The sequence below is a fragment of the Actinoplanes sp. NPDC051343 genome (assembly GCF_044455125.1).
Lineage (GTDB): Bacteria > Actinomycetota > Actinomycetes > Mycobacteriales > Micromonosporaceae > Actinoplanes.
Map to the genome: position 1 here is coordinate 532353 of NZ_JBITEL010000003.1, position 54773 is coordinate 587125.

The 54773-nt window shown below is 71.7% G+C and carries 54 protein-coding genes, 1 pseudogene and 1 riboswitch (1 of these 56 only partly in view); of the genes and pseudogenes, 25 read left to right on the forward strand and 30 right to left on the reverse strand.

Annotated elements, in window-relative coordinates; genetic code table 11:
- Positions 1-275 precede the first annotated feature (275 nt).
- The 7 genes and pseudogenes from ACIA5C_RS12985 to ACIA5C_RS13015 form a co-directional block, all read right to left on the reverse strand.
- On the reverse strand, positions 276-503 hold the full coding sequence (locus ACIA5C_RS12985; protein ID WP_396053914.1) for a hypothetical protein: 228 nt from the start codon (positions 501-503) through the stop codon (positions 276-278).
- Between the two features lie 161 nt (positions 504-664).
- Positions 665-1369: a cobalamin-dependent protein gene (locus ACIA5C_RS12990; RefSeq protein ID WP_396054330.1), complete on the reverse strand. Its 705-nt coding sequence runs from the start codon at positions 1367-1369 to the stop codon at positions 665-667.
- A 99-nt stretch (positions 1370-1468) separates the two neighbouring features.
- Positions 1469-1828: pseudogene (locus ACIA5C_RS12995) on the reverse strand (B12-binding domain-containing protein); the annotation flags it as partial.
- Positions 1825-3516: a SpoIIE family protein phosphatase gene (locus ACIA5C_RS13000; protein WP_396053916.1), complete on the reverse strand. Its 1692-nt coding sequence runs from the start codon at positions 3514-3516 to the stop codon at positions 1825-1827. The pseudogene ACIA5C_RS12995 and the gene ACIA5C_RS13000, both read right to left, overlap by 4 nt.
- 87 nt (positions 3517-3603) lie before the next feature.
- A complete protein-coding gene (locus ACIA5C_RS13005) occupies positions 3604-4377 on the reverse strand; it encodes an exodeoxyribonuclease III (RefSeq protein ID WP_396053918.1) in 774 nt (257 codons plus the stop codon).
- Positions 4378-4552: 175 nt separating this feature from the next.
- On the reverse strand, positions 4553-6808 hold the full coding sequence (locus ACIA5C_RS13010; RefSeq protein WP_396053920.1) for a putative bifunctional diguanylate cyclase/phosphodiesterase: 2256 nt from the start codon (positions 6806-6808) through the stop codon (positions 4553-4555).
- Between the two features lie 66 nt (positions 6809-6874).
- Positions 6875-7687, reverse strand: coding sequence for a universal stress protein (locus ACIA5C_RS13015; RefSeq protein ID WP_396053922.1), 813 nt, complete (start codon positions 7685-7687; stop codon positions 6875-6877).
- A 164-nt stretch (positions 7688-7851) separates the two neighbouring features.
- Between ACIA5C_RS13015 and ACIA5C_RS13020 the strand changes: the two genes are divergently transcribed.
- Positions 7852-9135: a citrate synthase gene (locus tag ACIA5C_RS13020; protein ID WP_396053924.1), complete on the forward strand. Its 1284-nt coding sequence runs from the start codon at positions 7852-7854 to the stop codon at positions 9133-9135.
- A gap of 67 nt (positions 9136-9202) precedes the next feature.
- Here ACIA5C_RS13020 and ACIA5C_RS13025 read toward each other — a convergent pair whose 3' ends face one another.
- A complete protein-coding gene (locus tag ACIA5C_RS13025) occupies positions 9203-9661 on the reverse strand; it encodes an Lrp/AsnC family transcriptional regulator (protein WP_396053926.1) in 459 nt (152 codons plus the stop codon).
- Between the two features lie 77 nt (positions 9662-9738).
- Here ACIA5C_RS13025 and ACIA5C_RS13030 point away from each other — a divergent pair, with 77 nt between their 5' ends.
- Together ACIA5C_RS13030 and ACIA5C_RS13035 are read left to right on the forward strand one after the other, a co-directional pair.
- The gene (locus ACIA5C_RS13030; RefSeq protein ID WP_396053928.1) at positions 9739-10764 is read left to right on the forward strand and encodes a Glu/Leu/Phe/Val dehydrogenase dimerization domain-containing protein; all 1026 of its coding nucleotides are present in this window, start codon (positions 9739-9741) and stop codon (positions 10762-10764) included.
- The gene (locus ACIA5C_RS13035) at positions 10730-11536 is read left to right on the forward strand and encodes a sulfotransferase domain-containing protein (protein WP_396053930.1); all 807 of its coding nucleotides are present in this window, start codon (positions 10730-10732) and stop codon (positions 11534-11536) included. Before ACIA5C_RS13030 ends, ACIA5C_RS13035 begins: the two co-directional genes overlap by 35 nt.
- 43 nt (positions 11537-11579) lie before the next feature.
- Here the strand turns inward: ACIA5C_RS13035 and ACIA5C_RS13040 are convergent, their stop codons facing one another.
- A complete protein-coding gene (locus ACIA5C_RS13040) occupies positions 11580-12839 on the reverse strand; it encodes a glycosyltransferase (protein WP_396053932.1) in 1260 nt (419 codons plus the stop codon).
- 39 nt (positions 12840-12878) lie between these two features.
- On the opposite strand from ACIA5C_RS13040, the gene ACIA5C_RS13045 reads away from it, so the two are divergent.
- The 3 genes from ACIA5C_RS13045 to ACIA5C_RS13055 are packed head-to-tail and all read left to right on the forward strand — an operon-like array spanning position 12879 to position 14051.
- Positions 12879-13193: an ArsR/SmtB family transcription factor gene (locus ACIA5C_RS13045; protein WP_396053934.1), complete on the forward strand. Its 315-nt coding sequence runs from the start codon at positions 12879-12881 to the stop codon at positions 13191-13193.
- On the forward strand, positions 13183-13674 hold the full coding sequence (locus tag ACIA5C_RS13050; RefSeq protein ID WP_396053936.1) for an SRPBCC family protein: 492 nt from the start codon (positions 13183-13185) through the stop codon (positions 13672-13674). The genes ACIA5C_RS13045 and ACIA5C_RS13050 overlap by 11 nt, the downstream gene beginning before the upstream one ends.
- 20 nt (positions 13675-13694) lie before the next feature.
- On the forward strand, positions 13695-14051 hold the full coding sequence (locus ACIA5C_RS13055) for a VOC family protein (protein ID WP_396053938.1): 357 nt from the start codon (positions 13695-13697) through the stop codon (positions 14049-14051).
- Here ACIA5C_RS13055 and ACIA5C_RS13060 read toward each other — a convergent pair.
- The gene (locus ACIA5C_RS13060; protein WP_396053940.1) at positions 14041-14964 is read right to left on the reverse strand and encodes a zinc-binding alcohol dehydrogenase family protein; all 924 of its coding nucleotides are present in this window, start codon (positions 14962-14964) and stop codon (positions 14041-14043) included. The genes ACIA5C_RS13055 and ACIA5C_RS13060 overlap by 11 nt on opposite strands.
- Positions 14965-15038: 74 nt before the next feature.
- Here ACIA5C_RS13060 and ACIA5C_RS13065 point away from each other — a divergent pair, with 74 nt between their 5' ends.
- From ACIA5C_RS13065 to ACIA5C_RS13090, 6 genes are all read left to right on the forward strand, one after another.
- On the forward strand, positions 15039-15482 hold the full coding sequence (locus tag ACIA5C_RS13065) for a MarR family winged helix-turn-helix transcriptional regulator (RefSeq protein ID WP_396053942.1): 444 nt from the start codon (positions 15039-15041) through the stop codon (positions 15480-15482).
- 393 nt (positions 15483-15875) lie between these two features.
- Positions 15876-17438, forward strand: a complete 1563-nt coding sequence (locus tag ACIA5C_RS13070) for a gluconokinase (RefSeq protein ID WP_396053944.1) — start codon at positions 15876-15878, stop codon at positions 17436-17438.
- Positions 17439-17458: 20 nt separating this feature from the next.
- Positions 17459-17947 (forward strand): hypothetical protein, encoded by a 489-nt coding sequence (locus ACIA5C_RS13075; protein WP_396053946.1) that lies wholly within the window; start codon positions 17459-17461, stop codon positions 17945-17947.
- 179 nt (positions 17948-18126) lie between these two features.
- Positions 18127-18255: riboswitch (cobalamin riboswitch) on the forward strand.
- A 57-nt stretch (positions 18256-18312) separates the two neighbouring features.
- The gene (locus tag ACIA5C_RS13080; protein ID WP_396053948.1) at positions 18313-20340 is read left to right on the forward strand and encodes a magnesium chelatase subunit D family protein; all 2028 of its coding nucleotides are present in this window, start codon (positions 18313-18315) and stop codon (positions 20338-20340) included.
- Positions 20340-20924 carry a cob(I)yrinic acid a,c-diamide adenosyltransferase gene (cobO, locus tag ACIA5C_RS13085; RefSeq protein WP_396053950.1) on the forward strand — a complete coding sequence of 195 codons (585 nt, stop codon included), beginning with the start codon at positions 20340-20342 and terminating at the stop codon, positions 20922-20924. The genes ACIA5C_RS13080 and cobO overlap by 1 nt, the downstream gene beginning before the upstream one ends.
- Positions 20918-22273 (forward strand): cobyrinate a,c-diamide synthase, encoded by a 1356-nt coding sequence (locus ACIA5C_RS13090; protein WP_396053952.1) that lies wholly within the window; start codon positions 20918-20920, stop codon positions 22271-22273. Before cobO ends, ACIA5C_RS13090 begins: the two co-directional genes overlap by 7 nt.
- A gap of 6 nt (positions 22274-22279) precedes the next feature.
- On the opposite strand, the gene ACIA5C_RS13095 is transcribed toward ACIA5C_RS13090, so the two are convergent.
- From ACIA5C_RS13095 to ACIA5C_RS13105, 3 genes are read right to left on the reverse strand one after another with little or no spacing between them, the layout of a single operon-like run.
- Positions 22280-22873 carry a type II secretion system protein gene (locus ACIA5C_RS13095; protein WP_396053954.1) on the reverse strand — a complete coding sequence of 198 codons (594 nt, stop codon included), beginning with the start codon at positions 22871-22873 and terminating at the stop codon, positions 22280-22282.
- Positions 22870-24372, reverse strand: coding sequence for a hypothetical protein (locus ACIA5C_RS13100; protein ID WP_396053956.1), 1503 nt, complete (start codon positions 24370-24372; stop codon positions 22870-22872). The genes ACIA5C_RS13095 and ACIA5C_RS13100 overlap by 4 nt, the downstream gene beginning before the upstream one ends.
- Positions 24369-24959, reverse strand: a complete 591-nt coding sequence (locus ACIA5C_RS13105; protein WP_396053958.1) for a type II secretion system protein J — start codon at positions 24957-24959, stop codon at positions 24369-24371. Before ACIA5C_RS13105 ends, ACIA5C_RS13100 begins: the two co-directional genes overlap by 4 nt.
- A gap of 101 nt (positions 24960-25060) precedes the next feature.
- Here ACIA5C_RS13105 and ACIA5C_RS13110 point away from each other — a divergent pair, with 101 nt between their 5' ends.
- Together ACIA5C_RS13110 and ACIA5C_RS13115 are read left to right on the forward strand one after the other, a co-directional pair.
- The gene (locus ACIA5C_RS13110; RefSeq protein WP_396053960.1) at positions 25061-25423 is read left to right on the forward strand and encodes a cobalamin biosynthesis protein; all 363 of its coding nucleotides are present in this window, start codon (positions 25061-25063) and stop codon (positions 25421-25423) included.
- A 45-nt stretch (positions 25424-25468) separates the two neighbouring features.
- A complete protein-coding gene (locus ACIA5C_RS13115; protein ID WP_396053962.1) occupies positions 25469-26884 on the forward strand; it encodes a hydrolase in 1416 nt (471 codons plus the stop codon).
- On the opposite strand, the gene ACIA5C_RS13120 is transcribed toward ACIA5C_RS13115, so the two are convergent.
- Together ACIA5C_RS13120 and ACIA5C_RS13125 are read right to left on the reverse strand one after the other, a co-directional pair.
- A complete protein-coding gene (locus tag ACIA5C_RS13120) occupies positions 26874-27278 on the reverse strand; it encodes a VOC family protein (protein WP_396053964.1) in 405 nt (134 codons plus the stop codon). The two genes, ACIA5C_RS13115 and ACIA5C_RS13120, sit on opposite strands and share 11 nt — an antisense overlap.
- Positions 27279-27323: 45 nt before the next feature.
- The gene (locus ACIA5C_RS13125) at positions 27324-28802 is read right to left on the reverse strand and encodes a glutamate--cysteine ligase (protein WP_396053966.1); all 1479 of its coding nucleotides are present in this window, start codon (positions 28800-28802) and stop codon (positions 27324-27326) included.
- A 133-nt stretch (positions 28803-28935) separates the two neighbouring features.
- On the opposite strand from ACIA5C_RS13125, the gene ACIA5C_RS13130 reads away from it, so the two are divergent.
- The gene (locus ACIA5C_RS13130; protein WP_396053968.1) at positions 28936-30159 is read left to right on the forward strand and encodes an SGNH/GDSL hydrolase family protein; all 1224 of its coding nucleotides are present in this window, start codon (positions 28936-28938) and stop codon (positions 30157-30159) included.
- Here ACIA5C_RS13130 and ACIA5C_RS13135 read toward each other — a convergent pair.
- Entirely contained in the window at positions 30156-30677 is a 522-nt protein-coding gene (locus ACIA5C_RS13135) for a hypothetical protein (RefSeq protein WP_396053970.1), read from the reverse strand. The two genes, ACIA5C_RS13130 and ACIA5C_RS13135, sit on opposite strands and share 4 nt — an antisense overlap.
- Before the next feature lie 2397 nt (positions 30678-33074).
- Positions 33075-33200, reverse strand: coding sequence for a hypothetical protein (locus tag ACIA5C_RS13140; RefSeq protein ID WP_396053972.1), 126 nt, complete (start codon positions 33198-33200; stop codon positions 33075-33077).
- Positions 33201-33941: 741 nt separating this feature from the next.
- Between ACIA5C_RS13140 and ACIA5C_RS13145 the strand changes: the two genes are divergently transcribed.
- Entirely contained in the window at positions 33942-34178 is a 237-nt protein-coding gene (locus ACIA5C_RS13145) for a hypothetical protein (RefSeq protein WP_396053974.1), read from the forward strand.
- 16 nt (positions 34179-34194) lie between these two features.
- On the opposite strand, the gene ACIA5C_RS13150 is transcribed toward ACIA5C_RS13145, so the two are convergent.
- Positions 34195-34938: an ATP-binding protein gene (locus ACIA5C_RS13150; protein ID WP_396053976.1), complete on the reverse strand. Its 744-nt coding sequence runs from the start codon at positions 34936-34938 to the stop codon at positions 34195-34197.
- A 124-nt stretch (positions 34939-35062) separates the two neighbouring features.
- Between ACIA5C_RS13150 and secA2 the strand changes: the two genes are divergently transcribed.
- The 5 genes from secA2 to ACIA5C_RS13175 all read left to right on the forward strand — a co-directional run bounded on the left by secA2 (position 35063) and on the right by ACIA5C_RS13175 (position 40458).
- Positions 35063-37357 (forward strand): accessory Sec system translocase SecA2, encoded by a 2295-nt coding sequence (gene secA2 / locus ACIA5C_RS13155; RefSeq protein WP_396053978.1) that lies wholly within the window; start codon positions 35063-35065, stop codon positions 37355-37357.
- Between the two features lie 361 nt (positions 37358-37718).
- On the forward strand, positions 37719-38270 hold the full coding sequence (locus ACIA5C_RS13160) for a winged helix-turn-helix domain-containing protein (protein ID WP_396053980.1): 552 nt from the start codon (positions 37719-37721) through the stop codon (positions 38268-38270).
- A gap of 21 nt (positions 38271-38291) precedes the next feature.
- The gene (locus tag ACIA5C_RS13165; RefSeq protein WP_396053982.1) at positions 38292-38924 is read left to right on the forward strand and encodes a uridine kinase; all 633 of its coding nucleotides are present in this window, start codon (positions 38292-38294) and stop codon (positions 38922-38924) included.
- 160 nt (positions 38925-39084) lie between these two features.
- Positions 39085-39504 carry a TraR/DksA family transcriptional regulator gene (locus ACIA5C_RS13170; RefSeq protein WP_396053984.1) on the forward strand — a complete coding sequence of 140 codons (420 nt, stop codon included), beginning with the start codon at positions 39085-39087 and terminating at the stop codon, positions 39502-39504.
- A gap of 72 nt (positions 39505-39576) precedes the next feature.
- Entirely contained in the window at positions 39577-40458 is an 882-nt protein-coding gene (locus ACIA5C_RS13175) for a DUF72 domain-containing protein (RefSeq protein WP_396053986.1), read from the forward strand.
- Here ACIA5C_RS13175 and ACIA5C_RS13180 read toward each other — a convergent pair.
- The 6 genes from ACIA5C_RS13180 to ACIA5C_RS13205 all read right to left on the reverse strand — a co-directional run bounded on the left by ACIA5C_RS13180 (position 40435) and on the right by ACIA5C_RS13205 (position 44861).
- Positions 40435-41229 carry an aminotransferase class IV gene (locus ACIA5C_RS13180; RefSeq protein WP_396053988.1) on the reverse strand — a complete coding sequence of 265 codons (795 nt, stop codon included), beginning with the start codon at positions 41227-41229 and terminating at the stop codon, positions 40435-40437. The two genes, ACIA5C_RS13175 and ACIA5C_RS13180, sit on opposite strands and share 24 nt — an antisense overlap.
- A 5-nt stretch (positions 41230-41234) precedes the next feature.
- Positions 41235-41663 (reverse strand): MarR family winged helix-turn-helix transcriptional regulator, encoded by a 429-nt coding sequence (locus ACIA5C_RS13185; protein ID WP_396053990.1) that lies wholly within the window; start codon positions 41661-41663, stop codon positions 41235-41237.
- Positions 41660-42055 (reverse strand): SRPBCC family protein, encoded by a 396-nt coding sequence (locus tag ACIA5C_RS13190; RefSeq protein ID WP_396053992.1) that lies wholly within the window; start codon positions 42053-42055, stop codon positions 41660-41662. Before ACIA5C_RS13190 ends, ACIA5C_RS13185 begins: the two co-directional genes overlap by 4 nt.
- A gap of 47 nt (positions 42056-42102) precedes the next feature.
- Positions 42103-42813, reverse strand: coding sequence for a DUF72 domain-containing protein (locus ACIA5C_RS13195; protein WP_396053994.1), 711 nt, complete (start codon positions 42811-42813; stop codon positions 42103-42105).
- A gap of 77 nt (positions 42814-42890) precedes the next feature.
- Positions 42891-43736 (reverse strand): SDR family oxidoreductase, encoded by an 846-nt coding sequence (locus ACIA5C_RS13200; RefSeq protein ID WP_396053996.1) that lies wholly within the window; start codon positions 43734-43736, stop codon positions 42891-42893.
- A gap of 204 nt (positions 43737-43940) precedes the next feature.
- Complete coding sequence (locus ACIA5C_RS13205; protein WP_396053998.1) at positions 43941-44861, reverse strand: NADP-dependent oxidoreductase; 921 nt, start codon at positions 44859-44861, stop codon at positions 43941-43943.
- Between the two features lie 102 nt (positions 44862-44963).
- Between ACIA5C_RS13205 and ACIA5C_RS13210 the strand changes: the two genes are divergently transcribed.
- The 4 genes from ACIA5C_RS13210 to ACIA5C_RS13225 are packed head-to-tail and all read left to right on the forward strand — an operon-like array spanning position 44964 to position 48270.
- A complete protein-coding gene (locus ACIA5C_RS13210; RefSeq protein ID WP_396054000.1) occupies positions 44964-45659 on the forward strand; it encodes a TetR/AcrR family transcriptional regulator in 696 nt (231 codons plus the stop codon).
- Between the two features lie 48 nt (positions 45660-45707).
- Complete coding sequence (locus tag ACIA5C_RS13215) at positions 45708-46721, forward strand: LD-carboxypeptidase (RefSeq protein WP_396054002.1); 1014 nt, start codon at positions 45708-45710, stop codon at positions 46719-46721.
- Positions 46722-46778: 57 nt separating this feature from the next.
- Positions 46779-47030, forward strand: coding sequence for a hypothetical protein (locus ACIA5C_RS13220; protein WP_396054004.1), 252 nt, complete (start codon positions 46779-46781; stop codon positions 47028-47030).
- 10 nt (positions 47031-47040) lie between these two features.
- Positions 47041-48270, forward strand: coding sequence for a cupin domain-containing protein (locus ACIA5C_RS13225; RefSeq protein WP_396054006.1), 1230 nt, complete (start codon positions 47041-47043; stop codon positions 48268-48270).
- A 209-nt stretch (positions 48271-48479) separates the two neighbouring features.
- Here the strand turns inward: ACIA5C_RS13225 and ACIA5C_RS13230 are convergent, their stop codons facing one another.
- The 6 genes from ACIA5C_RS13230 to ACIA5C_RS13255 form a co-directional block, all read right to left on the reverse strand.
- A complete protein-coding gene (locus tag ACIA5C_RS13230; RefSeq protein ID WP_396054008.1) occupies positions 48480-49175 on the reverse strand; it encodes a hypothetical protein in 696 nt (231 codons plus the stop codon).
- A complete protein-coding gene (locus ACIA5C_RS13235; RefSeq protein ID WP_396054009.1) occupies positions 49172-51796 on the reverse strand; it encodes an FtsK/SpoIIIE domain-containing protein in 2625 nt (874 codons plus the stop codon). Before ACIA5C_RS13235 ends, ACIA5C_RS13230 begins: the two co-directional genes overlap by 4 nt.
- A gap of 27 nt (positions 51797-51823) precedes the next feature.
- Entirely contained in the window at positions 51824-52702 is an 879-nt protein-coding gene (locus ACIA5C_RS13240; RefSeq protein WP_396054011.1) for a hypothetical protein, read from the reverse strand.
- Positions 52703-52706: 4 nt separating this feature from the next.
- Entirely contained in the window at positions 52707-52967 is a 261-nt protein-coding gene (locus tag ACIA5C_RS13245; RefSeq protein WP_364108410.1) for a hypothetical protein, read from the reverse strand.
- Between the two features lie 247 nt (positions 52968-53214).
- On the reverse strand, positions 53215-54141 hold the full coding sequence (locus ACIA5C_RS13250) for an ABC transporter permease subunit (protein ID WP_396054013.1): 927 nt from the start codon (positions 54139-54141) through the stop codon (positions 53215-53217).
- Positions 54138-54773 carry the 3' portion of an ABC transporter ATP-binding protein gene (locus tag ACIA5C_RS13255; protein ID WP_396054015.1) on the reverse strand. The gene runs 126 nt beyond the window's last position, so the window shows 636 of its 762 coding nt (coding positions 127-762); its start codon lies off the right edge, out of view; the stop codon is at positions 54138-54140. The genes ACIA5C_RS13250 and ACIA5C_RS13255 overlap by 4 nt, the downstream gene beginning before the upstream one ends.

Genomic DNA, 54773 nt, shown 5'->3' on the forward strand with positions numbered 1-54773 from the left:
TGTCGGGGGGGGCGGCGGGGGGCCCCCCGGCGGGGGGGGGCGCGGGGCGGGCGGGGGGGCGCCCCGCCCCCCCCCCCCCCCCGCGGCGGCGCGGGGGGGGGGCCCCCCCCCCCCCCCCCCCGCGACCGGTCCATCGAAAGGCGGAGGATCAACGACGGTGGAAGGTCCGGGTCATCGGCGCCCGCCGAGCGCCGCGCCCGAGGCCGTACGCCCACAGCCGCGCCACCCGGGCACTCCACGGCCTACGCGCCCGGCTGTCAAAGAGGCGCATGGGCTCAGCTGCGCCGGAACGCGTACGACCGGCCGCCCGACGCGCCGGCTGCGCGTCCCGCGTGATCGCGTTCCGAGCGCTGGCGGGCGGCCTGACGACCGTCGGCGGCGCCGTGGTGAGCGGGCGCCTTGCCGGCCTCCTCACCCGGCAGAGTCACGTCCGCGGACGACAGTCCCGCGGCGAGCTCCTGACGGGCCAGATCGTCCGGATCTATGTGCACGGAAAAACTCATGAGTCGACCTCCTGATCATGAGAAAGAAACGCTCGACGGGCGCGGCAGAGGGGCCCGGAGCGGAAGAGACGCCGAGATCTGATCAGGCGTAAAGGAGGATCATGCCGAGGAACCTACCCCCGGGCGGCGGCCGGACGCGACCTATTTATTGGGCTACCGGTTTATTGGGCTACCGGCTCTTCGGCTATCGAGGACAGGCCGGCGTCGATCACGGCCGTTGCCGCCGGATAGTCGCCCAGCTGCTCGCGTACGAGCAAGAGCCCGGCCCGCAACGCGGCCCGCGGCACGCCCCGGGCCGCAAGCACCGCCCCGGTCCAGGCGGCGAAGTCGGTGAAGATCTTCGTCTCGCTGACGTAGAGGGCGGCGGCCAGGAAGTCGACGATGTGGCCCATGTCGTCGGCGGTGGCGTCCAACTGGCGTTGGTCGTAGTCGCGCACCGCCGGATAGTCGCCGGCCAGGCGGCCCATCGCGGTGCCGATCAGGGCCGGCCGCTGACGCACCACGAAGGTGTATTCGTCGTCGCCCAGGAAGGCCGAGAACCGAGGGTCGCGCATCGGCGGCGGCCAGTCGGCCGCCAGGCGCTTGACCGCCTCCTCGGCGTCGGCCGCCCACGCGTCGGCGCCCAGGTGCTGGGCGTAGCGGCCACCCGGCCCGAAGCCCGGGCCGCCCGCGATGACCGGCACCCCGGCCGTCCGGCAGGCGCTGATCGCCGCGTGCGCCCGCGGGAGACGCGTGGCGAGCATGCAGCTCAGCGCCACCGCGTCGGGCCCGGTCTGGTGCAGGTGGGTGATCAGGTGCGGGCCCGGCACGTTGGCGCCGAGGAAGTCGGTGCGCCAGCCGTCGAGCCGCAACACTTCGGCCAGGATGCGAACCGGCAACGCGTGCCACTCGCCGTCGACGCAGGCGATCGCCACCCGGCCGCGGGTCGGGCGGACCGTGGAGTGCGCCGCGACCGCCGAGACGGCCCGCTCGCTCACCGCGGTGGCGGCGTGCTCGCGGGCGATCGACCACTCGTCGGCCGCCCAGAGCGCACCGACCCGCGCCTGGGCACCGCCGATCAGGTCGACCAGGAGGCGCTCGGCCGGCACGCCGTCGTCGAGCAGGCCGAGCACGAGTTCGACGGCGCCGAACTCGTCGCCGTCGCCGATCAGCTCGAGGTAGTCGTCTTCCACCGACGGCGGGGTGGTGCCGACCGACCCCACCGTCATGCCCGCTGTCTCGCCTGGCGGTTGTTGCGGCGCCGTCATGCCCGCTGTCTCGCCTGGCGGTTGTTGCGGCGCCGTCATGCCCGCTGTCTCGCCCGGCGGTCGTTGCGGCGCCGTCATGCCCGCTGTCTCGCCCGGCGGTCGTTGCGGCGGGCGTCGATCGCCCACGGGGACGCGTTGCGGGCACCGCCGCCGCGCAGGCTCAGCGCGGCCCGCGCCGGAGCGCGTACGGCCAGCATCGCGATGTCGTCGCGGGTGCCGCCGTGCACCCAGTCCGAGACCAGCTGCCGGAGCCGCTCCACGGTGGCCGCGGCAGGCATGCCGGCGCAGGCGGACAGCGCGTCGTGCAGGCGCTGCTCACCCCACAGCTCGGTGCCGCTCGGGCCGCCCCGGGCCTCGGTGAGACCGTCGCTGTAGAGCAGGCACAGCTCGCCCGGCGCCAGCTCGACGTCGGCCGGCCGCACCGTCGTGCGGTCGACCGCACCGATCAGCGTGCCGCTGACCGGCACCTCGTCGACCCGGCCGTCGAGCCGCAGAACCAGGGGCGCGGGGTGGCCGCCGGTGGCCAGGGTGAGGCGCAGCCGGGCGTGCTCGATCCGCTGCACCGAGCCGATGACCATGGTCACGAACCGGCGCCGGCGACCGCTCTGCAGTAGCGCCTTGTTGAGCACGCGGAGGATGTTTTCCGGCTTGGTCTCGACCAGCCGCAGCGCGCGCAGGGTCTGGCGGACCTTGCCGGTGAGCACCGCCGCCTCGGGCCCGGTGCCGCACACATCGCCGAGCGCGATCATCGTGTCGGGGCACGTCTCGGTCGGGGCGAACACGTCGTAGAAGTCGCCGCCGACCCGCAGCGCCTCGCGGGCCGCCTGGTAGGAGCCGGCCAGCTCGAGACCGTCGGGCTGGGGAAGCTCGGGCGGGAGCAGGTCGGCCTGCAGCACCGCGGTGGTGTCGACCTGTTCGCGGTAGAGCGCGGCGGCCGACAGCGCGGCGCCGGCCCGGGCGGCGAAGATGCGCGCGAGCCTCTCGTCCTCCGGGCCGAAGCTGCCCCGGCGGGCCAGGACCAGGGCGCCGGCCGGCTCGGCGTTGCCGGGCAGGGGCGTGACCAGCAGCCCGCCGATCGGGCCGAAATCCTCCGGAAGCAGCCAGTCGGGGGCCTGCGCGGCATCGAGCCAGCGGCTCTGGACCGGCGGGAAGCCGCCGAGCGCCTCGAGCAGGCCGGGCACCTCGGCGAGCAGCCGCTCGGCCCGTGCCTCCTCCTCGATCCGGCCGCCGGCGGCCAGGCGGACCCAGAGGTTTTGCCGCTTGTCGGAGGGCAGGACCAGCACGGCGGCGTCGGCCAGATTTTCGACCGCGAGTTCGGCGGTCGTCCGCAGGCAGCGGCCCAGGTGCAGGGAGGCGGACAGGCGGCGGCCGGTCTCGGCCAGGAACGCCGTGCGGGCGCGCTCGGACTCCAGCGCCTCGGCCCGGCGAACCTCCTCGGTGCGGTCGCGCAGGAACCAACCGTAGTGGCCGGAGCCCAGGTCGCGACGCTCGCCGACCAGGTGGCGGCCTTGGTGCTCGCGGGTGAACCGGTCGCCGTCGATCAGGTCGCCGATCAGGTCGCCGAGCGGGCCGGCGCGGCTCGGCCCGCCCACGGTCAGGCCCGGCATCAGGCGCGCCGCCGCCAGGTTGACAAGCGTGATGCGGTGATCGGCGGCAGCGCAGAGCACCACCGCCTCGGTGGTGGCGTCGAGTGCGGCCCGCAGCAGGGCGGGCACGGGTTCGTCGTGGCGCGGCCTGCCCGTTTGCAGCGGCAGTTTCGCGACCATGGTCCCTCCCGTCTCTCCCCGCCTGAACGATCACTATCCCGGCCAGCCTAGTAGGTCCGGCGCCGAGGCGGTCGGTTCAGTTCGCCGTCACCGGTCGATGTCGACCACGATCGGCGCGTGGTCGGAGGGGCCCTTACCCTTGCGCGCCTCGCGGTCCACCACCGCATCTGTCACCTTCGCCGCGACGTCGGGAGTGGCATAGACCAGGTCGATTCGCATTCCCTTGTTCATGTGGAACATGCCGGCCCGGTAATCCCAATAGGTGAACGGTTGGTCGCCCTTCAGGGGACGCCCGACCACGTCCTGGAGCCCGACCGCCCGGATCGCGGCCAGCGCCTCCCGCTCGGGCGGGGTCACGTGGGTGGAGCCGACGAACACCCTCGGGTCCCACACGTCGTCATCGGTCGGTGCCACGTTGTAGTCGCCGGCCACGACCAGCGGCCCCTTCGCGACCTCCGGGACCAGGGCGTCGCGCAGCGCCGCCAGCCAGTTCAGCTTGTACGCGTAGTGCGGGTCGTCGGGCGTGCGGCCGTTCGGCACGTAGACCGACCGGAACCGGATGCCGCCGCAGGTCGCCGCCACCGCTCGCGCCTCGGGGTCGGGGTAACCGGGCTCGCCCGGAAAGCCCTTCGCCACGTCGTCGAGACCGATGCGGGACAGCAGGGCGACGCCGTTCCAGCGACCGGTGCCGTACGCCGCCGTCTCGTAGCCGAGCGCGGCCACCTCGCCGGTGGGAAAGCCGTCGGCCGCCACCTTGGTCTCCTGCAGGCACAGCACGTCGGGTCGAGTGCTGTCGAGCCATTCGAGCAGCCGGGGGAGGCGGGCCTTGACCGAGTTGACGTTCCAGGTCGCGAAGCGCATCCGCCCAGCTTGCCAGCTTTCGGCCGCGCCGCATCACCGCGCTTGTGGTGGCGCGTCAGCCTCGCCTGATCGCGGCGAACAGTGCCGAGCCCAGGCCCACCATCAGGACCACGAGCAACTCGGCCATCCGGAACCCCCTGAAGTGATCTTCATTACCCTCGAATAGGGGGAGATGTTATGTCGGTTCGGACCGGCCCGCCAGAGCCGCTGTACCGCCCGCATGCCAGTGCACCGCGAACTCGGTCGCCGGCACCGCCGGTCCCCACAGCCAGCCCTGCCCGTTGGTCACGCCGACCGCGGCCAGCGCGTCCCGCTGCAGCCGGGTCTCCACGCCCTCGGCGATCACGCTGAGCCCCATCGCCGTGCTCATCGCCACCACCGCCCGCACGATCTCCTCGTCGTCCGCGTCGGCGCCCAGCCCGGTCACGAACGAGCGATCGATCTTGACGCCGGTGACCGGGAACCGGCGCAGGTAGCCCAGCGCCGAAAAGCCGGTGCCGAAGTCGTCGATCAGCAGCTTCACGCCGAGTTCGCGCAGCTCGTAGAGGACCCGCCCGGTGACCGACGAGCCGTCGACCATCACCGACTCGGTCATCTCCAGGGCCACCACCCCGGCCGGCACGCCGAACTCGACCAGCTCCGAGGCCACGATCAGCGGCATCTCGGGCTCGCTGAACTGCTGGGCCGAGACGTTGATCGACAGGTAGAACTCGTCGGCCACGGTCCCGTCCGTACGCCACGCCCCGAGCTGACGCAGCGCCTCGCGCCGCACCCAGGTGCCGAGCGTGCCGATCAGGCCGGCCGACTCGGCGACCGGGATGAACACGCTCGGCGGGACCAGGCCGCGCTGCGGGTGCAACCAGCGGACCAGGGCCTCGGCGCCCAGCGGCTCCCCGGTCGAGAGCCGCACGATCGGCTGGTACGCGACGTACAGCTGACCGTCCGCCAGCGCCTGGCGCAACGCGACCTCGAGCTCGATCCGGGCCCGGACCTCGTCGTGCATGGAAGTGTCGAAGATCGTCGAGCGTCCCGGTCCCTCGGCCTTGGCCCGATACATTGCCGTGTCGGCGTCCCGCATCAGCGCCTCGGCGGTCATCGCCGCGCTGCCGCCGTCGTCGACCGCGTGCGAGATGCCGATCGACGCGGTGATCGGGATCTCGGTGTCACGCACCGGGAAGGGCCGCACGAAGCAGCGGCGGATGTCGTCGGCCAGGCTCAGCGCGTCGGTCTTGCCGCCGGCGTAGGTCAGGAGGAACTCGTCGCCGCCGACCCGGGCGACCGGCACCGAGTCGGGCATCGCCGCGCGCAGCCGCCGGCCCGCCTCGATCACGATCCGGTCGCCCGTCTCGTGCCCCCACGAGTCGTTGACCCATTTGAAGCCGTCCAGATCGAGCAGGAACACCCAGACCTCGTGCCGGGCCAGGCGCCGCTCGATCTCGGCCGAGATCGCCCGCCGGTTGAGCAGGCCGGTGAGCGGATCGTGCCGGGCCTGGTGCTCGGCCGCCCGCTGGGCGCTCGCCTGCGCGCGTACGGCCGAGATCGCCCGCACCAGCAGCGCGGTCACGATCAGCACCCCGCCGACCGCGATGATCCAGCGGTGGGTCATCGTCGCCCCGGTGACCAGCAGCAGCGCGAACGGTACGGCCAGCGCCGGCACCAGCAGCGCCACCCGGCGCACCGACCACGCCTGCACCGGCGGCCGGTCGGCCCGGCTGAGCTCGACCGCCGACGGGTGCAGGGCAGTCACGCCCATCAGCGTGTAGCCGATCAGGAACGGCACGTTCAGCAGCGGCGAGCCGTAGATCTGGCCCTGCAGGCCGACGATCGCGTACGCGGTGTCGCCCACCGCCACGAACGTCAGCGCGCCGAGGAAGGCGCGCAGGCTGACCGGCCAGGTCCGCGCCGTGAACGTCAGGTTGATCATCAGCAGCAGGACCGTGATGTCGCAGAGCGGATAGAGCCCGGCCATGAACGACTCGGCGGCGGGCCGGTTGTGGATCGCGGCGGCCGGCTCGGCCAGGATCAGGAAGCTGAAGAGGGCGCCGCCCATCCAGACGATCAGGGTGTCGAGCACGGCGTGCCGGTCGAGGCTGCGGCGGCACCGCAGCAGCACTGCGATAAACACGCAGAGCAGGGCGTACGCCGGGATGGTGATCGCGTCGGCGATCAGCGGCAGCGGCATCTCCAGATCGGTCACGACCGGACGGACCATGACCCCGACCAGGAACAACAGGGCGACCACGCCGATCAGCCGCCACGCGCCGGACGGCCGGGCACCGTGCCGGGACGGCCCCCAGAAGCACGCCCACACCGTGCCGATCCCGGTCACGAGCAGGCACGCGTCGGACAGGATCACGCTCAGATCGAGCGTGTAGAGCACAGAGGCGAGCAGGCCGATCCCGGCAAACGCCCGCCAGGCCCAGCGCCCCAACCCGGCCTCCCGATTTCCGTCGACACCAGATAGATCGGTACGAGAGGTCGACGGCTGAGCGGAAACCTATCCGGCGAGCGCGTTGGACGATTTGCTGGACGTCCTCCCGGCGGGCCGGGCCCGGCCGTGCACGAAAACGGTCGGGCAGGCGCCCTGGCGCAGCAGGTACCGGGCGACCGAGCCGAGCGCGGCCGCCCCGCTCGTCCCCCGCGGACCCAGCACCAGAATGCGGGCCCGGCTGGAGACGCGGGCCAGCGCCGGACCGGGGTTTCCGCTCAGCAGGCGGGCCCGGGCGCGGCGCAACTCGGGCACGGCCGCCATCGCCGCGGCCAGCATCGCGCGGCCCTCGTCCTCCGCCCGGTAGCCGGCCCGGCTGACCACGTGCACCGCCTCGAGGCCGATGCCGCGACGCCGGGCCTCGAGCGCGGCGAGCCGCAACCCCTGCACCGACCAGGCGGAGCCGTCGACCGCGGCGATCACCGGGCCGGACGGCGGGCGCGGCCCGCGGGCCACCACGACCGGGCAGAACGCCCGGGCCACGACCTGCACCAGCACCGATGAATCGGGCACCGTGTTTCCCACCACCACCAGCTCGGCCGTGCGACTGAGCTGGATCAGGACGCGATCGGCCGGGCCGTCGACCAGTTGCGGGTCCACCCGTACGCCGGGTGTGGAACGCTGGGCCGTGGCGGTCGCCTCGGCCAGGAGATTTTCCGCGGCCAGCCGGTTTTCGTTCTCGCTGGCCCAGGTGAACGCGTGCACTATTCGGAGAAGGCGCCCGCGCGACACCGCCTCGCGCGCGCCGAGCCGCACCGCGGCCAAACCGGCCGCCGTGCCGTCGACACCTACTACCACCGGGGACATAGTCGGGATCCGCAACGGTCACACCTCCGCCGTCGTTCCACCCATCATTATCTATCTCCGGCGGCCAATCCTGGTGATCAATCCCTCAGCCGGAGGCCACCTGATGACCCATTCAGGTTGAGGGTTTACGGTGAACTTCACATTCCATGGGACATCTGCCGGTGAAGTGAGGGAAATACATGACGGATGTCAAGCTCGACCACCCCGGTGGCCAGTTGTCCATGCCGGTGCGTGAGGCGGTCGAGGGTCCGGGCGGCATCGACGTCAGTGCGCTTCTCAAAGAGACCGGCTTCGTCACCCTCGATCAGGGTTTCGTCAACACGGCCTCCACCACGTCGTCGATCACCTACATCGACGGCGATGCCGGCATTCTGCGCTACCGCGGCTACCCGATCGAGCAGCTGGCCGAGAAGTCGTCGTTCCTCGAGGTGTCGTACCTGCTGCTCAACGACGCGCTTCCGACGCCGCAGCAGCTGCGCGACTTCGCCGACAAGATCCGGGTGCACACGCTCCTGCAGGAGGAGATGCGCACCTTCTTCTCCGGCTTCCCCCGCGACGCGCACCCGATGGCCGTTCTCTCCTCCGCGGTCACGGCGCTCTCGACCTTCTACCAGGACACGCTCGACCCGCTCGACCCCGAGCAGGTGGAGATCTCGGCGATTCGCCTGATGGCGAAGCTTCCGACGATCGCGGCGTACGCCTACAAGAAGTCCATCGGCCATCCGCTGCCCTACCCGGACAACTCGCTCGACTACGTCGAGAACTTCCTGCGCATGACCTTCGGCCTGCCGACGGTGCAGTACGACGTCGACCCCAAGATCGCGAAGATCCTGGACATGCTGTTCATCCTGCACGCCGACCACGAGCAGAACTGCTCGACGTCCTCCGTGCGGCTGGTCGGCTCGGCCCAGGCCAACCTCTTCGCCTCGATCTCGGCCGGCATCAACGCGCTCTCCGGCCCGCTGCACGGCGGCGCCAACGCGGCCGTTCTGGAAATGCTCCAGCAGATCCACACGTCCGGCGACGACGTCAACTCCTTCGTCACGCGAGTGAAGAACAAGGAGAAGGGCGTCAAACTGATGGGCTTCGGCCACCGGGTCTACAAGAACTACGACCCGCGCGCCGCGATCGTCAAGAAGGCCGCCCAGGACGTGCTCAACACGCTGGAAAAGCCCGACCCGCTGCTCGAGATCGCGTTCCAGCTCGAGGAGATCGCGCTCAAGGACGACTATTTCGTCTCGCGCAAGCTCTACCCGAACGTCGACTTCTACACCGGCCTCATCTACAAGGCGCTGGGTTTCCCGACCAAGATGTTCACGGTCCTGTTCGCCATCGGCCGCCTCCCCGGCTGGATCGCCCAGTGGTCCGAGATGATGACCGACCCGGCCACCAAGATCGGCCGCCCCCGGCAGCTCTACACCGGCTCCCCGGAGCGCGACTTCACCGCCATCTCCGAGCGCTGATCTCCCGCCGCTCCGCACGCCCCGCCGCCCTCGCGCGGCGGGGCGTTTCCGGTCCCGGTGACCGGCCCTAGAGGTCGATCGGGTCGATCTGTTGCTTGCGGGCGTGCTCGTAGATGACCGAGCTGCGGAAGCCGACGATCTCGCGGCGGGCGCTGAACTTGTCCATCAGGAACGCGTGCAGGCCGTCGACGCCGGGCACAGCGACGTGGACGAGGAAATCGTCGCCGCCGGCCACCACGAAGACCGAGAGGACCTCGGGGAGCGTCATCGCGTACGCCTTGAAACTTTCGATGACGGTGCGGCTCAGCGGGCGGACCTGCACGTGCAGCAGCGCCTGAACGCCGCGGTTGAGTGCGGGCAGGCTGACCTCGGCGTGGTAGCCGGTGATGACGCCGCGTTCGCGGAGGGCGCGGACCCGCTCCAGGCAGGTCGACGGGGCGATGCCGAGGGTGCGGGCCAGGTCGCGGTTGGTCTGCCGGGCGTCCGACTGCAGAAGCCGGACGAGCGCCGAATCAAGTTCGTCCACGGGCGGAATTCTGCCATGGTTGCCGAACGACGTTCGGTTTGCGCCGGAAGCCGCGCGCATCTGGTTAGCGTTCGACCATGGATCATGAACAAGTGGTTATCAAGCGCGGGCCTCGTTCCGGCCTGCCGATCATCGTGGCAGTGCACTCGACGGCGCTCGGGCCGGCGATCGGCGGCTGCCGGATCAAGGAGTACCCGCACTGGCGGAACGGCCTCGACGACGCGCTGCGGCTGTCCGCGGCGATGACGTCGAAGTCGGCGCTCGCCGGCCTGCGGCACGGCGGCGGCAAGACGGTGGTTGCGCTTTCCGCGGGTACGCGGTGGGACCGGCGGGAAACGCTGCTCGACGTCGGTGACGTGATCGCCGGACTGGGCGGCGCCTACGCGACGGGCCCGGACGTGGGCACCGGACCGGACGACATGGTCACGATCGCCGAGCGTACGCCGTACGTCTTCTGCCGTCCGGCCGAAGCCGGCGGCAGCGGCGATTCCTCCGGGCACACCGCCCAGGGTGTCGTCGCGGCGCTCCGGGCGCTCGTCGGTGACCTGTCGTCGAAGAGTTTCGCGGTGCTCGGCCTCGGCCGGGTCGGCAGCGAGGTGTGGAAGATGCTGACCGACGCCGGCGCGACCGTGATCGCCAGTGACGTCGACGACCGCAAGAAGCGCGGCACCTGGGTCAGCCCGCAGGAGTGCCTGACCGCCGACGTCGACGTGCTGATCCCGGCGGCCCTGGGCGGCCTGCTCACCCCGGAAACGGTGCCGGCGCTGCGGTGCCGGGCGATCGCGGGCCCGGCCAACAACCAGCTCGACGCCCCGGCCACCGCCGACCTGCTGCACGCCCGCGGCATCCGGTGGGCGCCGGACGCCATCGTCAGTGCCGGCGGCATCATCTACGCCACCGCGGTCGAACTCCGGCACGAGACGCCGGACCGGGCGGCCGAGCAGGTCCGGGGCATCGGCGCCACCCTGACCAGCGTGGTGCGGGAGGCCGAAGCGGCCGGAACGACCCCGGCCGAGGCGGCACGCAGGCACGTCGAAAGGGTGCTCGCCTCTGCTAACCTCTCCGGCCGTGTCCCCGCCGCCGGTTCGCTACCGCTCCCCTGAGGAGGACAGTGCGCGCTGGCTGAGTTTCCCCTTCCGGCCCGGCGACATCGTGATCAGCACCCGCCGCCGCACCGGCACGACCTGGCTCCAGATGATCTGCGCCCTGCTGATCTTCCAGCGGCCCGAACTGCCGGCCCCGCTCTGGCACCTGTCACCCTGGCTCGACCACCTGGTCACGCCGCCCGGCCGGTTGTACGCGCAGCTGGCCGCCCAGCCGCATCGCCGCTTCATCAAGACCCACACGCCGCTGGACGGCCTGCCCTACTACCCGTACGTGACGTACGTCGTGAGCGCCCGGCACCCGCTCGACATGTTCGTCTCGCTGCGGCACCGTGCGGAGCCCGAACCGCTCAGCGACGACCTGACCCGCTGGCTCGACGAGGACAGCGCCCCGCCCGAGCCCCTGCCGGCCGTGATGTGGCACCTGACCGACGCGTGGACCCGCCGGTTCTGGCCCAACGTGCTGCTGGTCCACTACGACGACCTGGTCGTGGGGCTGGAGGCGCAGATGCGCTACCTGGCCTGGCGCCTCGGCATCCCGGTGCCCGAGGCGCTGTGGCCGGGCCTGGTCGAGGCGGCCGGCTTCGACCGCATGCGCGACCGCGCGGCCCACCTGGTGCAGGACACGCCGGCGGCGCTGTTCCGCCGGGGCCGGCCGGGCGCCCGCGAGGTCTTCACGGCTGAAGAGCGCGCCCGCTACCAGGCACGGGTCGCCGGGCTGGCCCCACCCGACCTGCTGGAGTGGCTACACGCCCCAAGGTTGCCGAAGTAGCAGATGCCGGACCGGCGAACGCGGCTGCTCCCGCGTGACCGACCTAAGGGAGCTCGGCGAGCCAGTCGATGATCGGCTGGGCGCCGTCCTCGGCGGCGAGTCGTGCGGCCATCGCGGCCGCGCGGGCCGCGTAGTGCGGGTTGGTGGTCACGGCGCGCAGGGCGGCGGCCAGCCGGTCGGCGGTCAGCGAGGACAGGGGCAGGGGGCCCGGGGCGGTGCCCAGGTCGGTCAGGCGGCGCGCCCAGAACGGCTGGTCGGCCAGTACGGGTACTCCGACGGCGGGTACGCCGGCGCGCAGGCCGGCGGCCGTGGTGCCGGCGCCGGCATGGTGCACCACGGCTGCGACCTCGCCGAAGAGCCAGTCGTGCGGGAGTTCGCCGACCGTGATGACGTCGTCGGAGGCGCCCACATCGAGGCCTGACCAGCCGGCCTGGACCACCGCGCGTACGCCGGCCTGGCGGATCGCGGTCATGATCGGGCGGCCCAGCCGGGCGCCGTGGCCGGGGGCCATGCTGCCGAAGCCGATGAAGACCGGGCGTGGCCCGGCGGCCAGGAACGTGGTCAGGGCGGGTGGGGGGCTCCAGGCGTGCGGGCGGGCCGGCCACCAGTAACCGGTGACCCGCAGTGGCGCGGGCCAGTCGGCGGGGCGGCTCACCACGGACGGGCTGAAGCCGTGGAAGGTGGGGTAGCGGGACTGCTGCCAGGCCTGCAGCGCGCGCATCGAGGCCGGTGGCAGGCCCAGGTCGCGGCGCAGGGCGCGGATCGGACCGGCGTAGAGCGGGCGGGCCGACAGGTCGACCAGACGGCCGAGGGCCAGGTTGCCCCACGGCCCGAAGTTGCGGCCGCCGACCAGCACCGAGCCGAAGTCGCGCGTCGGGTGCACCGGCTGCAGGAACACGCCGGCCCAGGGCACGTCGAAGGCGTCCGCGATCTGGTAGCCCAACGGGGCAACCACCGTGCTCAGGAGGACGGCGTCCGGGCGTACGGCGGAGACCGCGCCGGCCATGCCGGCGCCGAGCGAACTCACCAGGGGCCCCGCGATTTTCAGAAGGCGCGTAAGCGCCCGCGGGCCGGTGCCGGAACTGACACCGTCCTGACCCCGGGCGTTCGGCAGAATTTCGCGCATGTCACCCGGGATCGGATGGAACTGCAAATCGGTGGCCGTGATCGCGGCCCGAAACGGCTCGTGCGTGGCCACGGTGACCTCGTGACCGGCCTCGCGCAGGCGATTGCCCAGCCCGGTGTAGGGAGCCACGTCGCCCATCGAACCCGAGGTCACGATCAGCACCCGCACGTGGCCCATTCTTGCATCATGCTGCCCGGGTTATATAACGTGTCAGGCATGGACGCCCTGACCGCGCTGGCCGAGCCGACCCGCCGGCGCATCGCCGACGAGTTGCGGGCGCGGGAGTGCAGTGTGACGGACCTGGTCGGCGCGCTCGGCATGAGCCAGCCCGCCATCAGCAAGCATCTGCGGGTGCTGCGCGAGGCCGGCGTCGTCTCCGCGCGCGTGCGGGCCCAGCAGCGCATCTATCGGCTCGAACCGGGGCCGTTCCGCGAGCTGGACGCATGGCTCGCCCCCTACCGGCGGCTCTGGGAACGGCATCTCACCGCTCTGCAGGAGCATTTGGACGCAAAGGATGATCATGCATCTTGACGACGTAGCACTGGACGGCTGGACTTTGATCTTCGTGCGCGAGTTGCGGCAGGCGCCCGAGGTGGTGTGGGCGGCGCTGACCTCGCCGCCGGAACTGGACCAGTGGGCCCCGTTCACCGCGTCGCGTGACCTCAGCTCCACCGGCGACGCCGTACTGACGATGGTCGACGGGCCCGAGAAGACCGACATGGCGGCTTCCGTGGAGAGGGCCGAGGCGCCGGTGCTGCTCCAATACACCTGGGGCGACGACCGCCTGCGCTGGGAACTGGAGCCGTCGGGCGACGGCACCCGGCTCACGCTGCGGCACACCCTGGCCAAACCCGACATGGAGGCGATGGTCGCGGCCGGGTGGCACCTCTGCCTGGACGTGCTGCGCCACCTGCTCGACGGCGAGCCGATCGGCGTGATCCGCGGGCGCGACGCCACGGCCCACGGCTGGGAGGAGCTTCGCGACGGTTATGCGGCGAAGCTGAGCCGGTGACAGCACTAGGGTCAGGGCTCATGACAGTTCGTGGTTTGCAGCGGGTGATCGTTTCGGTGGCCGACCTGGGGCCGGCCCTGGGGCTCTACCGGGATGCGCTCGGCTTCACCGAGAAATACCGTGCCGGCGAGATCGTCATGCTCGGCTCGGAGGCCGGCGAGTTCGAGTTGCTGCTGCACCAGCGACCGCCGACCCCGGGAATCGCAGGCGTGGCGGTGTCCTACGTGGTCGACGATGTCGACGCGATGACGGCGGCGGCGGAAAAGGCGGGTGCGTCCGTGGTCGACGCCCCGGCCGATCAGCCGTGGGGGGAGCGCCAGGCGGTGCTCACCGACGTCGACGGTCATGTCTTCTGCCTGGTGGCGCCTAAGGCATGAGCACCACTCGGCCGAGGTTGGCGCGGGCGTCGAGAATCTCGTGGGCGTGGGCCACCTCGGCCAGCGGCACCCGTTCCGCGATCGTGGCCGTGAACCGGCCGGTCGTGAACAGATCGCTCACCTCCGACATCTCCGCGCGGGCCTGCGGCGCAAACGCGCGCCGCCAGGCGAGCATCGAGAAGCCGGTCACCCAGGTGAGCTCGAACAGGCGGTGCGCCGCCACGGTGGGCAGCGTGCCGCTCACCGCGCCATAGGTGATCATCCGGCCGCCGGGCGCCAGCAGCCTCAGCCCGGCGTCGAAGACGTCGCCGCCCACGGCATCGAGCACCAGGTCGACCGGCCCCTCGACGTCGTCGTAGCCGGACGCTTCGGCGCCCAGCCCGCGTACGAAATCGAGCTTGGCCCCGGTCGAGGCCGTGCCGATCACCCGGCCGGCACCGAGAAGTTGTGCCAGCTGGACCAGCAAATGGCCGATCCCGCCGGCGGCCGACTGCACCAGCACGGTCTCGCCGGCCGCGAGGCGGCCGGCCCGGAGCAGACCCAGGGCGAGCGGCGCGGGCATCGAGAGAACGGTTGCGCCGGCTGCGTCGGCGCTTTCCGGTACGCGGGTGAGCCAGTCGATGTCGAGAGCCACCAGGTCGGCCGCCGCGTCCTCGGACAGGCCCGCCACCCGGTCGCCGATCCGGAAATCGCCGGCCGCCTTGACGACGCGACCGACCACGTCACCGGTCAGCGTGCCCGGAAGCGGCCGCGGCCAGGGACTGGTGCCGGCCCGGAAAACCGTGTCGATCACGTTGGTGCCGATCGCCTCGGCCTCAACGATCACCTGATGGTCGCCGGCGACCGGCTCCGCGACCTCCTCGACCGTCAGAACCGCTGGGCCGCCGTGCTCGTAGTAGCGCACCGCACGCATATCATGGGTCCTTCCAATCGTGGGTGGTGCCCACGATATGTCCTCCCGATGGGCCGGTCAACTAGGGTTGTCCCGTGCCTCCGACTCATCGCCTGCGCGGGCGCGTCGCCTGGCTCGTCGGGCGTGCCTCGCTGCAGGCCCAGCGGCTGATCCAGGAACGGTTCGCCACGCACGAGCTGCGCAAGCAGCACTACGGGGTGCTGGCGTCGCTGGCCGACCTCGGCCCGGCGTCCCAGGGCCCGCTGGCCGACCGGCTGTGCCTCGACCGCAGCGACCTGGTCACCTTCCTCGACGAGCTCGAGGCGCGAGGGCTGGTGGTACGCACCGCCGACCCGACCGACCGCCGACGCAAAATCGTGGAACTGACCCCGGCCGGCGAGCAGCTTCTGGCCGGCCTCGACGAGCTGGTCTTCGCGGCCGACGACGAGCTGCTGGCCGGGCTGAGCACGGAGGAGAGGGCAACCCTGGTGCGGTTGCTGCAGCGCCTCCTGCCGCCGGACGCGGGCGCGGGCTCGTGAGCGGCGCCCTCTCCTGAGCCGAGCGTCGCCCGCGTGGCTGACCGGGTCCCACCGCACGGCGGCCTGGCGGTGCCACCAGGCGCCGGATGCGGCCGAGGCGGTGTCCGGGTGGGGCGGCGGCGGGGCGGCGGTTCGGCAGGGCGGCGGCCCGGTGGCCGTGGCGGGGCGGTGGTGTGACCCGGCGGCCGAGCGGGGCGGTGGTGTGACCCGGCGGCCGAGCGGTCCAGCGGTGTGGCCGGGTGGTCGGGCGGGCGGTGTGATCGGGTGGCTGGGTGGGAATCTGGTGGCCTGGGTGGCGGGCGGGTTGAGTGGAGGCTCGCGGCCCGGAAATGTGGGTGTCGAGAGTTTGGCGCCGGGCGGTGGGTCCGGTGAGGTGACCGAAGGGGCTACCGCATGGACGTCGTGATCGGCATCGACACCGGTACCACCGCGACCAAAGGGATCGCGGCCGGGATCGACGGGGTGCTGCGGGCGCACACCAGCTTCTACTACCCGCTTGCGGTGCCTGCGCCGGGGCGGGCCGAGCTGGAGGCCAGTGCGCTGCAGGACGCCGCGCGCAAGGCGCTGGTCGACGTGGCGGCCCAGTGCCGGGAGCGCGGCGACCGGGTGATCGCGGTCAGCCTGAGCGCGTTCCTGCACGCGCTGGTGCCGATGGACGGTGACGGCAAGCCGCTCGGGCCGCTGGTCACCTGGGCCGACAGCCGGGCCGGCAAACAGTGCGAAGACATTATCGCGTCCGGGCGGGCCAAGGGGCTGCACGCCCGCACCGGCACGCCGGTGCACCCGATGGCGCCGCTCAGCAAGCTTGCCTGGTGGAAGGAGAACGACCCGGCCACGCTGCGGGAGACCCCGCGGTGGGGCGGGGTCAAGGAGCTGGTGCTGGCCGCGCTCGCCGACGAGCCGTTCCAGGTCGACCTTTCGCTGGCCTCCGGCATGGGGCTCTACGACATCCACCGCAAGCGGTGGGACGAGGAGGCACTCGAGGTTGCGGGCGTACGGCAGTCGCAGCTCGGCGCCGTCGTGCCGACCACCTCGCGGTTGCGGCTGCGCGGTGAGGTCGCCGCGGCGGCCGGGCTGCCGGCCGACACCCCGCTGATCATCGGGGCGGCGGACGGGCCGCTGGCCAACCTCGGTGTGGGTGCGACCCCGGCCGGGGTGGCCGCCGTGTCGCTGGGCACCAGCGGGGCGCTGCGCACGATCGTCGACCGGCCGACAGCCGACGAGGCCGGGCGGCTGTTCTGCTACGCGCTGACCGAGGACCGGTGGGCGATCGGCGGGGCGGTCAACAATGCCGGGTCGGTGGTGCGCTGGGCCGGGCAGAGCTTCGCCGGCGGGTTCGAACGGCCGGGCGCCGAAGGCGAGGACGCCGACGAGCGCGACGCGGCGCTGCTGATGGAGGCCCAAGGCGCGCCGCCCGGTAGCGAGGGCCTGCTCTGCCTTCCTTACCTGCTGGGGGAACGGGCGCCCTGGTGGCGGCCCGGGCTGCGCGGGGCCTACCTCGGGTTGCGGCGCGAGCACGGGCGGCCCCATCTCGTACGGGCGGCGGTCGAGGGCGTCTGCCAGCAGTTGGCGCTGGTGCGCGACTCGTTCGCGGCCGAAGGGTTCGAGGTGCGCGAGGTGCGGGCCACCGGGGGCGCCGTCGCCTCCGAACTGTGGGTGGGTGTGCTGGCGGCGGCGCTCGACCTGCCGGTCGCCGTGGCCGACACCCCGGAGGGTACGGCGATGGGGGCCTGCCTGCTGGGCCTGCACGCGCTCGGTGAGCTGCCCGACCTCGACCATGCGGCGGCGCTGGTCGCGATCGGCGAGCCGACCCGGCCCGACCCGGACAACGCCGCGCTCTACCGCCGGATGCGCCCGCTGGTCGAGAAGTCGGCCCTGGCCATGATCGAAACCGTGCAGGAGCTCGACCGGCTCGCCCCGCCGGCGCTGCCGACGACCGACAAGGGGCTGACCTGAGGCTGATTCGGCCGCCGACGATGAAGGTCGGTGGCCCGCTGCCGTACGTCGCCTTTCTCTACCTCGGCGTCTCGCTGCTCGCGCGACCGCACGCGACCGTGTGGCATGTGGCCGGCCTGGTGCTGCTCGTGGCGGCGTTTCCGCCGTTCACGGTCAGCATCTGGCGGTTCTTCCGGGACAGGCCGGCCGCGCGGGGGGACTTCCCGGTCGACCGGCCGGTGGCCGGGATCGAAGCCGACGACCGGGGGGAGTGGCTCTACTCACCGTCGGCCGCGGGGACGGAGATCGAGTTGCGGCTGCGGGGGCAGCGGTACGTGGCCGCCTTCCCGCCACCGGAGACGCAGGCCTATCGCCGGGTGATCGCGGGGATCACCGAGACGCTCAACGGAGGGGTCCGGAGCGTCGACGTCAATGCGGCCTTCGCCGAGGTGATCGGGAGGGAGCCGTTCCGCCATCGGGGTCCGACCCCACCGACGCTGACGGATCGGCTCCTCGGATTGACCCGGTGAGAGCGGGGCGCCGACCGCGCGCGCCGGGCGGCCCCGGGGCAGACGCGCTGTATGTCACGGTCGGGAGCGGGGCGCCGACCGCGCGCGCCGGGCGGGCCGGGGCAGAGGCGCTGTATGTCACGGTCGGGCGCGTTGACGTTTGGGGCGCCGGTGGGAAAGCATGGCGGCGAGCGGTTGCGGAGGAACCCGGTGCGAGTCCGGGGCGGTCCCGCCACTGTGACCGGGGAGCTCACCCGCAAGGTTTGCCACGGCCTGCTGGACGGGCCGGAAGGTGGCGGGGCGGCGGCGATCCGGGAGTCAGGAGACTCCGGCCGCTCGGTTGTGCTCAGCGCGCGGGCGTGGACACCCGCGCAGGAGGGAAATACGTGACGCCGTACCCGTTCTCGGCCGTGGTCGGGCTCGATGACCTACGCCTTGCCCTGCTGCTCACCGCGGTTTCGCCCGCGGTCGGTGGTGTGCTGGTGCGAGGCGAGAAGGGCACCGCCAAGAGCACCGTGGTGCGTGCCCTGGCCGCCCTGCTCCCCGACGTCGCCGTGGTGCGCGGCTGCCGGTTCGCCTGCGATCCGGCCGCGCCCGACCCGCAGTGCCCGGACGGGCCGCACGAGGCCGGGGCGCCGAGCGTCCACCGGCCGGCCGCGCTCGTCGAACTGCCGGTCGGCGCGACCGAGGACCGCGTGGTGGGCACGCTCGACATTCAGCGGGCGCTGGCCGACGGGGTCAAGGCGTACGAGCCGGGGCTGCTCGCCGCCGCGCACCGGGGGGTGCTCTACGTCGACGAGGTCAACCTGCTGCCCGATCATCTGGTCGACCTGCTGCTCGACGCGGCGGCGATGGGCCGGGCGCACGTCGAGCGGGACGGGGTGTCGGTCAAGCATGCGGCCCGGTTCCTGCTGGTCGGCACCATGAACCCGGAGGAGGGCGAGCCGCGGCCGCAGCTGGTCGACCGGTTCGGGCTGGTGGTGACCGTGTCGGCGCCGCGCGATCCGGTGCAGCGGGCCGAGGTGGTGCGGCGGCGGCTGGCGTACGAGCTCGACCAGGACGCGTTCGGGGCCCGCTTCGAAGGCGACGAGAAGGAGCTGGCGGCGCGGATCGTCGCGGCGCAGAAGGTGCTGCCGGGTGTGACGCTGCCCGACCGGGAGCTCGACCGGATCGCCCGGGTCTGCCTGGCCTACGGGGTGGACGGGATGCGGGCCGACATCGTGGTGGCCCGGTGCGCGGTGGCGCTGGCTGCCTGGCACGGGCGGTCGGAGGTCACGGCCGGCGACGTGGCCGACGCGGCTCGGCTGGCGTTGCCGCACCGGCGGCGCAAGGATCCGCTCGACCCGCCCGGCACCGATGAGGAGAAGCTCGAGCAGGCGCTGAACGAGGCCGAGAACGACCTGCCCCCGGATTCGCACGGTTCGCCGGACGATGACGACGATCCGGACGGCGGCCCGCCGCCGCCCCCACCCCCGCCGCACGGCCCGAACGGCCCGAACGGCGACGGCAACGAGGGCCCGCCGCCGGGCACCAACGGCGACGGCAGCCAGGGGCCGCCCCCGGGTAACGAGCCGGGCGTGGACCCGCCACCGGCTGACGCCACGAACCGGGACGAATCGCCCACCGGCGGGACGGCCCCGAGTGCGCAGGCCGGAGCGGCCCCGGTTGCTCCTGGCGCCGCGTTCCGTCCGCGTACGCTCTCGATCGCCAGACGCGGTGAGGGTGGGCATTCCGGTCGGCGTTCGCCGGCCTTCGCCCGGCGAGGCCGGGTGATCGGCTCGCGGGAACCGCGAGGGAAGCTCGCCGGTGCTCCCCACCTGCCCGCCACCCTGCGTGCCGCCCTGCACCGTGGCGCCCGCCGGGTGGGTCCGGGCGATCTCCGCGAGGCCGTGCACGTCGGCCGCGAGGCCAATCTGGTGCTGTTCGTGGTCGACGCCTCCGGTTCGATGGCGGCCCGCAAGCGGATGACCCTCGTCAAGACGGCGGTCCTGTCCTTGCTGCGCGACGCCTATCACCGCCGCGACCGGATCGGCATGATCACCTTCCGGGGTCACGAGGCCGAGCAGGTGCTGCCGCCGACGTCGAGTCATGAGGTCGGTGTGCTGCGGCTGGCTTCGCTTCGCACCGGCGGCCGCACGCCGCTGGCCGCGGGGTTGAGACAGGCGGCCGCCACCATCGCCACCGAACGCCGTCGCGACCCCCGCCGCCGGCCGCTGCTGGTGGTCGTCACCGACGGCCGGGCGACCAGCGGGCCCGACCCGGTCACGCTGGCGCCCCTGCTGAACGGGGTCGCGACCGTCGTCGTCGACTGCGAGTCGGGTCCGGTGCGGCTCGGCCTGGCCCGCCGCCTGGCCTCCGCGCTCGACGCCGATCTGATGCCGCTGGACACCCTCGAGATGCGGAGGACCGCCTGATGCCTCAGGGCAAGGTGGAAGTCGTACCGGATGACGGGCTGACCACCCGCCAGCGCCGCCGGCAGGCCGTTCTGGCCGTGCACACCGGCGACGGCAAGGGCAAGTCGACCGCCGCGTTCGGGATGGCGTTGCGGGCCTGGAACGCGGGCTGGCCGATCGGCGTCTTCCAGTTCGTGAAGTCGGAGAAGTGGCGGGTCGGCGAGGAGGCTGCCCTCAAGAAGCTCGGGGGCGTCACCTGGCACAAGATGGGTGAGGGCTGGTCGTGGATCCAGCGGGCCGGCACCGAGCGTGACCACGCCGCCGAGGCGGCCGAGGGCTGGGCCCAGATCAAGCGGGATCTGGCCGCCGAGACGTACAAGTTCTATGTGCTCGACGAGTTCACCTACCCGATGAAGTGGGGCTGGGTCGACGTCGACGACGTGGTGGCCACGCTGGCCGCCCGTCCCGGCACCCAGCACGTCGTGATCACCGGCCGGTACGCGCACCCGTCGCTGCTCGAGGCGGCCGACCTGGTGACCGAGATGACCAAGGTCAAGCATCCGATGGACGCGGGCCGCAAGGGCCAGCCGGGCATCGAGTGGTGAGCGTCCCCCGCGTCGTCATCGGCGCTCCCGCCTCCGGGCACGGCAAGACCACGGTCGCTACCGGCCTGCTCGCGGCGTTCGCCCGCCGCGGGGTACCAGTGGCGCCGTTCAAGGTCGGCCCCGACTACATCGACCCCGGCTACCACGCCCTCGCCGCCGGCCGCCCGGGCCGCAACCTCGACCCGGTCATGGTCGGCTCGGACCGCATCGCGCCGCTGTTCGCCCACGGCTCGGCCGGTGCCGAACTGGCCGTGATCGAGGGCGTGATGGGGCTTTACGACGGCCGCACGGGCGCGGGGGAGGACGGCTCGACGGCCCAGGTCGCGGGCGTGCTGCAGGCCCCGGTCATCCTGGTCGTGGACGCGGCCGCGCAGGGCCGCTCGGTGGCCGCGCTGGTGCACGGTTTCCGCAGCTTCGGCACGGTCCGGCTGGCCGGTGTCATCCTCAACCGGGTCGGTTCCGACCGCCACGAGCAGATCCTCCGCGACGCCTGCGAGGAGGTCGGCACGCCCGTGCTCGGCGCCCTCCGCCGGGCCGGCGCGGTCGCCGCCCCATCGCGACATCTGGGCCTGGTGCCCGCCGCCGAGCGTCGGGCCGAGGCGCAGGCCTCGGTCGATGCGCTGGCCACCCTGGTGGCCGCCGCGGTCGACCTCGACGAGGTCGCGGCGATCGCCCGGTCGGCGCCGCCGCTGGCGGCTTCGTCCTGGAGCCCGCTTGCCGAGGATCCGGTGCCGGGCCGTCCGACGGTTGCGCTGGCCGGTGGTCCGGCTTTCAGCTTCTCGTACGCCGAGACGGCCGAGCTTCTCGCCGGCGCCGGCGCTTCGGTCGTGACCGTCGACCCGTTACGGGACGAGAAGCTCCCCGAGGGCACCCGCGCGCTGGTCGTCGGCGGCGGTTTCCCCGAGGTGTACGCGGCCGAGCTGTCGGCCAACGAGCCGCTGCGCCGGGCGGTCGCCGACCTCGCCGCCGCGGGCGGGGCGATCGCGGCCGAGTGCGCGGGTCTGCTGTGGTTGTGCCGCACGTTGGACGACGCCCCGATGTGCGGGGTCCTCGACGCGGACGCCGCCATGACCCCGTCGCTGACCCTCGGCTATCGGGACGCGGTCGCGCTCAGCGACAGCCCGCTGGCCCCGGCGGGCACGCGGGTGACCGGCCACGAGTTCCACCGCACGACGGTGCACCCGCGCTCGGGGCTGTTGCTGTCGCCGGCCGCCGGGGCGGCGTGGCAGTGGCGCGGCGGCGACCCGGAGGGCTTCGCCTCGCCCAACGTGCACGCCTCCTATCTGCATCTGCACTGGGCCGCCGACCCGGGGCTGGCCCGCCGGCTGGTGGCCGCGGCGGCCGCCTGACCGGTGTCATTGCCAGGTCGGGTCGTCGAGCGTGCTCTCGGTCAGCATGGCGGCCACGTACTGGCAGAGGCCGGAGCAGACCGGCGAGTTCCAGGTGATCACGACGACGACCCGGTACATCGGCACGTACAGGTTGCGCACAGCGGACGTGACCACGGTGCAGTCGCCGCCGGTCTTCGCCTGCCAGCACGAGCCGACGTACCACCAGCGCTGGTAGGGGGTGGAGTCGCTGGTCAGCTGGATGGTTTCAGGCGCGGTCGGCAGGCCCTGCACCGCGGTCGACGCGGGCAGCAACGGGTCCTGCCACGCCGGCTCGGTGCGGGTGGCGGCCAGGTATTCGCCCGCGGCCGGCGCCTGCCACTCGGCCTGCACGGCCGCCTGGGTGCGGCCCAGCAGCACGTTCGAGCCGGGCAGCTGGCTGACGTAGTCCATCGAGCCGGCCGCCAGCTGCACCGCCACCTGCGTGTCGGCCTGCCGGTGCTGGACGGTGGAGGAGCGCACGAAGAACACCGCCAGGCTGGCCATCACGGTGCCGACGATGCCGAGCGCGACCATGGTCTCGACCAGCGTGAAGCCCCGGTCGGCGCGGTGCCGGCTCACTGCTCGATCACCCGGGCCAGGCCGGACGTGCTGACCGGCGGCACCGCGTCCCACTTCTGCAGGTAGTCGCCGGTGCACGCGTCCAGCCCCACCCAGTCGGCCTGCACCGCGGAACCGGCCGGCAGCGGAGCCAGGCACTGGCCGATCCAGGATCCGGTGCCCTCGATGCGGTACTTCTCGTCGTAGACGGCACCCTTGTCGCCCCGCGCCCACCAGACGAAGTCGGCCGGGGCCACGGCCGCGGACAGCGGGCACGCCGCCATGGTGACCTTGGTCTGGCCGGTGGCGGGCGCCTTCAGGCACACCTTGGTGATGCCGTCGGTCTTCGTCACGTAGATCAGGCCCTTGGTGCCGTAGTCGGGCAGGGTCCACACCTCGTTCCAGATCTGGCTCATGTCCACCGGCGGCAGGACCAGTGACTGCTTGCACGGGAACGCCCAGTTGTTGACGCCGCTGTAGTTGAAGTCCAGGCACTTGCCGAACTGCTTGAAGTTCACCAGCTGCCCCGACTCGGGCCCGGCCGCACCCGAACCGGCGTCGGCCGTGACGTTCCAGGACTCGTAGTTGGTCGTGGTCACCCCGCAGTTGTTGTTCTTCTGAACGATCGCCGATCCCGGGGTGTTCGGCGACACGATGTTCCAGCAGTACGAGTTGAGGGTCGTGCCGTTGTCGGTGCCGCGGAAGTTGCTGGCCGAGTCGAAGGCCCACTTCTGGGAAATCTTGGTGAGGAGCCCGCAGTCCTGCAGCCTGAGCTGATTGGAGGCGTCGGCCTGGGCGCACAGCCCGTTGGGGTAGAGCGCCGGGTCGGCGGTCATCAGCTTGATCGTCAGGTCGGACATGTAGCCGAACTTCTGCTTGTCGACCGTGGTGCCGTCCGCGTTCGTCGCGCACACCGACATGGTCAGGGCCGTGCCGGCCGTCGCCGGAAAACCGGTGACGCAGTAGTCCTGGGTCGCGGCCGGCGTGCGGTAGACCCGGATCTGGCCGCCGGGCATGTTGCCCATCGCCCGCAGCTTGAACTGGTACGTCCCGATCAGCGTGCGCCGGTACCTGCTCGCCGTCGAGGAACCCACCGCCACGACGTACGCCCACCGGGGAGTCTGTAGCAGCTGCGGGGCGCAGGTGACGCCGTTCGACCGCACCCAGGCGTCGGTCTGCTGGGTCGGGTCGCTCTTCAGATACCAGATGGTGGTGGCGTAACTGCCGTCCCTCGTGCTGAGCGTCCCGGTCACCTGGGCGGCCTGACCCGCGGAGCACGGCAGCGCCGAGATCGCGCCCAGGTTGCCGGTGCTGCCGGCCGCCCGCAGGGACGCCAGGGCACCGGCCAGCCCGCTCCGGGCGGCCAGCAGCGCCGTCGAGCGGCCGATCGCCCCGTTGGTGTCGGTCGCGCCGCGCACCATCGTGTTCAGCGTCAGCGTCGCCAGGCTGACCCCGACGATGACGACGAGCATGGCCAGCGGCAGCGACCCGTGATCGCCGCGCGGGCGTCCAGTGATCACGGCCGGCCCATGTCGGCGCAGACCCCGGTGCTCACGGTGGCCAGGGACGTGTTGAGAGCGGTGAACGAGAAGTTCGACCGGCGGGCGAGCGAGGAACCGGCGGACGGCCGCACCGTCACGTCGATGGTCAGCCTCTGGTGCGGGTAACCACTGGTGCTGGCCGGCTGCAGCGTGAACGGCTGGGTCCCGGACAGGAACGAGGCCACCGTGGTCCAGGGACCGGGCTGGCCGCCGGCCGGTTCCGAGCGCCGCTGCAGAAGACTCGACGGCACGTTCAGCCGCAGCTGGCTGCAGACCGTGGTGGTGCCGGCGGTGGAGGTCCATTCGACATACCAGCCGCCGGCGGCGCTGGCGGCCGGGTTGGGCTGGCTGATCGCCGTCGCGTAGCGCACCGACCGGTCCAGCAGCTGGAAGGCGGTCTGCAACTGTGTCATCTCGCCCGACAGCACGTCCGACCGGTTGGTGATGCGGTACATCCCCACGATCCCCGCCGTGGCCAGAGCCATGACCACGGACGTCACCGCCATCGTCACCATGAGTTCGGCCAGCGTCATACCGGCGTCCCCGGAAACACCTGCCCTCGCCACCAGAAGGCCCTTCGGTCGATCGTCCCCATCCGGATGATCGGCGATCCACGTTCCTTTCTTAGACGCGGCTAGCCTTTCTTGGGCGCGGCTAGCATCGTGTGATGCTTGTCGTCGGGATCGGGGCGCGCCCGGGCGTACGGAAAGCCGAGCTCGACCAGGCGATCGACCTGGCGCTGGCGGCAGTGAGCCGGCACCGCGGCGAGGTCGCCGCCCTTGCCACGCTGGACCGGAGGATGGCCTCCCTTCGCGAGTTCGCGGACGACAACGGCTGGCAGCTCATCGCCTTCACCGCCGACGAACTGGCGGCGGAGAAGGTGCCGCAACCCAGCGCGACCGTGCTGGCCCATGCGGGGACGCCCAGCGTCGCCGAGGCGGCCGCGCTCCGGGCGGGCACCCGGCTGATCGCGACGAAAAGGGTTTTCCCTCGCGTCACCGTGGCGATCGCCGAAAGGGTGCCCGCGTAACCCGGGCGCTCATAGACTGCCGCCGATATCAGCTATCGGAGGTGCATGGTGCTCGTCCGTTCCCGTGCGCTGCTGGCCGCCGCCACCCTGGCGGCCGGCGCGACCCTCGTCGCCATGGTCCCGACGCAACCCGCGTCGGCCGCGACCGTCAAACGCGTCCTGTTCGACAACACCAAGGCCGAGACGGCGGGCAACGCCGACTGGATCATCAGTACGTCGCAGCCGGACCCGCTCGGCCAGAACGGCAACCCGACCTCGGACACGTCCTGGACCGGCGCGCTCTCCTCGTGGGGCGTCGCCCTGCAGCGCAGCGGGCAGTACAGCCTGAAAACCCTCAACTCGGGCACGATCACGTACGGCGGCAGCGGCGCCCTCGACCTCAAGAACTTCGACGTGTTCGTGCTGCCCGAGCCGAACGTCCTGCTCAGCGCGGCCGAGAAGAAGGCCGTGATGCAGTTCGTGCAGAACGGCGGCGGCCTGTTCCTGATCGTCGACCACAGCGGCAGCGACCGGAACAACGACGGCGAGGACTCGGTCGAGATCGCCACCGACCTGATGACCAGCAACGGCGTCGACAACACCGACCCGTTCGGGCTCACCATCGACACCAACGACATCAGCAGCGAGAACGCGGTCGCGATCAGCAGCAGCACCGACCCGGTGATCAACGGTCCGTTCGGCAGGGTGACCGGCAGCATCATCCGCGACGGCAGCACACAGACCCTGCACAAGGCCGACAACGCGTCGGTGAAGGGCCTGGTGTGGCGGCCCGGCTCCAGCCCGAGCGGCACGACCGGGGCGTTCTTCACGACCAGCACGTTCGGCTCGGGCCGGGTCGCGGTGTGGGGCGACAGCTCGCCGATCGACGACGGGACGGGGCAGTCCGGTAACACCCTCTACGACGGCTGGAACGACCCGGCCGGCACCGACGCGGCGCTCGCCCTGAACGGAACCGCATGGCTGGCCGGCACGGGTTCGACGTCCACGCCGCCGCCGACCGGCGGCTCGTGCGGCACCGCCCAGTTGCTCTCCAACACCGGGTTCGAGTCGGGCGCCACGGCGTGGAACGCCTCCACGAGCGTGATCACCAACTCGTCGTCCGAGCCCGCGCACGCCGGCTCTTACAAGGCCTGGCTGGACGGCTACGGCACCGCCCACACCGACACGCTGTCGCAGACGGTGACCATCCCGAGCGGCTGCTCCGGGGCGACGCTCAGCTTCTGGCTGCTCGTCGACTCGGACGAGACGACCACGACGACGGCCTACGACAAGCTGACGGTGGCCGCGAGCGGCACCACGATCGGCGCGTACTCCAACCTCAACAAGGGCAGCACCTACGCGCAGCGGACCCTGTCGATCACCGGCTCCGGCAGCCGGACGATCACCTTCACTGGCGTCGAGGGCAGCCAGCTGGCGACCGCCTTCGTCATCGACGACGTGACCCTCACCCCTACTCCCTGAACAGGCAGAACGGGTGGCCGGCCGGATCCAGCAGCACGCGCACGTTCGGCTGCGGCTGATGGCCGGCCACCTCGGCCCCCAACTCGACCGCGTGGGCCACCGCCTCCTCGAGGTCTTCGACCTCGAAATCCAGATGCAGCATCATCTGCTGGGCGCCGGCCCGCGGCGGCCAGACCGGTTTCTCGTACGCCGCGGCCTGCTGAAATCCCACGTAGCCGACCCCGTCGACGGGCGCGATGACCGCGTTCGCCCCGTCGGTCCGCATCGGCCATCCGAGCAGGTCGTGATAGAAGCGGGCGAGGGCATGAGCGTCCGGCGCGTCGAGATAGACGCCCCACCAGTCGTGGCGCTGATCCCGCGGCGTCGAACCGTCGTCCTGTGTGCGTCCTCGCATCGCGCCTCCGTGGACCGGCCTCCGGGTTGGGCTCCAATTGGCACATCACGCGTCTAACGGCCATTCGTGGACGGGGCGGTTCTCGTGCATCAGGGGCAGATAGCGCTTCAGCATCTCGTGCAGGGCGGCTCGCCGGTCGAGGCCGTCGGCCTCCAGGGCGTGCAGCGTTGCGACCTGCCAGGAGGCGCCGTTGCGGTGGGTGAGGCAGCGCTGTTCGATGATCCCGAGGAGCCGGTCGCGTTCGCCGGGGGAGACGCCCCAGCGGTTCAGGCCCTCGTGGGCCATCGGCAGCAGCCGGCGCAGCACGAGTTCGGTGACCGGGATGTAGCCCATGCCCGGCCAGAACACGGTCGCGTCGATGCCGTGCCGGGCGCACGTGTGGAAGTTTTCCTCGGCCGCGCTGAAGCTCATCTGGGTCCACAGCGGGCGTTCGGCGTCGGCCATGGTGCGGATCAGGCCGTAGTAGAAGCCCGCGTTGGCCAGCGTATCGAGCACGGTCGGGCCGGCCGGGAGCACGCGGTTCTCGACCCGCAGGTGCGGCCGGTCGCGGACCACGGCGTAGATCGGCCGGTTCCAGCGGTAGACCGTCCCGTTGTGCAGCCGCAGCTCGGACAGGGCCGGCACCTCGCCGCGTTCCAGGGTGTCGGCCGGGTCCTGGTCGTCGCAGATCGGCAGCAGGGCCGGGAAGTAGCGGACGTTCTCCTCGAAAAGGTCAAAGACCGACGTTATCCAGCGCTCACCGAACCACACCCTTGGGCGTACGCCCTGAGCCCGGATCTCCTCCGAGCGCGTGTCGGTGGCCTGCTCGAAGAGCGGGATCCGCGTCTCCCGCCACAGTTCCCGCCCGAACAGCAACGGCGAATTGGCGCCCAGGGCGACCTGCACCCCGGCGATGACCTGCGCCGCGTTCCAGTACGCCGCGAACTCGGCCGGCGACACCTGCAGGTGGAACTGGGTGCTCGTGCACGCCGACTCGGGTGCGATCGTGTCGGTGGTGACCGCGAGGCGGTCCACCCCGTCGATGCGGATGTCCAGGTCTTCCCCGCGGGCCGCGAAGATCTGCTCGTTGAGCACCTTGTAGCGCGGGTTCGCCGACAGCGCCTCGGCGGTCATGTGCTCGCGGCGCAACGTCGGCAGGATCCCGATCATCACCGTGTGCGCGCCGACCGTACGGGCGTGTTCCTCGGCCTTGTTGAGACTGGCCCGCAGGGACTTCTCGAGGTCGGCGTTCTCGTCGCCGGCCAGCCGGCGCGGCGGTACGTTGATCTCGATGTTGTACTGGCCCAGCTCGGTCTGGAAATCCGGGTCGGCCAGCGCGCCCAGCACCTCGGCGTTGCGCATGGCCGGGTCGGCGGCCTCGTCGATGAGGTTGAGTTCGATCTCCATCCCGGTCAGCGGCCGCTCGAAGTCGAACCGTGACTCGCGCAGCATCGTCGCGAACACGTCCAGGCTGCGGCGGATCTTGTGCCGATATTTCGCCCGGTCCTCACGGGTGAAGCTGGTCTGCTCGACGTCCTCGCCCACGGCACACCACCTCTTTTTCGAACCTTCAACGTCGCACACGGCCCGGATCGGCGCCAGAGGTCACCAGAGCGTGAGACCGCGGGCGGTACCCGCTCTTTACATCGCTCACACATCGATCGAGACTTACCTATTTATGGACGCACGAATCAAGGCCGCCACGGTGGTGCTGATCGTTCTGGCGACCACCACCCCGGCCAGCGCGGCAGGCAGACATCAGAACAACGAATGGGAGACGGCCTGGGCCACGGCGCCGGCCGCCGCCGTCAGCGGCGTCGAGCAGGGGTACGCGGGTTACACCATCCGCAACGTCGTGCACCCCACCGCGGGCGGCAACCGGGTGCGAGTCCACCTGTCCAACCGCTTCGGCACCGCGCCGGTGCTCTTCGGCCACGTGACGGTCGCCCTCTCGGCGCACAGCCCCAGCGACGGCACCGCTTCGGTTCCCGTGCGCGACGTCCTCTTCAACGGCCGTGCGCAGTTCACCGTCCCGGCCGGGGCGGAGGCGATCAGCGATCCCGTTGCTCTGCGCGTACCCCAGGGCCGTGACCTCCTGGTCACCACCTGGACCCCGGAGCCGTCCGGCACCGTGACCTACCACCCGGCCGCCATGCAGACCTCGGTCTACAGCCGTGGTCCGCAGGACCACGCCGGCGACGCTTCCGCGAGCGCCTTCACCGACACCTCGACCGTCTGGCACTACATCAGCGCGGTCGACGTCACCGGGCCACCCGGCACCGTGGTCGCGCTCGGCGACTCGATCACCGACGGCGTCGCCTCGACGCCGGGCGCCAACCGCCGCTGGACCGACTACCTCGCGACCCGGCTGACCCACTCGCCGGTCCCCGACTACGCGGTCGCCAACTCGGGGATCAGCGGCAACCGGGTCCTCCTGGACGCCAACTACCCGAACTACACGATCTACGCGACCTCCGGCCGCTCGGCGCAGTGGCGGCTGCCGCTGGACGTGCTCGACCGGGCCGGCGCCCGCTCGGTGATCATCTTCGAGGGGGTCAACGACATTCAGCAGACGCCGCCGCAGTCCGATCCGCAGGCGATCATCGCCGGGCTGGCGCAGATCGCGGCGCAGGCGCGCGCCCGGGGGCTTCGTGTCGTCGGGGCGACCATCACGCCGTTCGAGGGCTGGCGCACGTGGACCCCGTCGATGGAGGCGGTGCGGGTCGCGGTCAACGACTGGATTCGGCGGTCGTTCCCCGCGGTGGCCGATTTCGACGCTGCCGTACGGGATTCCGCCGATCCAGCCGTCCTGAACCCGGCCTTCGACAGCGGCGACCACCTGCACCCGAACGATGCAGGTGATCTCGCAATGGCGAACGTGGTGCCGCTGGACAGTCTCTAATGGACCATCACGACCAGGGTCACGGCCACCACAAGCGCGCCGAGGAACGCCTGCAACAGCAGGGCCGGGCCGAGGTGTGACCAGCGGGTGGGGATGCGCGGGGTGAGCGGTTGCATGGTCGTCAGGTTGACCACTTGCATCAGCTTCACCGGCAGCTTCGGGTCCTTCTGGGGCTGCGTGGTGAACTGCACCAGGTCACCCCGGTGCATCGCCGACTGGGGCAGTTGCCCGTGCATCTCGACCTCGTAGACCTGGCCCAGGTCGTCGCGCAGACGCACCGGGGTCACCAGGTATTCGGGGCCCTTCTTGAGGTCCTTGAAACTGCGGCTGGGACCCCGCATCCGGAGTAACGCGCCGACCATGCGGCCGAGCGAGGCGGTGAGGTAGACCAGGATCAGCAGTGGCTGGCCGACTTTCACTTCCCGGGTGTACGAGGTCTGGTAGCCGGCGAACCGGCCGGTGATGTGGGGACTGACGTGCCGGAGGATCTGCTCGCGGTACAGCTCGACGTCGTCCATGGGGGGATCACCTCCACGCCGATGGGTTCCTCGATAATACGGAAAGTGACTGCCTGTACGCCGTGAGTGAATGTAGTCCTCTCGCCCGTCTCCTACCGGCCGCACCCCGTTAACCGCTCCCTTAGCCCCTTTTTGCCTCGTCGGGCCCCGGATCTGCCGAAAATCGCCCGGATCGGGACCCGAGGCGGTCAGATGGAGGCGGGCCCGCGTCGTGAACGCGGCCTCCGACGGGGGACGAAGGCAGGCAAAATGGCACCGACGCAGGCGTACGTGAAGCCGGACAGTGTGCTGGCACGCACCGCCCGGGAAATGCTCGACGCGCACGCCGGCGGCGCCGGCCCAAGCACGGTCATGCAGAACTGCCCGCTCTGCGGCGAACCCCTCCCATGCTCCTCCGGCCGGGCCGCCGCCGAAGTCCTCTTCGCGGCCGGCCTGGCCGAGGCATCCGGGCTGGTCGCCGCCTCCCGCAAAAATCTGGGCCTCCCCGCGACACCGTCGGGCGGCCCGGGCTCCTCACCCTCCGGCTACGTCACGCCCCCACCGGCCGAACCCACCCGGTGGCCCGGCCCGCCGGACGACGACCGCCCGGCGGCCGGCAGCGTTTCCGGTACGCCCGCCCCGACCGGCCTGATGTTCGCCGGCTCCCCGATCGAACTCGTCGAGGACGACGCAAACCTCGCCGCCCCTGACCTGTTCCCACCGCCCGGCCCATCGGCGAGCCCCGACTCGGCGGCCGCCCTGAGCCCAAGCTCCCCGGCCGCCCTGCGTCCCCAGCAACCGGGCGGCCTCCGCCCACCACCCACCCCGGCCGAATTCAGCGCGCTGCGCCCACCCCCGACTCCGGACGAGTTCACCGCCCTGCGGCCTCAGCACGCCCCGGAACAGGGGCCATCCGGCGCGTGGCCCCCGCCGGGGGGTCCTCAGCCTCCGGCGCCGGGTGCGTGGCCGCCGCCCGCTGAGAGCGGCTCACCGAACGGTCCGGCGGTCTGGCAGGGGCCTGGCGGCCTTGCCGCGGCGAGGCCGGAGAGCGGTGTCGGCGGGTCAAACGGGCCCCGGCCGCAGGGTGGTCTTTCTGGGCTTTCCTCTGGCCCGCAGGGGGGTGGCTTCCCTGGTCCGCAGGCTCCTGGTCAGCCGGGTGGCTTCGGTAATCCGCAGGCTCCCGGACAGCCTGGTGGCTTTGGTGGTCCGCAGGCTGCCGGACAGCAGGGTGGTTTTTCTGGTCTGCAGGCTCCTGGTCAGCCTGGTGGCTTTGGTGGTCCGCAGGCTGCCGGACAGCAGGGTGGTTTTTCCGGTCCCCAAGCCCCTGGGCAACCTGGTGGCCCCGTCGACCCGCGCGTGGCCGGCCAATCCCTCGCGACTCCGCATGCTTCCGGTCGGCCGAGTGGTCTTCCTGGCCCGCAGCCGGACGGCTCCGGTGGTCCCCAGGGATATGGACAACCCGGCGACCCGCAGGCACCGGGCTATCCCGGCGGACCGGGTGGCCCGCAGACATCGGGGCAGCAGAGTGGTACCGGCGGTTGGCCGGGACCCGGCGGTCCCCAGGGCCCCGGGCTGCAGGGCGGTCCGGCCGGTTGGCCGGGCGCCGACGGCCCGCACGGTCCGGGGCAGGCGAGTGGCTTGCAGGCGCCGGGGCAGCCGAACATTTTCCAAGGACCCGGACAGCCGGGTGGTTTTGCCGGGCCTGGTCAGCCGGGTGGTTTTGTGGGTCCTGCCGGGCCTGGTCAGCCGGGTGGTTTTGTGGGTCCTGCCGGGCCTGGTCAGCCGGGTGGTTTCGTGGGTCCTGCCGGACCCGGGCAGCCTGGCGGTTTTGTGGGTCCTGCCGGGCCTGGTCAGCCGGGTGGTTTCGTGGGTCCTGCCGGACCCGGGCAGCCTGGCGGTTTTGTCGGTCCCATCGGACCCGGGCAGCCCGGCGGTCCGCAAGCTCCCGGTCACCCCGGTGTCCCGCAAGCGTTCGGACCGCAAGGGGCTCCTGGCGGATGGCAACAGCCCGGAGGTATGCCCGACGGCCCGCAGGCAGGCCCCGGAGGTTGGCCCGCCGCACCCGGCCCGCAGACAGGCGCACCGCAGGGCGCCCCCGGGGGGCGCGGCGGCATCCCCGGCCGGGGCCCGGGCACCGAGGGAAACGGCTTGGCTTTCTCGGCCCCGCAGCCCGAGACTCCCGGCCCGCCCGGACCGCAGCCCCCCAACTGGAACCCATCCGCCCCGCCCCACCCAGCCGACGTAGACCCGCTCCTGGCCGGCCCGCCGACCTACTACCAGCAGAACCGTCCCCTGGACGCCCCCAACTTTCCCCGCTCACCCCGCCAGCCCGGACAGCCACCCGTAGGACCCGGCGCAGCGGTTCCCCCCGCGGGGGCCACCCCGGGGCAGCCCGGCGTACCCACCCAGCCCGGCAGCTCACCCGAGGCAGGACCGCTCGCCGCTCGCCCCGGCGCAGCCGACGTCTCGGGTCAGCCCGGCGCCCCCGGCCAACCCGGCGCTTCCGGTCAGGCGGGTGGCCCGCGCCAGTCCGAACCAGGCCATCCGGGGGCTCCAGCCGCTTCGCGCCCTCCAGCGGCGCCCGCCGGCTCGGACGATGCCGAAGCAGCCCCACCAAACCAGCTGAGCGAATCCGCGTCGCCGAGCCAGGCCTCTCAGCTCGGCCGTTCCAGTCTCGGCGGCAGCCCACCCGATTCAGGCGGCGACGAACGCGGCAGCGGTCTCGCGCAGCCCGGCAGCAGTCTTTCGCAGCCCGGCAGCGGTTCCGCGCAGTCTGGTGGCGGTTCCGCGCAGTCTGGGAGCAGTCTTTCGCAGCCTGGCAGCGGTCTTTCGCAGCCTGGCAGCGGTCTCGCGCAGCCCGGCAGCGGTCTAGCCCAGCCCGCCGGCAACGCTCAACCCGCCAGCGGCCACACCTCCAGCCAGTCCGGCCTTTCGCACATCGGCCTCCAGCCGGGCCCCGGCATCGTCCAGCCCGGCTCCCACCCGCCGGCGTCCCCAGAATCGGGCCAAGCCGGCTCCGGCCCAGCCGCCAGCCAGCCCGTGACCCTAGGACGGCCTCAATCCGCCCAGCCACCGTCCCAGCTGAACTCCGCTCCCACTCCGACGAACCCGAATCCGACCCGTCCCGGGGAAGCAGCTCAGTCCGCCTTCGGCGTCGGCGACGGCTCGGAACAACCCAGCGGCCTGGGCCTCCGCCCGGCAGATCCCGGCGCCGAGCCACCGTCCGGCCTGGTCGCGCGGCCCACCGAGCGGACTCCGGGCCGCCCCCGCCTGGAACCGCCCAACATGGGCCAGCTGAATCGCCCGATCTCCGACGGTCCCCAGGCGCTGAACCAGCAACCGGTCGCCCCCGACCCGGTCAACCCGCACACGGCCGGCCAGCAGCCGGTCAACCCGCCCAACGCCCCCCACCCCGGCGGCAACCAGCCGCCGGCCCGCGCCAAGCGTCCCCGCCTCGAGCCGCCGAACATGGGTCAGCTGAACCGCCCTCTGAACGGCGACAGCCCCAACCAGGGTCACTGAGGCGCCCGGCAACGCCTCAACCGGTGGTGAGCCGGCTCCACACCACCTTGCCGTCGGTCACCGGGAGTACGCCCCAAGCCTCGCTCAAGTCCCGCACCAACCGCAGCCCCCGCCCCCCGGCCGCGGTCACCGCCGGGTCGGTCGGTTTGGGGAGCAGCCGGCTGTGGTCGCGGACCGTCATGTTGACGCGGCCGTCGCGCACCCCGAACGTGAACTCCATAGTGGTGTGTGCGTGCCTCACCACATTGGCCACCAGTTCGGTTGCGATCAGTGCTGCGGTGGCCGCCAGGTCGCTTCGGCACCATGCCCCGCACGCCTGTGCCACCAAGGCTCGCACCTGCCGGCACGCGTCGGGGACGGGCCTCAGGCGTACCCGTATTCGGTAGTCGGCCGGTTGTGTTCCGGCCTCGGCCATCGCCGCGGCGAATGCCGCGTCGCCGTCGGCGGCGAAGGCCAGACCGCCGCAGTCGGGGTCGGCGGCTATCGCTTTTTCCGTACGCCGATCCGCTCCGCAAAGCACGATGGGCACGTTGGGCCATTCGATCGTCTGGCCGACGACCGCACCGAATGCGGCGAGCCCGACCGGATCGCCGATGCGCAGGCGGCCGACGTCGATCAGCAGTTGTTCCGGTTGTTTGGCCAGGCTACGCCGTACCGCCTGCTGGAGGGCGTCGCCGGTGACCTGGTCGAGGATGCCGCTCACCCGCAGCAGTGCCACCGGGAGGTCCTGCTGGGGTCGGCAGACGAGCTGGCTCGGCACCGCCCCCTCCTCTCGCTGGTGACCGCATGGTGTGCAGACAAGTTCTGTGCCCGGCGGCCGATAGAAGCAAACGTGCCGGGAGTCGGCCCCAAGCTTTCAGGAAAATCGAGTAGCGTTGCGCGCCATGGGTGTGTCGCAGCGGCTGAAGAGCCGGTTCCGCAAGTTTGTGCAGCGTCCGGGCACTACGGTCGACCTTTCTCCGTTCCAGAGGCGGCTTGCCGCCATCGAGGCCCGTGAGGATGCGCTGCGCGAGCTCGATGACGAGGGGCTGACCGCGGCGGCCCAGGAGGCCTCCGATTTCATAGAGATCTGCGCGATCGGGCGGGAGGCGGCGTGGCGCGCGCTCGAGGAGCGGCCGTTCGACATGCAGCTGATGGGCTCGATGGCGCTGTTGTCGGGCCGGGTCGCCGAGATGGCGACCGGTGAGGGCAAGACGCTGACCGCGACCATCGCGGCGTACGGGCATGTCCGGCTGGGGCACGGCCCGGTGCACGTGCTGACCGTCAACGACTATCTGTCCCGCCGCGACGCGGAGTGGATGGGCCCGGTCTACGACCTTCTCGGCCTGTCGGTGGGCTGGGTGACCGAGACGTCCACGCCCGACGAGCGCCGCGAGGCCTATTCGTGCGACGTCACCTACATCTCGGTCAGCGAGGCCGGCTTCGACTACCTGCGCGACCAGCTGGTTACCGACGTGGCGGACCGGGTGCAGCGCGAGCTGGCGACCGCGATCGTCGACGAGGCCGACTCGATTCTGATCGACGAGGCCCGCGTGCCGATGGTGCTGGCCGGCAGTGTCACCGCCGAGGCCGACCCGGTGCACGAGGCGGCCGATCTGGTGCGCGGGCTGCGGGCGGGCAAGGACTACGAGGTGGCCGAGGACGGCCGCAGCGTGGCTTTCACCGACTCGGGCCTGAAGAAGGTCGAGGAGCAGCTCGGCGGCGTCGATCTGTACGCCGACGACCAGGTCGAGCACCTTTCCGCGGTCAACGTCGCGCTGCACGCCCAGGCGCTGCTGCGCCGCGACGTCGACTACATCGTCCGCAACGGCGGGGTCGAGCTGATCGACGAGATGCGGGGCCGGGTCGCCCAGCGCCGCCGCTGGCCGGACGGTCTGCAGGCGGCCGTGGAGGCGAAGGAGGGTCTGACCGCGACGGCCGAGGGCGAGGTTCTCGACACGATCACCGTGCAGGCGTTCATCGCTCTCTACAAGGTGGTCTGCGGCATGACCGCGACCGCCGTGCACGTCGGCGAGCAGCTGCGCGAATACTTCAAGCTCGAGGTCGCGGTCATCCCGTCCAACACCGGCAACATCCGCGAGGACGACGACGACCGCATCTACTCGGCGCATGAGACTCGTGACGAGGCCCTGGTCGAGGAGATCAAGATCGCGCACGAGTCGGGCCGGCCGGTGCTGGTCGGCACGCTGGACGTGAAGGCGTCCGAGCTGCTGGCCAAGCAGCTGGCGGCGGCCGGGGTGCCGTCGGTCGTGCTGAACGCCAAGAACGACGCGGAGGAGGCCTCGATCATCGCCGAGGCGGGCGCGCTGGGCGCGGTCACCGTCTCGACCCAGATGGCCGGCCGGGGTGTCGACATCCGCCTGGGCGGCAGCGACGAGGCGACCCGTGACGAGGTCGTCGAGCTCGGCGGGTTGTACGTGATCGGCGCGGGCCGGCACGACAGCCGCCGGGTCGACGACCAGCTGCGGGGCCGCGCCGGCCGGCAGGGCGACCCGGGCCGCTCGGTGTTCTTCGTCAGCCTGGAGGACGAGCTGGTCACCCGGCACGCCGGTTCCTCGCTGCCGCGGTCGCCGCGGATGGACATCGACGGGGTCGTGCACGACCCGCAGGTCGACTACGCGGTCGAGCACGCCCAGCGGGTCGCCGAGGGCGTCAACCACGAGATCCACCGCAACACCTGGCGTTACAGCGTGGTGATCGAGCAGCAGCGGGTGGCCCTGGCCGAGCGCCGGGAGCGGCTGCTGACCTCCGAGGTCGCGGCGATCATGCTGCTCGAACGGTCGCCGGAGAAGGCCAAGGAGATCGACGAGGACGTGCTGTCCGAGGCCGCTCGTTCGATCGCGCTCTACCACCTCGACCGGCTGTGGGCCGAGCACCTGGCCGAGCTCAACGAGGTGCGGGAGGGCGTGCACCTGCGGGCGCTGGGCAAGCTCGATCCGCTCGACGAGTTCCACCGGGCGGCCGTCCCGGCGTTCCAGAAAGTCTTCACCGAGATCGAGCGCCGCACCATCGAGACGTTCGAGGAGACCGACCTGAGCGAGGGCTGGCAGCCGGAGCGGGCCGACATCGTCCGGCCCAGTGCCACCTGGACCTACCTGGTGCACGACAACCCGTTCGGTTCGGAACTCGACCGGCTCATCGCGGCGGTCGGCCGTCGGCTCACTTCGACAGGTGAGTAAGCGGTAACGATCCAAGGACAGCGGCGTTCCGGTCCGGAACGCCGCTGTTTCATTTCTCACGTGAAATAGAATGCATCGACACGGATTTGTGGCGGCCGTCTCACCCAAGCTCACAAAATAGTGTGACCCGTGGCACGGAACGGCAGCGTACGGCCCTCGTTGGGCCATGTTTAATCAATCTGACAGAATCCGTTACCGGGAACGCATTTCCACACGGCAAGCTTGCTGTGGAACGATTTTCCCACAGTGTGGTTGCCGCCTTGACCGGGCAACCGCGCGGCCGGAATTATCGTTCGCGGATTTACGGAGGGTGATCGGTCGTATTCGGTTGCCGACATGTATTTTCAGGGGGCTCAACTAAATGCCGGTCACTGCACTTCCGCCACGCATCAATCGACATGTCACCGGCCCCGGCCGGGGCTCGGTGTCGCGGCGTCCCAGCGAGCCCGCCCTGACGGTCACGGTCGCCATTCCGTTGTCCGGCGAGGAGCTGCTGCCGCAGGCCCACAAGTTGATCGAGGCGGTCCGCGAGCTCGTCGAGCTCAGCCAGGGCACGGTCACGATCGAGTCGGCCGTCCCGGTGGCGAGCGAGTCGCCGGTGCCGTCCGGCCCCGAGGTCCGCATCCTCACCGCGTCGCGTCAGGTGATGCTCGACGGCCAGCTGCTGCCGCTGACCCGGCTCGAGTTCGACCTCCTGCTGTTCCTCGCCGAGCGTCCCCGCCGGGTCTTCACCCGCGGGCAGCTGCTGTCCGGGGTCTGGGGCTACGAGCACACCGGCGAGCGCACGGTCGACGTGCACGTGCGGCGCCTGCGTCTCAAGCTCGGCGGCAACCTCCCCGTGATCACCACCGTCTACGGCGTCGGCTACCGCCTCTCGGACGAGGCCCGCGTTCTCGTCCTGCCGCACGAGTAAGCACGAGGCTAACCTCGCCGCGTGCGCATCCGCCCCGTTTCGTTCGAAATTCTGGTCAGCGAGCTGGCCGGTCTCCTGCTGAGTCGGGAACCCGACAGTTACCTCCGGGTGGGCATCGACGGCCCGCCCGCGGCGGCCCCCGAGCGTCTCGCCGACGCCCTCGTCGACCCGCTGAAGGTTGGCGGCCGTCCCGCAATACGGATCAGTACAGCGGATTTCCTGCGACCCGCATCACTGCGCTTCGAGTTCGGCCGCCGCAATCCGGACACCTTCTACGCCGGCTGGTTCGACGAGGCCGGCCTCGCCCGCGAGGTGCTCGACCCGGCCGGCCCAGGCGGTTCCGGGCGGGTGCTGACCCGCCTCTGGAACGCCGAAACGGACCGCGCCACCCGCCAGCCTTATCAAGATCTTCCGTCCGGCGCGGTGCTGCTGGTGAACGGTCCGCTCCTGCTCGGCGGGGGTCTGGCGTTCGACGTGGCGGTCCATCTGGAGCTTTCGCCGGCTGCTCTCGCCCGCCGCACCGACCCGGAGGATGCTTGGACGCTCCCGGCCTACGCCCGCTATGCCGAGGAGGTCGACCCGGCTTCGTTCGCCGACATGGTCGTCCGGCTCGACGATCCGAGGCGTCCGGCCATGGTCCTTGAACGTCAATGAAGCGAGTCCGTAGCGGAAGCCACCACTGACAGTTATGCTCCGGTTACTTTTTCAGCGGAGGCCCCGTTTGGGACCTCCGGCGGAGGGTAGAAGGCCGGTCCACGGTGCGATGGACCGGTAACGGGGGAGCCACCCGCAGGGGCAGAGGAAGGCAGGGAGCATGCTCGTCAACGGAGCGGTTATCACGGGTAAGGGTGCCGCGGTCAAGGGGCGTACGCCGGAGGAGATCGAGCAGATCCGGGCGATCCTGCGGGGACGGTTCGACGATCTCAGCTCGGAGTACGAAGAGGCCGCGGCGGAGAACCACAAGCTCAGGCTGGCCGAGATCGGCGACGCCGCCGGCGACGACCAGGCCGACAGCGGGTCCAAGACCGCCGAGCGCGACGCGGCGACCTCGCTGCTGCGCACCCTGCTCGACCGGCGGACCCAGGCCGAGCTGGCCATGCAGCGGCTCGACGACGGCACCTACGGCAACTGCGAGGGCTGCCACAACCCGATCCCGGTGGAGCGGCTGGAGGTCTTCCCTTCCGCCACCACGTGCGTCAACTGCAAGCAGGTGCGCGAGCGCCGCGCCGGCTGACGAGACGACGTGTGAGAACCCGCTGCCGGGGCGACGGCGGCGGGTTTCGCATAATCGAGCAAGAATCGAGCCATGGGCGAGATCGAAGTGGGCACGGCGTCCTGGACCGATAAGACGCTGCTTGAATCGGGTTGGTACCCCAAGACCGCCGACAATCCTGAGAAGCGCCTGGCCTATTACGCCAAGCAGTTCCCGATCGTCGAGGTCGACTCGACCTACTACGGCCCGCCCAACGAGCAGACCACCAGACTGTGGGCCCAGCGCACGCCCGACCATTTCACCTTCAATATCAAGGCGTTCAGCCTGCTGACCGGCCATCCGACCAAGGTCTCGGCGATCTACAAGGATCTGCGGCCGGAGACCGGGAAGAAGAACGTCTATCCCGACGATCTGGAAAAGCCGGCGTACGAGGAGATCTGGTCCCGCTTCCTGTCCGCGCTTGATCCACTCGCGGAAAGCGGCAAACTCGGAGCCCTGCTGTTCCAGTTCCCGCCGTGGTTCGGCATTCGCCGCTCCAACAAGGACTACCTGCTCGAGGTCGCGGCCCGGTGCAAGCCGCTGACCCCGGTCTTCGAGTTCCGCAACGCGTCCTGGTTCGACGGCGACAACCAGGAGGAGACGCTCGACTTCCTGCGGCGGCACAAACTGGCCTTCGTCTGCGTGGACATGCCGCAGGGCTACAAGTCGTCGATCCCGCCGGTGCTCGAGGCGACGGCCGACCTGGCGGTGGTCCGCTTCCACGGGCACAGCGCGAAGTGGACCAGCAAGGACATCCACGAGAAGTTCGGCTATGAATACTCCGCGACGGAGTTGCGGGAGTGGGCGCCGAAGCTCAGCAATCTGGCCGATAAGACCGACAAGACGCACGTGCTCATGAACAACTGCTACGGCGACTACGCCCAGAAGAACGCGACGCAGCTGATCGAGCTGCTAGAGGGCGTCGAAGGGGACTGACTCCCAGGCGTCGCGCAGCAGCGAGACCAGCTTGTCGTCGGCCGGGAAGGGCATCCCGTCGATGCTGCCGATCGGCTGCGCCGGGCAGTGCGAGTTGACCGCCGCCGCGCCGGCCAGCAGAGGCAACTCCACGGCGTCGACCGGGCGCAGCGTCCACGGCGTTCCGTTCATGGTCAGCGCCAGCTGCAGCAGCACCATGGTGACGCCCTTGAGCATCGGCGCCTGCGGCCAGATGACGCGGTCACCGTCGTAGAAGGCGACGTTCCACGTCGTACCCTCGCTGACCCGGTTGTTGTCGGCGCCGACGAAGAGCGCGTCGTCATAGCCGGCGAGTCGAGCCTGCTTCCCGGCGTACGTCAAACCCATCGTCGCGGCGTGCTTGTGCGACGGCCAGTCCCGCCGGTAGCCGTCGGTCCGGACGCGAAGCGGCGGGCCGGCGGCATCCGGGACCGGATCGCTCACCGAGACCAGAATGTCGGGCGGCCCGCCAGGCGAAGCCGGTGGCACGAACCGCACCTGCACCGAGGCGTCCGGCTCGCCTCCGAGGGCGTGCCGGATGAGGCCGAGCAGCCGCTGCTCGTCGTCGATGCCCATCCGGAAGTCGAAGAACTCCTCGTTGGCGTCGGAGAGCCGGGCGAGGTGCAGCGCCAGCCCGCGTACGGCCGAGCCGCGCACCTGCATCGAGGTGAAATGTCCGAAGTTTCCGGTCGCCAGCCGCTGGATGTCGGCGATGGCCGACGGCACGCGCCCGTTCAACTCGATGTTCCGCACGGCGTTCAGCGTAGGCGCAGCTCGCTGAGCATCGCGGTCAGCGCCGGTCGATCCGCCACCGCCTCGAAAAACGCGGAATCGACCGCGTCGACCACCCCGATCGCCTGCCGCGCGAGTGCGGCGCCGGCCGGCGTGACCCGCAGAAGTTTGGCCCGGGTGTCGGCCGGATCGACAGTCCTCTCCACGAGGCCTTTCGATTCGAGCTTGCCCAGCACCTGCGACGTCATCTTCACGTCGGTGCCCGCCTGGCGCGCCACCGTGAGCTGGTTGGGTGACGCCTCGCCGTGCGTGTTGAGCCACCACGTGCAGGCCAGCAGCACGAACTGCACGTGGGTCAGGTCGAGCGGCCCGAGCGCCGCCGCGACCGCCCGCTGCCATCGCAGGGTCACGTGCCAGAGCAGGAAGCCGGGGCTGGTCTCCGGGTCGTTGATCACGCGATCGCGGCCAGCTTGGCCAGCACGTCCGGGAAGTCGGCGGTGATCGCCGGGCCGAGACCGTCGGGCACGTTCCCGGTGATCTCGGTGCGGTAGACGATCGTCGTGCCGCCCTCCGACGGGACCAGCCGGTGCACGGTCGTCACCACGAAGTCGCCGCCGTCCATCTCGTCGGTGAACACCTCACCCGGCACCACCTCGGTCAGCCGCATGCCGATCGGCTCGTCGCCCGGCGGCGTCATCGTGAAGCGGGTGCCGGCCGCGAACGGCCCGTCGACGCTGACCGCCTCGACCCCGTCATTCCACTCCGGCCACGTCGCCATGTCACTCCAGCGCCGCCATACCGCGCCGGGCGCGGCGGCGGTCCAGACGCTGTGCTCGTACTCCCACATGCCGCTCTCCGTCCCGTTAGTCTGCGCGAAGACTATCTTCGCGAAGGCTAACGGTCAAGAAGCGCGATCATCGCGTCGGCATCGGTCACTGCCGCGCCGCCGGGATCGTTGTTGAAAAACACAAAACCTTCCCGTACGCCCTGAAGACGACGTCCCCACGTCTTCAAGGCACTTCTCCCGTAGCGCGGTCTGGGCTGAGCGCGACCCTCGTGCAGGCGCAGATAGCCGAAGTCCGCCGTGACCCACAGCGGTGCAACCGGCCGCCCGAGGCGATCCGCCCAGCACAGTGCCGCCCCGCGCTTGCGCAGCAGCTCCTGGCACTCGTCGGTGAACCACGTCTTGTGCCGAGGCTCCACCACCACCCTGATCCCGTCCGGGAACTGCGTCAGGGTCTCGTCGAGCAGACCCAGGTCGGCCTTCAGCGTCGGCGGCAGTTGCAGCAACACCGGCCCGAGCTTGTCGCCCAGCCCGCTGGCCCGGTCAAGAAACCGCGCCACCGGCTCGGCCGGCTCCCGCAGCCGCTTCACGTGCGTCAGGTACCGGCTCATCTTCACCGCGAACCGGAACCCGTCCGGCGTCCGCGCCCGCCACTTCTCGAACGTCGACCGCTCGGGCAGCCGGTAGAACGCGTTGTTGACCTCGACCACGGCGAAGTGCGCGGCATAGTGCTCCAGCCAGAGCCGCTGCGGCACCCCGTCGGGATAGAACCGCCCGCGCCAGTCCCGGTACTGCCATCCGCTGGTGCCGACCCGCCACACGGCAATCCTCCTGCCCTCCATTGCTCCGTGGTGGGGGATACCCCGGTCGGGGCGTTCAGCACCTCCTCCAGGACCGTTTACTGGCTCAAGCCGTCGATCAGGGACATGGTGGGGTGTCCGATGAGGCGGGTGAGGTCGTCGCCGGCGTACGCCATGATCCCGGCGCCCAGGTTGGCGTCGAGAGCGGCCAGAAAACCGGCGGTCTGCGCATCCAGACCGGCGCCGGTCAGCATCGCCCGATACTGCTGGGCGTCCGCCGGCCGGTAGGTGACCGGCCGGCCGAGGACCTTGGCCATGGCGTCGGCGAGGTCGGCATAGGTGTAATCGGTGTCGCCGGTGAGGCTGTAGGTCTGGTTGTCGTGGCCGTCGGTGGTGATCACGGCGGCGAGGGCTTCCGCGAAGTCGCGCCGGCCGGCGGGCGCGACGCGGCCGTCGCCGACGGCGGCGGTGAGAACGCCGGTCTGCGCGGCGCCGTGCATCGCGCCGAGGTAGTTCTCGATGTACCAGCCGTTGCGCAGGATGGTGTAACGCAGCCTCGACTGCCGGATGGCGTCCTCGGTCGCTTGGTGGTCGGCGCCGAGGACGAAGCCGGGGTCGTCGGCCCGTACGCCGCTGGTGTAGAAGAGGTGCCGCGCGCCGGTGGCCTTGGCGGCGTCGATGACGGCTCGGTGCTGCCGCAGCCGGTGCGGGTCCTTGCCCGAGATGAGCACCACCTGGTCGTGCCCGGAGACGGCCGCGCGGATCTGGTCGGTGTCGTCGAGGTCCACGCGGGCGGTGCGATAGCCCTCAGCGGCGAAGGTGTCGAGAACCTGCCGGTTGCGGCCGGCCGCGGTGATGTCGACCGCGGCGACGCCACGCCGGTGCAGTTCGGGCAGCAGCAAGCGGCCGAGGGCTCCGGTGGCGCCGATGACGAGGATGGACATGCGGGGTCTCCGGTCAGGCTCGGGTGGTCAGGGTGTGGGCCCCGGCGCGTGCCGCGGGGGCGATATCGGTGGCGTAGCGGCGGATCGAGTCCTCGACCATCGGGCGCGCCAGGGCCCCCCAGTCCAACTGGGCGAAGAATTGGTCGATGCGGAGGGCCTGCTGGGCGCCGAGGACCTTCTCGGTGATCTCGGCGCCCGGGGTGATCAGGCGACCGTGATGGCGATCTTGCCGCGCGTGCCACCGGCGAACTCAGCGAACGCCGCCGGCACCTCGTCCAAGGTGAAGGTGCGCTCCACCGGCACGCTCAGCCGGCCGGCGGCGAGGTCGGCGGCGAGGCGCTCGAGGGTGGCCGGTGTGGGGTTTGCCATCACGAACGTGGCCGCCGGGTGCTGGTCGGCGCCGTAACCGACGGTGCTGGCGATGCGGCCCTTCCCGGTCAGCAGCCCGGCCAATGCGGAACCGTCGCCGGCCAGGTGCACGATCACGTCGACGCCCTCGGGGCTGACCTGTCGGACCTGCACGGGAAGGTCGCCGGTGTGGTCGACGACCTCGTGGGCGCCGAGGCCGCGGACGAAGTCGGCCTCCTCGCCGGGCTTCGCCGTGGCGATCACCTTTGCGCCGGCCGCGGCGGCGAGCTGGATCGCGATCGCGCCGACCCCGCCGGTCGCGCCGCTGATCAGCACCGTCTCGCCGGCCTGCGGGCCGGCCGCGTCGAGCGCATCGACCGCTGCCGTGCCGGCCAGGCCGACCGCACCGGCGGCGGCCACGTCGACGCCTTCGGGCAGCTGGGCGATGCCGACCGTCTCCGGGACGGCCACGTACTCACCGAAGCCGCCGTCGCCCAGGTACGCCTTGGTGACCACGCCGAAGACCTTGTCCCCGGCCGCAAAGCGGGTGACGCCCGCACCGACCGCCTCCACGGTCCCGGCGAAGTCCTTGCCCAGCACGACCGGGAAGCGGTGCTCCATCATCCCGACGACGTGGCCGCCGGCGACCGAGAGGTCGAACCCGTTGATCGAGGACGCCTGCACCTTGACCAGCACCTCGCCCGCGCCCGGCTGCGGCTTGGCGACCTCCGCCACCTCGGGCTTCGCGCCTTGCTCGGCGGTCACAACAGCCTTCATAGTTCAGCTCCTCCGGATAAGTGGAACTTATCATCCACTTGATGTTCCCGACCGTAGCACGCAAGTGGACGAGGTCTTCCACTTCCTCGTATGGTGATGTGCATGACCTCCCCACCCGCACCGCGGACGTCCGGCGAAGCCGGGCTGCGTGTCGACGCCGAACGCAACCGGCAGCGGATCGTCACCGCCGCGCGGGAGGTGTTCGCCGAGTCCGGGCTCGAGGTGCCGATCGAGGACATCGCCAAGCGGGCCGGGGTCGGCGTCGGCACGCTCTATCGCCGCTACCCGACGCGCGCGGAGCTGATCGCCGCTGCTTTCGAGGGCAAGATGACCGCGTACGCCGAAGCCACCCGCCAGGCGCTCGCCGAGGCCGACCCCTGGCAAGGCTTCTGCGGCTATGTCGAGAAAATCTGCGCCATGCAGGCCGGCGACCGGGGCTTCACCACCGTGCTCACGATGACGTTCCCCATGGCCAAGCGCTTCGAAGCCGATCGGGACCGCGCGTTCGCCGACCTGAAGGTGCTCGTCGAGCGGGCCAAGGCAGCCGGGAAACTGCGCGCCGACTTCGTCACCGAGGACATCCCGATGTTCCTGATGGCCAACGCCGGTGTGCTCTCGGCCACCGGCGAGGCAGCCCCGGACACCTGGCGCCGTCTGGTCGGCTACCTCATCCAGGCCTGCGCCGCGCAGGCCGCGCAACCGTTGCCCGAGCCGCCCCCGCCCCGCCAGCTGTACAAGGCCATGCTGCGCGCCACCTGGCAGCAGCGCGAGCGGCGGACCAGGAAGAAGAGCAACTGATGTAGTAAATCCGTGGCGCGGTGCCGCCGGTGAGGGGACACTGCGTCGATGTCCGGTTCTGCACCGCCCGCACTGCTTCGACCCGGTGCCCTGAGGCCCGGCGACCTCGTCGTCGTAGCGTCGCTGTCCACGCCGCTGGCTGCCGCTTACGAGCCCAACGTCGAGCGGACGGTGGCCGTGTTCGAGCGGATGGGATTCCGCGTGCGCCGGGCACCGCTCCTCGAGGCCGGCCGGCACCACTGGTGGAGCGCGGCCACCCCCGCGGAGATCGCCGCGGAGCTCAACGGTCTGCTGCGCGATCCCGAGGTGCGCGCGATCGTCGCGAGCGACGGCGGTCAGACGGCGTTCGGCTACCTCGACCTGATCGACGTCGAGGCGATCAAGGCCGACCCCAAGCCGATCCTCGGCTACAGCGACATCTCGCTGCTGCATCTGGTGCTCTACGCCCGTACCGGTCTGGTCGGGTTCCATGCCGACATGGCCGTCCCCGGCTTCGGGGGGCACTGGCCGGCGGCGCCGCCGGCCCGGCAGGCCGAGCTCGAGAAGCTCTACTCACGGTTGCTGACCGGCACCGAGGCGATCGGTGCGCTGCCCGGGAACTCGTCGTGGGAGTGCTGGCGTGCCGGGCGGGCCGAGGGACCGCTGATCGGCGGGGTGATCAATCGCATCGTGCTGGCGCAGGCCACGCCCTTCGCGCTGCCGCTCGAACGGTTCGACGGCGCGGTGCTGTTCTGGGAGGAGATCGGTGGCCTGGCGTCGTACGTCTGGAGCTACCTGCACGTGATGCGGCACAGCGGCATCCTCGACCGGATCTCCGGCATGGTCGTCGGCGTCCCGCGCGACATCGCCGGACTCGAGGAGCCCGGCGCGTCGCCGACCCTGGCCGAGATCGTCCTCGACGTTCTCGGCGACCGCGACATTCCGGTCCTGGGCAACGTCGATTTCGGCCATGCCGGCCCCAACCTGCCGATGCCGGTCGGCATCCGCGCCGGCCTCGATGCGCACCAGCGGACATTGTCGCTGCTCGAACCGGCGGTACGGGGCAACCGCGCCGCGGGTTAAAGGTGATCGGCTCCGGGTACGACGAGGACCTCACTTGCTGGCTAGAAGGAGTGTCCGATGGCTCTGAACGACGACGACATCACCGCGGGCTCGGCGGCGGGCGGCGAGGGCCCGGCCGACGGCGGCGCCAACCCGGCCGGCCAGGACGGCGGGGCGGACGGCTCGGCGGGCGGCGAGGGCCCGGCCGACGGCGGCGCCAACGCGAACGGTCACGACGGCGGGGCGGACGGCTCGGCCGACGAGGGACCGGCGGACGGCGGCGCGGACGCGGGCGGCCACGACGGCGGCGCCGACGGCAGCGCGTCCTGAGGACTGCGGGATGACGATTGACGCGCCGGGCGGCAGCCCGGCGCTCTCCCGTCTGATCACGGTGGAGCCGGGCAAGTTCGCCACCGCCTACTGGGGTCGGGCGCCGCTGGTGTCCCGGGCCGCGGAGCTCGGCGGCACCTTCACCGACCTGCTCTCCCCGGACGCGGTCGACGAACTCCTCAGCCGGCGCGGCCTGCGGACCCCGTTCCTGCGGGTCGCCCAGCAGGGCAAGGTGCTGCCGGCCGCCCAGTTCACCGGCTCCGGCGGGGCCGGCGCCGAGATCGGCGACCAGGTCGCCGACGACAAGATCCTGCGCCTGTACGCCGACGGCGCCACCCTGGTGCTCCAGGGCCTGCACCGCCTCTGGCCGCCGCTGATCGACTACGCCCGGCAGCTGGGCGAGGAGCTGCGCCGCCCGCTGCAGGTCAACGCCTACCTGACTCCGCCCGCCAGCCGCGGCTTCAGCACCCACTACGACACCCACGACGTCTTCGTCCTGCAGGTCGACGGCACGAAACACTGGCGCATCCACGAGCCGGTCCTGCCTGACCCGATCGAACAGCAGGCGTGGGGCGGCCGGGCCGACGAGGTGGCCGCGACCGCCCAGGGCGAACCCGCCGTCGACGTGGTCCTGGCCCCCGGTGACGCCCTCTACCTGCCCCGCGGCTGGCTGCACTCGGCCGAGGCCCAGGGCAGCCGCTCGCTGCACCTGACCATCGGGATCCGCGCGCTGACCCGGTACGCCCTGGTCGAGGAGCTGCTGAGAATGGCGGCCGGCGAGGCCCGGCTGCGCACCACCCTCCCGTACGGCCTGGACCCGGCCGACCCGGACGCCATCGAACCGGAGCTGACCGAGACCGTCGAGGCCCTGCGCAACTGGCTGACCACCACCGACCCGGCCGATGTGGCGGCCGGCCTGCGCGACCGCGTCTGGCCGGCGGCCCGCCCGGAGCCGATCGGCCCGCTGGCCCAGCTCGACTTCGCCGAGCGCCTCACACCCGGCAGCGAGATCGCGGTGCGCGAGGGCCTGCGCTGGCGCCTGGTCGACGAAGGCACCGACGACGTCGTGCTCTGCCTGGTCGGCCGCACCCTGCGCTTCCCGGCCTACTGCGAGCCGGCGATCCGCATCGCCCTCTCCGGCGGTCCGCAGCGAGTCGGCGACCTGCCCCTGGACGACGACGGCGACCGCCTGGTGCTGGCCCGCCGGCTGCTGCGCGAGGGCCTGGTCGTCCCCGGCTAGCCCGCCGACGGGCGCGCTGGCAACTCCTGGTGGAGCAGGAGTTCTCCGACCGCGCCGCTGCTCTCGAGGAACGCTTCCGGCTCGAACACGAGCACGTGCATCACAAAGACCGGTGCCGACTCCGCTGAGGCGATCCGGCGGTCGCACGCCCGCTGTTTCCGGACCGTGGCCGAGCCGGCGCGCGACCTGACCGACGTCTTTCCCGAGCGCTAGCTGCGGAGGGCGGCCAGGAACAGCGCCGCCGTGATCAGGCCGGTCAGCAGCACGATGCCGAAGGCGCCGGCGGTCAGGCCGACACCCCGGCGGTCGGCCACCCGCTTCGCCGCCACCACCGCAAGGACCGGGCATGCCAGCAGCACCACCAGCGCGATCACCGGCAGCGCATCGCGCCAGGTGCCCGCGCCCGGCCCGGCCGCCTTCTCGCGCAGCAACTGGTAGGCCAGCACCCCGACCACGCCGCTCAGGAAGCCGAACACCCCGAACAGGAACTTCACCCCGGTGTTGATCGGCCGGGCCGGCGGCACGTAGGAGACGCGGGTGGCTACCTCGTCGAGGTACTCCGAGGCGTCGCGGTCGCCTCGCTGGCGGGGTACGGCGGGCGGTGGCAGGGTGCGGCCGTAGCGTTCGGCCGGCGGCCCTACCTTGTGGACGAACTCGGACCACAGGTTGTTGGCTTTGGCGTCGACCGCCTCGAGGCCGCGCTGGGCCTCGACCACCGACGCTTCGGCCTCGGCCAAGGACGCGCGGGCCTCGGCCACCGCCTGGTCGGCCGCCGTGAGGCGTTCGTCGTGCCAGCGTTCGGCCTCGGCGCGCAGCCCGGCCGCCTCGTCGTCGAGCGTGGTCAGGCGGCGCAGGACGGCACGGTAGTCGGCGGTGTCGAAGTCGGCCGGTTGGATCTCGCTCATGAGGCACCGTAGGGGATGATCACCTCGGCGCCGCGGTGCACCGAGCGGTCGAAGTGGAGGGCGCGCCAGGGGCGCGGGTACCAGGCGGGGGCGCCGGTGCCGGGATAGTACGGCGCCAGTTCGCTGCCGTGCACGTCGAGGGCGACCCACGCGCCGATCGGGTCGGTGCGGGACGCCTGGCCGCCGAGGGCCTCGCGCAGCAGGGCCGCCCCGCGCCACCAGCCGAGCACGTGGATGCGCCGCTCCGGGCCCTGCCGCAGCACGGTGCGCAGTTCGGCGTTGCGGTTCATCGGGAGCGCGTCGGCCGCGTAGATGAGGACGAAGTGCGGGCGGTCGGCCGGCCACGACGACGACGCCTCGGCGGCCAGATCTTCGAGCAGCCAGTCGACGTTGTCGAGGTCGTAGTAGCCGGAGTCGGGCAGTTCGGCCTTCAGCGCCTCGGCGGCGGGGCGGGCGTCCTGGTCGAGGCAGACGACCGAGAAGCGGGCCATTTCGGGGGCGAACTGGGCGGTCAGCGAGCGCCCGGCGGTGGCCAGGATCGCGGTCGCCTCGTCCATCCGGGTGCCCATGATGGCCAGGTTGCGGCCGGGGGCGCGGCGCAGCACCGTCCGGGCCGACCGGGCCGCCACGTCGATCGTCTCGCCGAGCAGCACCACCGGCGCCTGCACCGAGTCGCCCGCGACCAGCGAGTGGTAGTCGGGGCTGTCGGTGAGGCGCGGCACCGAGTCGCCGTCGAACAGCCGCGGCGGGCTGAGCTCGATCGGCCGTTGGCGCCACAGCCGGTGTTGCAGCGCGTTCCACCGGTCGCGGTCGCCGGCCGCCGGCACCCGGACGATCTTGTTGGCTTCGGCGGCGCCGGAGTCGGCGTTGACCACCGCGTGGTAGCGGGGCAGCGACTCGGCGGCCGAGTTGGTCTCGGCCAGGACGCGCCGGGCCCGGGGGAGGGCGATGCGCAGCGAGAACTGGGCGACCAGTGCCGGCCGGCCCCACAGTGCCTCGATGCCGGAGACGTCCTGGCTGGCCAGGATCATGTGGATGCCCTGCGAGCGGCCGCGGCGGGCCAGGTCTTCGAGGAGGTCGACGGCCTCGGTGGCGACCGCGTCGCGGCCGGCCAGCAGCACCTGGAACTCGTCGACCACGGCCACGATCCGAGGCCAGTGGCCGTCCGGGTCGTCCGCCCTCAGTTCGGCCAGGTTGGTCACCTCGTGGCGCTTCGCCGCGTCGGCCCGCCGCCGCAACTCGTCGCCGAGGAAGCGGAGCAGGGCGAGCCCGAACTCGCGGTCGGTGTTGACGTTCAGGCCGACCAGGCGCACGTGTGGCAGCCAGCTCGGGTCGCGCCGGCCGGGCGCGAACCGGGCGAACGAGACGCCCTCCTTGAAGTCGAGCAGGTAGAACGCCAGCTCGACGGGGGAGTAGCGGGCGGCCAGCGCGCCCATCCAGGCGTAGATCAGGTTGGTCTTGCCGGTGCCGGACGGCCCGGCGATCAACGCGTGCGGCGGGTAGTCGGCCAGCGTCACCGGCACCGGCTGGCCCTGCGGGCTGTCGCCGAGGGGTGCGGTCAGCCCGGTCGCCGAGCTCTCCTGCCATTCGACCGGGGGCAGCAGGCTGTCGAGGGCGACCGGGGCCGGTCCGGCGGCGACGGCCTCGGCGATCCGGCGGGCGGTCGCGGTCAGGACGGCCGGCGGCGGCCCGGGGTCGAGGCGTACGGGCAGGGAGCCGGCACTGCTCAACCGGGAGTGGTCGCCCTCGGCGGCGGTGATGAACTCGATGCCGTCGGCCGCCTCGACCGGCAGGCCCCGGATGACCAGGTGTACGCCGCAGGCCGCGCCGGTGCGCAGCAGCCGCTGCAGCTGGGCCTGCTCGTGCCGGCTGAGCTCCCCGGTGCCGAGCAGCACCGCGACCCGCCACGGTTCGGGCCGCCGGTGGGTGGCCGCCGCCAGTTCGCGCAGCGAGGTGTATTCGCCGGCCAGCACCGACTCGTTGATCCGGCGTACGTGATCGGTGAGTGAGTCGAGCAGCGGGCCCAGCCCGCCGGGCGGGGTGAAGGTCAGCACGCCTGCCGGCGCGAGCGGGGCGAAGCCCGCGAGACCGCCGCCGAGATGTTCGGGGTCCCAGCCGATCAGCTGCACCCGGCCGGGCGGGGCGGTGCCGAGCGCCCGCAGCAGCAGCCCGGCCACCACGTCGTCGCCGGTGCGGCGGTCGCCGCGGACCACGACGTGCCCGAAGTCGAGGAGCGGGACCAGGGCCGGCACCGGCTCCGGGTGGGGGAGCAGGAGGCGGCCGACCCGCAGTTCGGCCGCCATGTCGAGCGGTGTCGGCTGCCAGTCGGTCCATTCGTCGCCCGCGGCGCCGGGTGCGGCCCGGTTGGCGGCGTTGGCGGCTGCTTCGGCGTAGGCCGCGAGGTCGGACCGGTGGCGTTCGTCGATCTCGCGGAGTCGCTCGTCGCGGGCCGCCGCCACCTTTTCCCGGCGGGCCGTGGCGGCCGATATGACGCGGCGCAGGCGGGCGAGCGCCTTCTCCCGGTCTTCCTGGGCATCGCGCAGGGAGGTGGTCGCCGCGCCCAGGGCGTGCGACAGACCGGCTCGGACGTCCAGCACCTGCTGGTTGGTGGAGTCAGCCATAGCGCTGGATTGTCCTAGATGGATGGTTCATCGCTGGTCAGTGGGCTCGGCGGGGCGGTGTAACGGTTCGGGCGCACTCGGGTCGAGGGCCGAAGCGTCGCGTCCCAGCCGGGCCAGCAGGACTCCGGTGAGCACGCTCGCGGTGACGGCGTTGTCCGCGGGGTGCCCGGCCGGCCGGGCACCGGAGGTCACGGGCACCCGGCAGATCCGGTCGATCAGCGTTTCCAGTACGGCCGGTGAGGTGCCCGGAAGCAACGAGCGCACCCGGCCCTCGGCGGCGGTGCGCAGCCGGGCCACGTCGTCCGGGCGGGGTTCGTGGCCGAGCAGGTCGCCGGCCAGCCGGTGCAGCACCGGCGGGGTCACGGCCGAGAGCGCCAGCCCGGTCGAGGCGTTTACCGAGTGCAGGTCGCGGCCGACCCGGGCCCGGTCGCCGGCCCGCACGCCGCTCGCCACGTTGCGCAGGAGCTCGGCCGTGTCGGTCTTCTTGTCGTTGCTCTCGGCCGGCGCGGGCTCGCCGGTCAGCTCGGTGACCCGCTGCTGCCACCAGGGGCCGAGGCGTTCGGCCGGTGGCGGCGCATCGGAGACGTCGGCCGGTTGGGGGGTTTTCTCGAGGGCGGCCCGCCAATCGCCGGACGGCGCCGCGCCCGCGTCCCCGGTCAGGCCGACCGTGGTCAGGTAGGTGGCGATCGCGTCCTGGGCGATGCGCAGCGCGGCGGCCGCCCGCTCGGCGTGCTCGGTCGCGTTGCCCAGCTGGGGCACGCCGATCGGGTCGACCGAGGTCTCCCGCACCCACATGAGGATCTCGGTGGCGCTGCGCAGTTTCTCCATCGCGGCCGTGACCAGTCCGGTGGGCAGTTCGTCGGAGGTCGCGCGAAGCTGGGCGCCGAGTTCCTGGATCAGCGACATCGCGTCAGAGCATTGCCGTGTAGGTCTGGGCCTGCTCCACCGCGAGCAGCGTGGCGCCGAGGCATTCCTCGAGCGACTGGTCGGCCTGCGACAGTGAAGCGTGTGCGGCACCGACCGCGTCGTTGGCGCTGCCGTCGAGCGCGGCGGCGAGACTCTGCTGGGCCTCACCGATCTTTTCGCGCGCCGCCTGTATCGCCGCTTGACCCTCCGTGACCTGGGCGAGCGCGGCATCCACGGCCGCTCTGACCTCGGCGACACTGGCCACCCGTGCTGCCTCCCGCTGTATGGAACCTGGCCCCTTCGACCGGGCCTTATTCAACCGGGCCCGGCACGCATGAGCCCATGCCGTTGACCCCAGACTACTGCCCCCTTCGGGCCCTGCCGTCCCCCCGCGCCCCATTTGCGAGACGACCGCTGACCTATCATGATCGGCTCGCCCGGTGCACCCCTCCTTCCGTAGAGACTCCACTCCGGCGACCCGCGAGGTGTCGCCGGAGTCGTTGATCCGACCCTCAGACAGTCACCCGTATGACACGAATTCCGGCAATCGCCGCGAGCAGGGCAGCCAGCGCGAGGTACACAGCGGACTCCAACCACTGAAATGTCCAATATCGATCGGCCGGCTGGTAGGCGATATCGACGTGCAGGTTCAGCCGTCCGAGGCAGTCCGGCATCCCGTCGAACGACCCGTTCACGCACGCCGCGTACTTCTCCCGGGCGACTTCCTGATCATTTGCCGTGCGCAGGTCGCTGCTCGCGGTCACCCAGGCCCCGGGGATCTTCAGCCCTTCGATGGTCGGTTCCTGACCCAGGAAGGTGAGATTCCGGATCACGGCGGCGGTCACCGGGGCGGTCGCGGCCCGCGGCGGCATCAGGTGCGGCCGTACGAGATTGGGCATCAACACCTGCACGACGACGAAGGTCGCCGCGGTCAGCGCCATCGCGGGCAGCGTGCGCCGGAGGAGAAGACCGAGCGTCACCCCGAGAACAACGGCGAAGACCGCGTACGCCGCGAGCACCGGCCCCCGCGTCCCGAAGAAGATCGTGGTGAACCGATCCTGATTCACCCGGTCGAGCGGCGCCGCGGCCCAGCCCAGCGCCAGACTCGCGAGGCCGCCCACGATCAGCGCGGCGACGGCCGCCACGGCCAGCTTCACCGCCAGCCACCTCCGTCGGGTCACGCTCTGGGTCCACACCAGTGCCGCCGTGCCGGTCTCCAGCTCCCGGGCGATCAGCGGCGCACCCCAGAACAGGCCGAGCGGCGCCGGCGCGACGACCACGAGCGCGTCCAGCGCGTAGACCAGCGACTGATAGCCGGCCGGATCGCCGGCGGCGCGGATCCGGAGACCGATGACCACCATCGCGGCCGCGAAGATCGTGAGGCCGATCGCGCCGGTGATCGCCGGGGCGCGGAACTGCCGCCCGCTGAGCCAGATCATCGGGCCCCGCCCAGGTAGGCCAGCGCCAGATCCTCCACCGAGACCGGATCTCCCTGAGAAACCCGCGCGACCTTGCGGCCCTGCGGTCCGGTCACCCACCGATGGCCGTCCAGCAGTTCCGGTACGCCGCCGGCCAGCGCGACCCTCGACCCGGCCAGCACGATCAGGTGGTCACAGGATCGCGCGATGTCGCTGAGCAGATGCGACGACAGGATCGCGGTGGCGCCCAGCTCGCCGACCGCGGTGAGCAGGTCGCCGAGGAAGTCGTCCCGGGCCAGCGGGTCGAGCGCGGCCGCCGGCTCGTCCAGAATCAGCAGCTCGGGCCGCTTGGCCGCGGCCACGGTCAGCGCCAGCTGGGCCCGCTGGCCGCCGGACAGGCCGCCGGCCCGGGCCCTGAGGTCGAGCCCGGCCCGGGTGACCCGCCGCTTCGCCAGCGCCGCGTCCCACTTCGGGTTGAGCCGCGCGCCCATCCGCAGGTGCTCCTCGACGGTCAGCCCGGCGTAGACCGGTGTCTGCTGAGCGACGAACCCGACCTTCGCGAGCTGCGTGCCCGGCCGGCCGCCCAGCACCGTGAGCGTCCCGTTCGTGGCCCGGGCCAGCCCGCAGCACAGCCGCAGCAGCGTCGACTTCCC

Excerpts from the sequence above, each read along its gene's own strand:
- ACIA5C_RS12985 (WP_396053914.1), bottom strand. The coding sequence starts at position 503 with ATGAGTTTTTCCGTGCACATAGATCCGGACGATCTGGCCCGTCAGGAG.
- ACIA5C_RS13000 (WP_396053916.1), bottom strand. The coding sequence starts at position 3,516 with ATGGTCGCGAAACTGCCGCTGCAAACGGGCAGGCCGCGCCACGACGAA.
- ACIA5C_RS13005 (WP_396053918.1), bottom strand. The coding sequence starts at position 4,377 with ATGCGCTTCGCGACCTGGAACGTCAACTCGGTCAAGGCCCGCCTCCCC.
- ACIA5C_RS13020 (WP_396053924.1), top strand. The coding sequence starts at position 7,852 with ATGACGGATGTCAAGCTCGACCACCCCGGTGGCCAGTTGTCCATGCCG.
- ACIA5C_RS13030 (WP_396053928.1), top strand. The coding sequence starts at position 9,739 with ATGGATCATGAACAAGTGGTTATCAAGCGCGGGCCTCGTTCCGGCCTG.
- ACIA5C_RS13040 (WP_396053932.1), bottom strand. The coding sequence starts at position 12,839 with ATGGGCCACGTGCGGGTGCTGATCGTGACCTCGGGTTCGATGGGCGAC.
- ACIA5C_RS13045 (WP_396053934.1), top strand. The coding sequence starts at position 12,879 with ATGGACGCCCTGACCGCGCTGGCCGAGCCGACCCGCCGGCGCATCGCC.
- ACIA5C_RS13050 (WP_396053936.1), top strand. The coding sequence starts at position 13,183 with ATGCATCTTGACGACGTAGCACTGGACGGCTGGACTTTGATCTTCGTG.
- ACIA5C_RS13055 (WP_396053938.1), top strand. The coding sequence starts at position 13,695 with ATGACAGTTCGTGGTTTGCAGCGGGTGATCGTTTCGGTGGCCGACCTG.
- ACIA5C_RS13060 (WP_396053940.1), bottom strand. The coding sequence starts at position 14,964 with ATGCGTGCGGTGCGCTACTACGAGCACGGCGGCCCAGCGGTTCTGACG.
- ACIA5C_RS13070 (WP_396053944.1), top strand. The coding sequence starts at position 15,876 with ATGGACGTCGTGATCGGCATCGACACCGGTACCACCGCGACCAAAGGG.
- ACIA5C_RS13075 (WP_396053946.1), top strand. The coding sequence starts at position 17,459 with ATGAAGGTCGGTGGCCCGCTGCCGTACGTCGCCTTTCTCTACCTCGGC.
- cobO (WP_396053950.1), top strand. The coding sequence starts at position 20,340 with ATGCCTCAGGGCAAGGTGGAAGTCGTACCGGATGACGGGCTGACCACC.
- ACIA5C_RS13110 (WP_396053960.1), top strand. The coding sequence starts at position 25,061 with ATGCTTGTCGTCGGGATCGGGGCGCGCCCGGGCGTACGGAAAGCCGAG.
- ACIA5C_RS13115 (WP_396053962.1), top strand. The coding sequence starts at position 25,469 with ATGGTGCTCGTCCGTTCCCGTGCGCTGCTGGCCGCCGCCACCCTGGCG.
- ACIA5C_RS13120 (WP_396053964.1), bottom strand. The coding sequence starts at position 27,278 with ATGCGAGGACGCACACAGGACGACGGTTCGACGCCGCGGGATCAGCGC.
- ACIA5C_RS13130 (WP_396053968.1), top strand. The coding sequence starts at position 28,936 with ATGGACGCACGAATCAAGGCCGCCACGGTGGTGCTGATCGTTCTGGCG.
- ACIA5C_RS13135 (WP_396053970.1), bottom strand. The coding sequence starts at position 30,677 with ATGGACGACGTCGAGCTGTACCGCGAGCAGATCCTCCGGCACGTCAGT.
- ACIA5C_RS13140 (WP_396053972.1), bottom strand. The coding sequence starts at position 33,200 with ATGGCCTGGTTCGGACTGGCGCGGGCCACCCGCCTGACCGGAAGCGCC.
- ACIA5C_RS13145 (WP_396053974.1), top strand. The coding sequence starts at position 33,942 with ATGGGCCAGCTGAATCGCCCGATCTCCGACGGTCCCCAGGCGCTGAAC.
- secA2 (WP_396053978.1), top strand. The coding sequence starts at position 35,063 with ATGGGTGTGTCGCAGCGGCTGAAGAGCCGGTTCCGCAAGTTTGTGCAG.
- ACIA5C_RS13160 (WP_396053980.1), top strand. The coding sequence starts at position 37,719 with ATGCCGGTCACTGCACTTCCGCCACGCATCAATCGACATGTCACCGGC.
- ACIA5C_RS13170 (WP_396053984.1), top strand. The coding sequence starts at position 39,085 with ATGCTCGTCAACGGAGCGGTTATCACGGGTAAGGGTGCCGCGGTCAAG.
- ACIA5C_RS13175 (WP_396053986.1), top strand. The coding sequence starts at position 39,577 with ATGGGCGAGATCGAAGTGGGCACGGCGTCCTGGACCGATAAGACGCTG.
- ACIA5C_RS13190 (WP_396053992.1), bottom strand. The coding sequence starts at position 42,055 with ATGTGGGAGTACGAGCACAGCGTCTGGACCGCCGCCGCGCCCGGCGCG.
- ACIA5C_RS13200 (WP_396053996.1), bottom strand. The coding sequence starts at position 43,736 with ATGTCCATCCTCGTCATCGGCGCCACCGGAGCCCTCGGCCGCTTGCTG.
- ACIA5C_RS13205 (WP_396053998.1), bottom strand. The coding sequence starts at position 44,861 with ATGAAGGCTGTTGTGACCGCCGAGCAAGGCGCGAAGCCCGAGGTGGCG.
- ACIA5C_RS13210 (WP_396054000.1), top strand. The coding sequence starts at position 44,964 with ATGACCTCCCCACCCGCACCGCGGACGTCCGGCGAAGCCGGGCTGCGT.
- ACIA5C_RS13215 (WP_396054002.1), top strand. The coding sequence starts at position 45,708 with ATGTCCGGTTCTGCACCGCCCGCACTGCTTCGACCCGGTGCCCTGAGG.
- ACIA5C_RS13220 (WP_396054004.1), top strand. The coding sequence starts at position 46,779 with ATGGCTCTGAACGACGACGACATCACCGCGGGCTCGGCGGCGGGCGGC.
- ACIA5C_RS13225 (WP_396054006.1), top strand. The coding sequence starts at position 47,041 with ATGACGATTGACGCGCCGGGCGGCAGCCCGGCGCTCTCCCGTCTGATC.
- ACIA5C_RS13230 (WP_396054008.1), bottom strand. The coding sequence starts at position 49,175 with ATGAGCGAGATCCAACCGGCCGACTTCGACACCGCCGACTACCGTGCC.
- ACIA5C_RS13235 (WP_396054009.1), bottom strand. The coding sequence starts at position 51,796 with ATGGCTGACTCCACCAACCAGCAGGTGCTGGACGTCCGAGCCGGTCTG.
- ACIA5C_RS13240 (WP_396054011.1), bottom strand. The coding sequence starts at position 52,702 with ATGTCGCTGATCCAGGAACTCGGCGCCCAGCTTCGCGCGACCTCCGAC.
- ACIA5C_RS13250 (WP_396054013.1), bottom strand. The coding sequence starts at position 54,141 with ATGATCTGGCTCAGCGGGCGGCAGTTCCGCGCCCCGGCGATCACCGGC.